The following is a 57,671-nucleotide window of genomic DNA, read 5'->3' as shown; positions in this document are numbered from 1 at the left end:
ATCATGAATAAAAACCAAGTTTTTGCTTGGCTTTTTTCTTTTACTGTAATAAAATATGAAGTTAACTACATGAAGCCAACTTCATATTGTTAAGAAGGTGAGATTATCAAAAATTTAGTTAAAGAAAATAGAAAAAAGCTGCACTTAACGCAGCGTGAACTTGCCGCTAAAGTGGGTGTCACTGAAAGAACGATTATCTCAGTAGAAAAAGGTAAATACAAACCCTCGCTCATCTTGGCATATAAACTAGCGCAAGTTTTTAGGACCGATATTGAAACCTTATTTTGTTTACAGGAATATATAGAAAATGAAGAAGAATAAGAAAAGAAAGATCAAATATTATTTCGCAGCATGCTTTTTTACATTTTTAGCACTTCTTGAGTTAGTGCTGATCAGTTTAGAGGCTCTGCAGCACCGCAGGCAAACCGATATACCGAAAAATATTATTTATGCAGTTTTTGCTATTAGTTTTGCTTTTTATCTTTATTATAAAGCCAAAACTGTGGGTACAGATAAAGATGATGAAGACGAGCGTGATGAGTTTATTGCAGTGAAAACCGATCACCAAATGTATAAAATAGCTAACTGGTTAATTTATATTCTGAGCCTGGTCTTTATAACTAGCGCAGCGTTCATGTATGAAGCTCAAGGCTTTACGACACTGGTCATAATATTGACAACCATTGCCGCTACTTTAAGCGTCTTATGGAACTTATTATTATTAATCGAAATAATTATAGGTATTACCAATGAACTTAGAAACTGATGAGGCATAAATACTGCTGAATAAAATCCGAGCGACCCTGTATTTTAGTATAAAATTTGTCCCACTTGCTTTCCTGATAGTGACCTCTTAGTTAAATAGTATTGTAATCACGGTTCTTCTCAAGTTTAATTAATTTATCATCTTTAATGAATGAAAAAATTATTAACAAAACTGAGGGAGAAAAATAATGATTTACCATAACTATTCACATTTAAAATTCTTTTGGCTCAATGTTTTCGGTTTGATATACAGTACTTTGAATATCTTTGCTGCTTATATGCTTAGCAATTTGATCAATATGGCAACTAAGAGACAATTTTCAGTCTTACCTTCTTTAGTAACGCAGATCATAGTAGCGTTGACTATAATATTAATTTCAGGCTTACTATTTAATTACTTAAAAACCGATGCAGTTAAGCAGATTAACACTAAGTTGAGATCTAAAGTGCTGAAAGGGATGCTGCTAAATAAAGAAGAAGATAGTGCTAATTTAGGTTTTTTAACCAACGACTTTAAGTTATTAGAAACTAATCGTTATGAAGCTGAAATTGAAATTCTGATCTATACTTATACCGTTATTTTGGCGCTGGGTTATGCTTTATATTTAAATTGGTTTGTTACCTTGATTTATTTCGTGGGCTCAGCAATCCCTACAATCGTGTCCAACTTTTTTCAAAAACCAATTCAAAAGGCTTCAGGTGATTGGACTAAGGCTAACGACAAGTATGTCAGCCAAACCAAAAATATTTTAGCTGGCACTGGAACTTTTAATTTATACGGCAAGCAAGACAATGCTGTTAAACAAAATAAGCGTGCGGTTGAACGTCTGGAAGAAAAACTGGCCAAAATGAATGTGCTGAATAATAATACTAATACCTACCTTAATATTATCGCGATTGCCAGTGCCTTTTTACTACCATTTGCTTTTGGGACATTATTGGTAGTCAATGGTCAAATAACATTAGGAGCATTATTTGCCATCACTCAGCTTTCTAACTCTTTTGTTAATCCTATCCTGCAAATTTTAAATGAACGAAACAATTTATCTACCACTAAGGGTATCGTTAACAAGATCAATCAGTTTATTGCTAAAGGTGAGCAAAAACCGCAAAACGGTGTTGCTACTGATGACTTTAAGCAATTAGAAGTGAAAAATCTGACTTTAAAACGGCAGGATAAAGAATTAGCTAGTCAAATTAATTTTGCAGTTGCAAAAGGACAAAAGGTTGCGGTAATTGGACCATCTGGCTCTGGTAAATCCACCATGCTCCAATATTTAATGTATGGTGATTATGGTCAGGCACAAGAAGAGTTGCTTAATCAAAAGGCCGTTAAACCTGGTACTTTTACTAATTTGTTTGCATATTCAAGCCAAAGCGCGGTCATCTTTGCCGACTCATTGTGGTTTAATCTTACTTTGGGTGCAGACCTCCCCTTAGAAGAAGTTACGGAAGTTTGTGATCATTTAGAACTGGGACAGCTGGTTAAAGAAAAAGGTTTTGACTATCAATTAGGTGATAATGCGGACCAATTATCCGGTGGACAATTAGCACGAATTGAACTGGCAAGGGCTATCTTAGCCAAACGACCAATTTTATTACTGGACGAAGTCAATGCATCATTGGACAAGGCAACTTCTCAGGCAATTCATGACTACTTGTTTGCGTCTAACTTCACTTTCATTGAGGTTATTCACCATTATGAGCCAGCAGAGTTAAAGCGTTATGATGCTGTAATTGACTTTAATAATTATATTTAGTGTTTATATTTCATATAAAAAGCAGCTCGTTTATTGAAAAAGACGAACTGCAAAGGTTTTTATTCTATTAAATTTTTGATGATTAGGCTAATTGTCAATCAATTAGTTATAAAAGTCATTTTGATGTTAATTTAGCTAATTTTAAGTCAGTTTCAACTAATTTGGTAGCTAGATCTCTAAAAGTTTCTGCGGCCATTAGTTGGTCTTCAGCGTGAATTAATAACACAGAAAAGTTTATTTTTTCCGCTTCTTTACCTGTAATTAGTTTAAAATGGGCTTTATTTCCTTTCTTTAAAGAATTTGTTGCTTTTAGTAAGTATTTCTTTGCCTCATCTTCTTTTCCATCATTAGCATAATCTATTGCTTTCATACTATTCCCTTTAGACTCACCTGCAGCAGCAATTACTTCAAAAATATTTTGTTCAATATAGTTCATAGCTATACTCTCTCTTTGAAAATAAATTTTGTCCAGGGTTTTATGTAATCTATTAAGAAAAGCTCATTATCTGGAATATGACCAACTACATTTTGTAAATGATCAATATTCTTCATTTCCTGTAAAACAATTTTTAGTTCTGCCTTGTATTGTCCGAAATTGTTATTTCCTATTGTTATATCACCTCGGTGCAGAATATTTGGTGTATTGGTAGGAGGAATTGAAACTACATTTTGGTATTTTAACTTTACAAATGTAGAACGAATAGAATAACTGGTTATATCACCCCGACGAAAATGTAAGTTCTTTAAAACGATTTCTCGTTCTACATCACTTACTGAATTTTCAAAATTGATATCAAGGGTTATCAGATGATTATTTAAAGATGCCATTTGGCGCAATTCATCTTCTGATGCAAATGAATTGGAAATAATGATATCATCTATTAGCCCAGTTGCAATAAGGTGTTTAGCTTGAGTAACCAAATCTAAATCTCGGTGCTGTTCAAGTGTTGGTAAACCATCGTTGTACACTAGAGGACAATTCTTTGCAACTTGTGAAGAAACAAATGCAGCCGTTCGTAAACCAAGCTTCTTATATTTAGCTGAGCAATGTAGAAAGTAGTTAAGATCGAGTCCAGTATATCGTTGAGGATAAAAATTATGACAACCAATTATGCGATGAGTATTTGGCTGATAAGATAAAATATTACTGATCATATCTGTATCATTACTAATGTTTAATTCAATACTTAGATCAGAATTATCATAAGTCATAATTGATTCAACTAAGCCATCAAAATTTGAATCTAATCTGACGCCAGTAGCACCTAAGCTTTTGAAAAAGCTTAAATTAGTTTCAGAGATATTTAATGCCTTATAAGTCTGTGGGTTTACATCAAGAATTATTTCAAAACCTAGTTTACGTGCGTATTGTAAAATAGACTTAAATTGATCTAATTCTTCATCCTTTGGCCGATCGTTATATAAAAGACTTGAGAAAATCCTTTTATATCCTAATTGATTTGCAAGTTTAATATATGAAATTGTGTCATCGTATTTTTCTTTATTAGGATAAATTGAAATACCGTACATAATATTATTTATTCACACTCCTTTTATTAATTATCTGGTACAACTTGTTGCTTTTCGTCATTATTTTTGGCTTCTTCTTCTATTTTGACTTGACGTCTATCAAAAACTTTAAAAAATGGATACCAAATTACTATTGCAAGTGCTAAGCATGCAAATGACAAAACAATAGCTCGCCAATCAAATCCTGTTGCTAAATATGCACCAATTGGTGCTGGTAATACCCAAGGGGGAGCCGCAATTGGATAGTTTACCCAATGAAGTACACCCATGACAAACCATGCTAGAACACCATCAGCTAACGGTGCAGCTATGAATGGTATGGTAAAAATTGGATTAAACAAAACTGGGACTCCGTAGATGATTGGCTCAGCTATATTGAAGATTAAAGGTCCTAATGAAATACGACCTAAAGCTTTTGAAAATTCTGATTTACCAATAAAGGCCATTAAAATTGTTAGAGCTAAAACTGTTCCACATCCTCCAATCCAGACAAACCATTGAAAAAATTGTTCTGTCATAAAGTGGGGAATAGCTTTACCAACTTTTAAAGCTTGAATGTTTTGATCCAAATTGCCGTACCAATATGGAAATAGAATAGGTGTGGCAATAATCATCCCATGGATACCAAATTGCCAAACAATAGAAATAAGTAAAATTGGTACAATAACTGAAGCTAGATTATCTTTGCCAAACTGACCTATAGGAGAAAAGACCCAAGTCAGAGCAGTGTTGATATCGAAATTAAGTCCTACTTTAATGACCCATGAAGTAAGAATAATAACGATACCTGGGATTAACGAAATAAATGAATTAATTACAGCTGGTGGGACTCCTTTAGGTAATTTTATGACCCAGTTACGATCTACAAAGAAACGCATTACTTCAACAGAAAATAATCCCATTACAATTGCTGTAAATAATCCTGAAGCTCCGAATGAACTAACAGGTAAATAGTCTCCTGCTGCTAATTTTGTTGCTTTGGTCATAGTGTCAGTTATTGTTGTAGGCGTTACTGTTGCGATTAAAAAGCCTAACACACTGAGGACACCCGCTGACAGTCTGTCAACTTTTTTGTATTCGCCAGCTAAATAATAAGCAATAGCAAACGCAACATAAATTGACATAAAATTGACGGTGAAAGTTAAAGGAACTGACAGTTTAGTTGCAAATGGGGCAATAAACTTTTTCCAGCCATCTATAGGTATGCTAAGAATAAGAGTAAAAAATGATCCAATAACAACAACTGGAATAATTGTACTCATCCCATTTCGAATGGCATTTAAATGGCGTTGATTTGAAAGCTTGTTAAGACTATCAATAATTTTTTCTTTATTGAATTTCATTTTTATTACTCTCCTTTCTCTTTAAATTTTATGATATCATCAAGAAGCTCATTGGCATGAATAGGATTGTATAGGCTTCCTTTTATAAGTTTAAGTGGAATGTTTTTAGAATCTAAATATTCTTTTCGAATATAATCGGCTCTATAAGAAACTTGTGGGGCCAATAATACAAGATCATAATTTGCATTTTTAATATCGTCTTCAATGGCGTCAATGCTTGTTGCATCAACCTTAATATCATCTATATTTCTTTTCTTTGCGGCGTCTTCAATGTATTCTGCTAACTGTGAAGAACTCATTTTTCCGCCACATGAAAGTAAAACTCGCATAATTTCTCCTTTCTTATTTATTTGGAGATAATAGCACAAGCAATTCGTACTATTAAATTTCTTCCATAACGATTACCTTTAGCGTTTATAGTAAATATTCCTTCTTTTAGATCTTGCATAAAACTTAAAGGTTCATTATTGTCAATTAAATGAACCGATTCAATTTTATGGTATAAATTTGTAAAACTTCTTGGATTTGTGTTACTACCTGTTAAAATAACATTTTCATCTCCCACAACACCTAAATCGTGGAGAAAGAAATATAATTTGTTATTTTCTCTTAAGACAAAGTCTTTTTTATTACTTTTGCTTGTAATATTTGTTGGATTACCATAATAGTAGGCCACCTTGTTTTTAGAGATCCATATTCCAATGGCATGTAAATAATCTTTAAATATTTGAGGAATAGAACCACTGCCTGTCAAACCAATATTTAAAAGAAAATTTGATTTCAAATTTTTAGCTTGACAGATTTTTTCTATAATTTGAGCAACAGTTTTGTAGTTTAAATCATCTCTTGCCCAGCCCCAATGATCATTAATTGTCATGCTTGATTCTTTAGCAACATACTTGTCATTTTTATTTCCGACAGTATTATTATCGGCTACACTTTGCTCATAAGTCACAGCATCAATTTCAGGATTAATAAGTTTTCCTCTGTTTTCAAGTCCAGTGTTATTTATGATCATTGCATTTGGTTGATAAGTACGAATTATTTTATACAATTCATCCAGTTTCCAATTTGCATTAGGCTTTTCCCAATTACCATCAAACCAAAATCCTCCAATTTCACCGTAGTTTGTGCACAAAATTTTTATTGCTTGATTTAAATGCTTTAAATATTTGTCAAAATTATTCTCAAAATCTGCATCATGCCAATCATAAGTCGCCATATAAAGAAAAGGTTTAATATTTTCTTCATGGCAAGCAGTAGTAAATTCTCTGATAAGATCACGGTGAGCTGGTGAGTGCATAACATCAAAAGTGCTTAGTCCTTTAGTATCATATAAGTAAAAACCTTCATGATGTTTTGTTGTTAAAGTAATATATTTAGCACCCATTTCCTTTGCAGCTAGAACTAACTGTTTGGCAGAAAACTCTTCTGCAGTGAAATGACTGATTAATTTTTCATATTTTTTAGGAGGTATTTTATTTATTTCTTCAGTCCATTCTCCTTCCTCTAATAGCGAATATAATCCCCAATGGACAAACAAGCCGAGACTCATTTCTTCAAATTCTTGTATTCTTTTTTCTTTATACAATTAAATTTTCACCACCTTATTATTTATTAATATAATTGAACCGGTTCAATTACAAGTTAATAATAAAGCATATATCATAAATATGCAAGCGCTTTATCAAGAATAAGTGATCTTTCCAACTGAATCTCGCCAAACAAGTTTAGTTTTTAAATAATATTTTTTATATTTCTTATTTTTAGGGTTTTTAATTTTTTCTAAAAGGATTTTTCCGATTTTTTTCCCAATTTCGTGAACCGGCTGTGCTACTACGCTCAATTTAGGCTGAATAACATCTGAAAGATCATAGTCATCAAATCCAATAATTGATATGTCATCAGGAATTATTAAACCTTTTTCATGAATTGCTTGAATTGCCCCAATAGTCATATAATAATTTGTTATATATAAAGCTGTGATGTCTGGATTATTTTTGAGAAGCTTTTTAGTACAAAAGTAGCCATCTTTTTTGAAATAATTACCTTCTTCGATAAGTGACTCTTCATATATGTTATTTTCTCTCATGGCATCTATATAGCCACGAAGCCTTTCTATACTAATATATCTATTTTTGGTTCCGGCTATAATTCCTATCTTACGATGCCCTAATTGATAAAATTTTTGGACAACATTAAAAGAGGCGTTATAGTTGTCAACTAAAACAGCATCACAATTTATCCCACTAATTGGGGCATCAACTGCAACCAAAGGGATATTTTCTTCTTTTAACGCATCTAAAGCAGGTATAGAATGATCCAAATGAAAAACGACAATACCATCTACACTCCTAGAATCTAAAAAGGTTATCTTTTTTTCAAGATTTGTCATTTTATTGGCGTAATCGCAGAGGATTAAACTATAACCATTTTCTTCCAAATAATATTCTAATGGAGTAACAACAGAAGCAGCAAAGACATCGGTTAAATTATTAACAATGACACCAATAGTGTGACTTTTTTTGTTTTTTAAGCCCTTGGCAATATAGTTTTGTTTAAAATTTAGTTGCTTGATTGCTTTACTTACCTTAGTATTATTTTCCTTTTTTAAAGTATAACCGTTTAAGTATCGGGAAACTGTACCAACAGATACTCCAGCTATTTGTGCAACATCTCTAATTGTAGCCAACTATGTTTCCTCCAAAATTTGTATCCTGTTCAATTAGTGAATTTTGACTTTTAGATAATTAATTTAAGCATAGCATTTATAAGTAATAATTTACAAATGCTTAGCTAAACAAAGTTTTGAGTAAAAGGTACTATATATTTTAAAACAAAATTAACCTTTAAAAAAATAAAAAAGTTAAGTGTTGTCCTGAGCCCCAAAAGTTGGACAACTTTTGGAGCTTTTTTATGACTATATTATCTAAATGGAAAATTAAGGAAATACCAATGTTAACTATTGCCAGGACGGAATATCAAGTTCACGGCTTTAGATTATATTTTTAAGACTTGGGCAAACTACAAAGACTTACATTTAATTACTATTACACTAACTCTCAACCTGCTAAACGGGATAAGCAACTAGAGCTAACCACTAGAATTAAAAAGAGACTAAAAGGCATGACCCTGAAAGAATATCGGGCTCATGCCTTAAAGAAATAATATTAATTTTTTGTCCAAGTTTTTGGACTTATTATAAAACTGAGCTTTTTTGTATGTATATAAAATCATTAACTGAACTTTTTGGCAGCATCTTTATTAAATTTCTTCGATAAGTAAACCACAGCGGAAATTGAAAATTAATTCAATAAACAAAAAGATTAAAAAGATAATAATTGCTGAAACGTTTTGTGAAAAAGGAACATAGTTTTTAATCATTGGCGGAATTAATAATAAAGCAGCAATCATAACAGCTATTAAGCCTGCTGATTTTGGATTCGGAATAACTTTATAATGAGCGTCAGTATTATTAATAATCATTTTGGCTGAGCGATTTAGTAGGCCTTGAGTTAGTTGCAGCGAGTCCCCTTTTTTTAAATTTAATTTTAAAGCATAGCCAGCCGCAATACCTCCTACTCTTAAACCGTTAACTATTACAGTTGTGGGTTTGCCCATTGAAATATTACTTTTTGATCGTTGAACTGTAATCATACCGTTACACTTTCTTTAATAATAGATGTTTAAGATTAGCTTATTAATAAAACAGGTTAATGTCAATCTTGTTTACTAAAAAAAATTGTGTTTACAAAACAAAATATATAAACTATAATTTTGGTGTAAGTAAATGTAAGCGATAACAAGAAGGAGGTAATGAATTGTGCAGTTAGTTAATGTGAGAGTTGATAGCCGTTTGATTCATGGTCAAGTGGCTCGTGTATGGACTGGGCAATTAGGTGCAGAACGCTTAATGGTCGTTGGCGATAAAGTATCTAAGGATGACTTGGAAAAAACAGCTTTAAAATTAGCTCGTCCCACTCAAGCAGCTTTAAGTATTTTGCCACCAGATCGTGCAAGTAACAATATTGTTCAAGGACGCTATGCTGACCAAAAAATATTTATTATTACTCGTGAACCAGAGGCTCTGGTTAAGATGGTCGATGCAGGTGTACCAATTAAAGAAGTTAATGTTGGTAACTTGCCAAGTGGTGAAGGCAGACTGCAATTGTTCAAGAGCGTGGGAGTTAATGACGAAGAAATAAAGGCTTTTAAGGAACTTGATGCTCGGGGAGTAAAGCTTTATCACCAGATGGTGCCAAACGATCCTAGAGAAGACTTTATGTCTGAATTAAATAAACGGATGGAGAAATAATAATGAATTCATTGAGTGTAGTTCAAATAATTTTGCTGTCTTTGTTTGCTTTCTTCCAAATCAATGAAATTATCACAGTTGGTATTGGTTTTGGTAACCCAGTTAACGCTGGATTAATTGCAGGACTAATTGTTGGTGATATGAAATTAGGTTTGGCCGTAGGAGCAACATTGCAGTTAATGATATTAGGTGTCGGTACCTTTGGTGGTGCTTCGATTCCTGATTATGCCACCGGAGCAATCATAGGTACTGCAATTGCGCATATTTCAGGAAAAGGCATTAACTATGGTATTGGTGTTGCTATTCCAGTGGGTCTATTGATGGTGCAACTTGATATTTTGGCTCGTTTTGCTAATACCTATTTTGCACACAGAATAGATAAGGCAATCGATCGTAACGATGATAAAGCTGTTGTACGAAATAGTCTTTACGGGGCTATTCCGTGGGGGCTTTCAAGATCGGTTCCTGTACTGTTAGTGTTGATTTTTGGTGAAGCATTTGTCAAAAATGTACTGAACTATATGCCACAGTGGCTAATGGGTGGATTAAAATCTGCCGGAACTATGTTACCAGCAGTTGGTATTGCTATCTTAATGCATTACTTGCCTATTAAGAAATTTGGTGCATACATGATTTTTGGCTTTGTAGCCGCTGCTTATTTAAACGTACCGATGCTTGGTGTTGCACTTGTCGGAGTCGGCTTTGCCATTAATCATTATAATTCTATCATTCATGACAAAAACCAGTCTGGTAGCGGTAGCAATGGCTTAGATACAGAAAAAGCTGCTGAAATGGGTGTTGATGATAAAGGAGTAATTACCGGTGATGAAGAATAATACTACTAAAAAAACTACGACAACACAGAGTCATAAGTTAACTAAAAAAGATATTCGTAGCGCTAACTTACGCTGGATTTTTACCTCCGCACTAAGCTGGAACTACGAAACTATGATGGCTCCAGGCTATGTTGGTTCACAAATGCCAATTTTACGTAAGTTATATGGTGATAAGCCTGAAGATATGAAGAAAATGATGCGTGTGCAGTCTGAGTACTTTAATACCAGTCCGCATATGGGCTCCATTATCCAAGGTGTCGACATTGCTCTGGAGGAAAAAGAGGGAATTGATTCAGTTGATGGTGTAAGAGGTATTAAAACTGGACTTATGGGACCATTTGCTGCTGTAGGTGACACCTTATTAGGTACCGTTCAATCCACTATTTTTGGTGCGATTGCATCATACATGGCTCTTAAAGGCAACCCGTTTGGTGCTATTTTATGGATGGTTGCATTAGGCGTTATCTACATTTGGGCTTATACTTGGATGCCATTTGCCTATAAACAAGGGGTCAACCTGGTTACTTCAATGAGCTCTAAGCTTAACGCATTGACTGATTCAGCAACCCTGCTAGGAGTGACGGTTGTAGGAGCTTTGATTCCAACTGTTATTACTTTAAAAATCCCGTTTATCTTTAGAGCTGGAAAAGTTTCGATGAAGCTGCAGGATATTTTTAATCAAATTATGCCATCCCTACTGCCAGTTTTACTAGTTGCCTTTATTTATTGGCTGCTTGATCGTAAACATATGAACTCTACTAGAGCAACTTGGTTTGTTCTAATATTGGCTATTATTTTATTCAATTTAAAAGTTGTTGCATAAAACATAGAAATTTAAAAATAATCAGATTATCTGCTGAAAAAAGCCTGTTGCAAAATTAAGCGGGTAAATTGAGAAAACGCGGATGTATTGACAATAATGATACAACCGTATTTTCTTTGATTTACAAAAAATATTTGATAGCATAATTGCAAAAATGCTGTAATAGCAGATTGTGTTTAGATTATCAGGTTCTAAAGTTTATATTTTTAAAACGAATTTTAATAGCACCTGTTATAATAACCAAATATGAAAGATGAGAAAATAAAATGGCTAATATCAGACAGGTAGCTCAGTTAGCAGGTGTTTCGGCTGGTACAGTTTCACGAATTTTAAATAATGACACTTCCCTAAGTGTAACTGATCAAACGCGTTTAAAAGTTTTGGCAGCTACTAAAAAGTTAAATTATCATACAAAAAATAAAAGTAAAAAGAGTCCCGTCATTGGCGTGCTGACAACTATGAATTTAGACCAAGTAGCAGAATATACGTATTATCAGCAAGTAAAGCAGGGGATTATTGAAGAACTTAAAAAAGAGAAAATGACGTTAAGTTCGATCTACTATTTGAATAAATCTTTGGATAATTCATTTTGGGACGGACTATATTATTGGGACGGCGTGATTGTTATCGGTAGTCTGTCCGAATCTGCCATTACTGAATTAAAAAAATTGAACTCTAATATTGTAATTATTGAGGCAAGATATAAAAATAATTCCGTAAAACTAGTCAATGCTAATTTAACTGCCGGGGTAAAAGAAGCTTTAGCACAACTTGAAAAGTTTGCCCAAACTAATATCGTATATGTTGGCGGTCCGCGTTATATGACTAACTTGCAAGGAGAAAAGACTCTGGCAAAAGGTGAAGTTCGCTTAAATTGTTACCGAGAGTGGATGAAGCTGCATGATCAGGATGAATGCTCAATCAGTACTTCTGGTTGGAGTATTGAAGATGGCGTTCAAGCAGGTAAACAAATTGTCCAATTACCTATTTTTCCTAAGGGAATTTTGGCTGGAAATGACCAAATAGCAATTGGAATAATGAGAGAATTGTACACAAAAGGTTTTCGTGCTCCAACAGATTATCATATTATTGGATTCGATAATATTCAGATGTCTAAATATTACATTCCAAGACTATCATCAGTTTCAGTTGCAGAAAAGGACCTAGGTACAACTGCTGTCCATTTAATTAGAGAAGATATATTAGAGAATAAGGCGCGTGCTGCTACTACGCTACTGGAAGTTAAACTAATTTTGCGAGAAAGTACTGGTAATTAGTTTGGGAGGAAAAAATGGAAAATTATTATCCTAAGCAGTTAAGTGGAGATCAAACGAAGATTTTACTCACAAACCCTGATCGCGGTTTTCGCTTTGAAGTTTATTTGGATGTAAAAACGGGTAAGAGCATATATGAATATGCGGATGAAGATGCTATTGCTGCGTTAAAAAGAGAAGCATCACTGTATACAGACGATCAGCCACAAATAGTACAAGTCTATTTTTACTTAACAGGTTACCAGCATGATCCACTGGATGCACAAGCTTTTAACCATATGAGTGCATTTTTTGAGGAACTGGCTAAATTAAATTTAAAAGCATTGCTTCGTTTTGCTTATATTTCTGAAGATAAAAGGCCTTATAGACAGGCTCCTAGTGTGCAGAGAGTAGAGCAGCACTTGGAACAGTTATCTGGCTGGCTCTACGAACATCGCAAGCAAATTCATGCCTTACAGGCAGGCATTATTGGACCTTGGGGAGAATGGTCTGCCCATGCTCGTGAAACAACTGATGAATCAGCAATTTTACATAGTTTGTTGTTAAATTCTCCTCAAGATCTAACTGTACAAGTACGTTATTTAAATATAAAAAATCGTAATATAGGTGTTGCTGAAAAAGAGAATGAACAACGAATTGGTTTTCACGATGACTTTTTAATAGGTATTGGACATGAGTGGAATACAGCGGGTAAAAATCATGATTCGAATGAGTATCAACAATTAATAAGGGATTCAAAAACGACAATCGTTGATGGCGAAAGTATCTGGTTATTTGCCAATCCTATGTATTTAAAAACTAAATACGTAGATCCTGAATTGACCACACAAAGAATGGTTGAAAATCATTTTACTACCTTAAGTATTGCGCATAATTACCATGAGATAAAAACTAATTCATATTATAATGTGACCTTAGAAAATGAATTAAAAAGAACTGGCAAACCAGAGGGGCTTAAATTTCCTCAAATGGGCTCATTTGAATATTGGAAGCATGTTCCTGTTACGCCTGATTTATTAGATAAAAAGCATTGGCCGTATCAAAAATCATGGTTTTTGGATCAAAAGAATCAGACAATTGAACGTAATTATTTTGAATATTTGCGTGATTATTTAGGCTACCGTTTAGAAGTTAAACAAATTAGTTATAACTCCACTTTAAATGCTGCCGTTTATCTCACACTGAAGAATACCGGCTTCGCCGCTCCTCTGGCTTTGAAACAAATAGAGTTATTTGCTGTAGATCAACAGCAGAATATTATTGGTAAGGCTTTCGTTGAAAAAAGTGCTTTACAAACTAACCGAGAAATAAATACGGTTATCCCGTTAATAAAACATAATCAACCTGATAAAGTCGGAGTTAGGTTGCAGGCTACTAATAACAGCACAGCACGTCTTGCCAATGTTTGTCAGTGGGCAGATGGTATTAATTGGTTTAAATTGTAACTGGGGAATAACTCATGAAAAAAATATTTAAAAAGCTAACTTTAATAACTGCATTTTTAGGGTTACTTTTATTTCAAAATCAGCAAAATTTGTGTTCAGTTAAGGCTGCAACTATTTCTGAATATGACGAAAAGCCTCTAACAGAGCAGCAAAATCAAGAAATGGCTAACAATAGCGATCGTGGCTTTCGCTTAGAGTTAAATTTAAATGTTAAAACCGGCATGGGACTATGGGGTAATGCGGATAAAACAGGAATAGCGCAAATGCAAAATGCGATAGCTACATTTGCTGATGATAATCCGCGACTTGCACAAGTATACTTTTATCTGACTGATTATAAAGATAAGCCACTAGATCAAACTGCCTTTAATAATATGGATCAATATTTCCAAAAGTTGAAGCAAAACCATTTACAGGCTGTATTACGTTTTGCCTATATTTGGGATGATGCTCATCCCAAATCTCAGGAACCTACAACTGAGCAAGTGGTTGCACATATTAAGCAACTAGCTCCCTGGATTGCTCAGCATCGTGATCAAATAGCTAATTTACAAGCTGGATTTATTGGAGCTTGGGGAGAATGGGACAGCGGAGCCCGTAGCCGTATGAATGAAAAAGCAATTCTGCAGGCATTATTAGCCAATACTCCTAAAGATTTATTTATCCAAGTCAGATATTACAATATCAAGTCACAAAATGTTGATCCCCAGAGTTCTGACTGGCAAAGAGTTGGATTTCATGATGATTACTTGATTGGTCGCCCTCATGTGTGGAATACTGCAGGTGCAGATCCTAATTCTGCTGAATGGAAGGCGATGGCAGAACAATCTCAGACTGTACCGGTTGACGGTGAAATGATTTGGGGCTCTGCCAATGCATCAGACAATAACGGTCAATTAATTTCTGCACCACTGATTGCTCACCGTCTTGCAGTTCATCATTTTACTTCATTGAGTATAGCTCATAATTACAAAGAAGATGGCAAAGACTATTCTTTGAGTGCTTGGAAACGGCAACTAGTAACGCCTTCACTTTTAGACCAATATAAATTACCATATCAAAAATCATGGTTTAAAGATACTAATGATAATGAAATAAGTCGTTCTTGGTATGAATATATTAGGGATTATCTGGGTTACCGTTTAGCAGTTAAAGATATTAGCTATCAAGCAGATGGGCAGAATATTGACTATCAAGTTAATTTAACTAATTATGGCCTGGCTGCTCCAGTTTTAATTAATAACGCAGAACTGGTATTACTGGATGAATCTAAAAATGTAGTGGCTGCTAAGGACGTAACTGATATTGCTCATTTGCAGTCTTTGCAAATTTTACCAATCAAATGGCAGATAGATAAAACCTTAGTCAGTCAGGCAAAATATTTAGCCTTTAAATTTACTGGTTACAGTAATACGGGAAACCGCCTGGCAAACAATATAGCTTTTGATGATGGGTATAATTATTTGCTGACGCTTAAATAAATAGTTGTAAAAAGACAAAAACCAATAAATTACGCTTTAAACGATGATTTATCGGTTTTTTTATTTATGATAAAAATTAAAGGCTAAATTCACCTGTTTTCTTAATTCCAATTATCATAGATGCAATTGTGCTGAGTTCATTGCAAATATTATAGTGTTTATAAATATATTGTAATAAATTAGCTTTATTTTAAAAAATAAGCAAACTATATAATTGAAAATATATTTGCAACATAATGAAGTCTTTATTTTTAGCTATAATAGAGCTAAATAAAATATGATAAAATCATTGTTAATTACTTTTCATTTTTAGTAAATCAGGTAGGCATTTCCATGAAGAGAACTTATTTTAAGGCAAATTTTACTATTGCACGCAAATCAAAGAAAAATATTCTGTTAATGGGCGCTTTGGTTTTATTCATGGTTCTCTTTGTACTAGTGGTTGAAGCTCAAAACTTGGGAGATAACTACCGTCAGTGGCGCTCATACTATGATTCTCTTGAGGTTAATATCAGTTATTTTGACAGCAGTTTATTACGCAAACAAGAATATAAAGAGACTTATGACAATTTAAATGCCCAGGAAGGTTGTATTTTCAGTTTACAAAATGGGGAAGTTTTAAGTGATCCACAAACTTATTTAGACGGATCGATCACTTTATTTCAAACCATGTTAGATGGCTACCATAATAATTATTTGGGAGCCAGTACATTGAACGTTCCACCCAAGTATCAATTGCATCAAAGATTAGTTACGTATAAATATCTTTATCATCATCGTATACCTGCAGTTATGAATTCAAAGGCATCAGCAACTTATTTAATCTATATTCTCAATTTTGTGGCTATTTTTATTTTCTTTTATATTTTGCTTATTTCTAATGATGTGTGGATGGTTAAGTTGGATCATGATACGGTTTTACGCAATATCCCTTATCGTGTAGAAGATGAGGTTAAAGGCAAAACCATGATCAATTTGGCTTTAACCTTGGGCCCTTTACTTATTGGATTAGTTGGTGCGTATCTTTTTGCTGGCTTACGAAATGGCTTTCGCAGTTTAAATTACCCTAACGTTTTTTACTTTAATAAAATAATAGCAATCCCAGTCTGGTTGGATTGTTTGCTCTTTTTACTTTATACCGCAGTATTGGTAGTATTTGTGACCAGTTTAACTTTACTTCTTAACCAGTTGACTAAAAATGTATATCTCACTACCTTTATTGGTATTGCTCTATATGTATTAACGTATTTGCCTGCCAAAATGCTTAAATTTATTGTTTGGCTGCCATCTGCATATTTAAATGTTAATGATGTGCTTAATGGCACTGTGGCAAGTAAAACAGGATTTGCAGGGCTAAACTTAGTCACCAGCGGCTGTATCCTATTAGTTTGGTCATTTATTTTGATCATCTGGTTCAGATACCTGGTTAATAAAGGAGGTATTGCACGATGAAATGGCGTTATTTCCTCTTTCAGTTGAAGGCTTTTTTGATTAATCCCAAAAATATTGGATTGTTTATTGCCACTGTGATTATGTCTTTATATTTTAGTCTGGTCAGTGTGCCTAACCGCCAGGTAATTGAACAGGTCGATGCCAAACCTATCGGAAAGGAATATATTGACGATACGGCCTTTTTAAAAGTGGCGAGGCAAGAGATTGCTTATTCCAAGAAGCCAGGTTATGATTATATTCCTAGCAAAGGGGCAGTGGACGCTGTCAGTACTTACCCACAGGTCTTATCTTATGATAAAAAAATATTGCTTGCTATAAAGAAAAAAGCCTGGGATGCTTATGCTAAATACGCCAGTGCTCGTTATCAATATATTGACGAGTTAATCTTTGTAGAAGGTAACCAAAACTTTTTGTATCCAGCTGCGTACAATCAAAATGATAATTTTAAGCAGGATGGTCATTTTGGCTATCAACGGACGTATCACTTGTATAACGCACTTTTAGCCGGTAAAAAGGATAAGCAAACAGAGCTGAATAAAAATATTTTGGAAGAACGCACAGCCTTACAAGTAATTCAAAACTCACTTTCTGGCTGGACAGTCTTAATCATGGTAGTGATAGTTTGTTTCTTTGCTGCAGACATTGTGACTAATGACAGGAAATATTATACGGTCTTGGAAAATATTCCTTTAAGTAAACGTACCATTTTATGGTTGAAAACTGGAGTTGTTGAAGTAGGGGTTTTGCTTGACTTTGTAGTAGCTGGGATAATTGCTCTTCTTTGTATAGCACCTAGATATGGTTTGGGATCATTAAGACTAAATACTGTTGATTATTTAGGCAAAATAAACTTCAAAGCAACCTTTAGGACTGAAACACTAGGTATGTATTATTTGCAGTTTATCATTTTTGCAATCATTATTTCGTTTATCTTTATCAGGTTAACAATTCTGCTATCAATCGTTTTGCGTAACGAATATGTTGCCGGCATGCTTAGCAGTTTGTTTGCTATCAGTGCGAAGATGCTTTACTTCTCGTTGGGCATGGGCTTTGTTTACCCGTTTTTGGAAAAATGGCCTATGACTTACTTTTCTATCGGTGACAGTATTACCGGCAACTTGGCTTATTTGATGGATGCACCCGGATGGGGCTTTACTGCTGGCTTAGGACCACTCATTTGTCTGGCACTTGTCATTGAAATTTTACTGTTTTTGTTCACGCAAATTAAAAGCATCCCTTTAGTTAGACGAGGTGATTAAAATGTTAAAAATAAAAGATGTCACATTGGCATTTGGAAAGAACGTTGTTTTAGACGATGTTAACTTGGAATTTAAGCAGGGCGAGATCGTTGGTCTCGTAGCGCCTAATGGTACTGGTAAGTCGACCTTGATCAACGTTATTTTGCATAATCTGACGCCGCAAAAAGGGTTTGTTGAATATGAAAATACACGTTATCAAACACAAAAAGACACGATTAAATTACACCAGGAAATCTGCTCGTTTCCTGAACAAAGCGACCTGTTTCCCTTTATGACTGGACGGGATCATCTTAATTTATACGCTGATCTTTGGCACAATTCTGAAAAGCCCGTTGAGCAAATAATTACTGACTTGCAAATGGAAAATTATGTGGATAAGAAGGTGCAGACTTATTCTTTGGGGATGAAACAGCGACTTTGTTTTGCAATGGTAGTAGCAGCTGATTCTCCTGTAATGTTGTTAGATGAAGTAATGAATGGACTTGATCCGCAGAACGTAGCTTTAATTTCACAGATGCTTCTTAAACTAAAGGATGAAAACAAGCTGATCATTATGGCTTCACACCTTTTGTCTAACTTGCAGCAGTATGCTGACAGGGTCTTGTTTATGGGTAAGGGACACATTATTGAAGATCTAGACAATAAAAAGCAAAATAAACGGTATTTAAAGATGCAGTCTACCCCTGAAACGACTAAGTTGCTAGCTAATTATGATTACGAAACTTTGCCTAATAACCTGATATTAGTTCCTCTAGAAAAAATTGAGCAGGATAAGCTGACGCAACTTATAGCCAGCTTAGTTAGAGCTGATATTCAATACGCAGTTGAAAGAATTGATATCGAAGACTTATTTAATAAATTTTATGATTAGTTTAAAGCTTTAACCTGATTTAATATTTGCAGAAAATAAGCAGCCGTAGTTTGCATGTCCATATTAGTTAAAAAATGAATGATTGAGACAGCTGCTTCATCATTGGCAGTATTGTGAAATGTAAGAATTGCATTTAAAAATTTGCGCCCAACAATTAACAACATTTCGTTATCTGGTAAGTCAATCTGGTTTATTCGTGTTAGCAGTTTATCTGCAAATTTAAACTGACTATTTGTAATTAAACCAATTAGAGCTTCAAATAGAGCTGCTATACCAAAATGAAATGTACCTTCTCCTGCTTTTTTAATAAAAGAAATATTACTGATAACCTGAACAGAGATTTGGTAAATGATTCTGGGACTAATAATAGGGATAACATTGGCAAAAAGTGAGAGAAATTCATGACCCCAAACAGTTATCTTACTTAACTGATGGTTTAATTCATTTTGCTGGGCTATAGGAAAAATATTATGCTGTGAAGTTTTATAATACAAACTACAGGCGATTGCTGCATAGTCAAGGTCAAAAGGATCTTGACTTGACTGATATTTATTTAATGCCGCTTGAGCCAGTTTTTCCAAATAATCTCTGTCGTGGTTACTCCAAGACTCTTCTAAAATAAGCGCAATATGATCTTTTGGGTCGAGTTTAGCAAGCGCAATATATTCAGTTGCGGATAAACTAATTCTTTCGCACAGTTTTAACACCCGGTTAAAATCCATGTGTCCTTGATTATTTTCCCAGCGAGAAAGCATTTGAATGGAACAAATGCCTGCGGCAGCTTCTTTAAGGGTAATATGCTGCATTTTTCGCAACTGTTTAAATTCATTCCCTGATTGCATGATATTTTTGTCCTTTTTATATATTATGGCACTTTTTTCTCATATATGAGAAGTAAAAAATCTAAAAAATAATTCATGCTTTAATATGTTTAAGCAAAAAAATATCTTAACCGTTTTAATAATAAAGAAGGAGTAGAAAAATGCAATCTTCATTAAAATTTGCACCTAAATGGAAACTCGTTGCCTACACACTTTTAGCAATAGTAATGGCATTTGGCAATGTGGTAATTGCATATGTCACTAAGATCATGTTAAATTCAGCGCAATATCGTCAAGGCGATAGTGGCAATTTAATTAGAATTGCCGGCATTGGTGCCGCAACAATCTTAATTATTATGCTGTCTAATTTTGTGTACCGTTATATCAAGTACGCTATTATTCAGGATGTCAATGTTTATCTTAAAGACAAAACGATGAGCTACTTGATTGAACAACGCAGTGACTCACAAAAGGATGGTTTAAGTCTGATGACGAACGATCTTAAACAGATTGAGACGTCTAAGACTACAAATGAATTAATGATCATTGCAGAATTAGTATCTTTTTTGCTATCAGTAGTAGTTGGTTTAATCAATTCCTGGATTTTAACATTAATTTTTATGGTAACTACTTTAATTCCTGGACTAGTGCAAAGGGCTTTTACCAAAACAATTCAATCCAAAGCAAAAGTTTGGGAGACAAATAACGTCGCATACACTCAAAGTGTAAATGACGGGTTAAACGGAGCGCAAACTGTCGGCTTATACGATGTCCAAAGTTCGACTATTAGTAAAGTGGTTAATAGTGCCAAAAGAATGGAAGAAGCATTAAAGAACTTAAACTTCACACAAGCTGTAGCCGGAGAAGTCATTATGGCTTTTGCAGATATTTTTAGCTTTATACTGCCGTTTCTAGTAGGTGCCATCTTAATGCTGCAAGGACAGATTGGCGTTGGTACCTTAATTATGATAGTGCAACTATCCAATCAATTTATTAACCCGATAGTTAATATTTTTGAACAATTGAATGCAATCAAGTCTACTAAGCCGATGTGGGATAAAGTAGAGCAGGCTCTGTCTTTTTCAGCTGACAGTACTAAAAATGCAAAAACTGGTAAATTTACTGGTTTGAAAGTTGAAGATGCAACATACAGTCAAGGTGGCAGAGAAATTTTCACTCATCTTAATCTTGCTGTAGCACCTAATGAAAAAATCTTGCTCATGGCACCAAGTGGTTGGGGAAAGACTACGTTGTTAAATTTAATGTTGGGTAAAATTAAACCTAGTGAAGGTCATGTTTATATTGATGGTGAAGATGTCACTGGCAACTGGACCAAAGCCCACGATAATTTCAGTTACGTTAACCAAAAGCCGTTTATCTTTGATGATACAATCAAATTTAATATTTTACTGGGGCGGAAAGTTTCTCCAGCAAATTTGGCTAAAGCAGTTGAATCGGCGGGACTAACTGAACTCGTGGATGAAAAAGGCTGGGATTATCAGGTTGGTGAAAAGGGGGCAAATTTATCCGGAGGACAAATCCAAAGAATTGAAATTGCACGTGCTTTTCTCTCTGAACGGCCAGTATTGCTCGCTGATGAAGCTACTAGTGCCCTTGATCCGGAACTGTCACTTGCAATTCACAAAACACTGTTAAAGCAGTCGAATTTGGCAGTAATTGAAGTTGCTCATAAAATTTCTGAAACTGAAAAGTCGTTGTTTGATCGGATAATTAATTTAAATGGAGAAAATGAAGAATAAAGAAGTATTAATGCGCTATGTTGATAATGATGGAGTTGTTAAAGTTTGGCCTGGTAAGGCTAAAAACCGGCTGTTGATTTTACAATATTTGGCAACTAAATTTGAACCAGCAAAAAAATATTCTGAGCAGGAAGTAAATTTAATTTTAATGCGTTATGTGGCTGATTATGTTACCAGAAGGCGAGATTTAATTGAAAATCATCTTTTAAAGAGAACGGATGACGGTAGATTTTACTGGCTAAATGAAAAAAATAGAGTAAAGGATTAGGATTTAATTGATACAGAAAAGCAGGTGTATAAAAAGGGTGTTAAGACCATAGTTGATGATTATAAAGCAGTTTAAAAGGACAAGTGACTATATATCGTTTGTCCTTTTTTTGGTTTTGACGAAAAACTAAAAGTTGATTTAGTAGCTCTTATGAAGATAGATAACAAGATGGCAAGACTTGAAATTTATATTTAATTTGATATATACGATACGTTCCTAAAAAGTAATAATTAAATTTATTGGTTGAAAATAAAAATGATTAAGACTTGCAACTTTAAAAATTGTTATTTTGCTTTTTAAACATGTTTTTATCTTTTTATTGAATGCAGTTAATTAAAGATATATAATCTCAATATTAAATTATTATTTTAATATGTGATTACAGTTAAATTAGTAATGAAATGGAAAAATATTATTAGTATCAAATCAAAGTAGGTTGAATAAAAATGAAAAAATCACTTAGTATAGCAACAATTGTAGCTGTTTATGGCGCAAGCTTGATATATAGTGCAACAAGCAATAATTATATGCCTGTTAAAGCAGCTGTCGTAAGTGAAACGAATACTGTAGTCAATAATAATGATGTGTCTGATAAAACATGGTCTAACAAATTGACTAAAGCTGGCTATGTTTTCAAGTTAGTTAAAAATGTAGCTACTGCTGATGGCGGATTGTATCAAAGAAAAAATGGTTTACTTAAAAAATATAGTTTGAAGTATGCTAAAAAAGTTTTTGCTAAAAACATGTTATTCAAAATAGATCGTGCTGTATCAATAGAAAATGGTTCCTTAGTTCATATTGTGTCGCAAAATGGCAAATATAAGTTTTGGACTAACTTTTTAACCGGGACATACAATGTAAATGGTCTGAGAAAATCGCTTAAACCATTAATAAAAACCGAAGTAGAAATGATCACTAATACTCCTAAAGAGAAAATAGCAAAGAAGCTAGTCACTGCCGAAAAACTGGCTAATAAATTAAAGGGTTCAGATAAAAAATTGGCTCAAGAATCAATTACTCAATTGAAACAATGGATTGATAACGAAGTTTTTGCTAATATTCCTACTCTTTTAATTGTCTGATTGTAAATAAGGCTAAAATTTAGCCTTGTGGATCTAGAGCGTGTTTAAGCAGCTTATGCTAATTTAAATTAGCATAAGACTGGACGCGAAGATTATTAAATGATGATGTAGCAAGGTGACGCGAAAAGCGGTGCAATTATGTTTGATTGAGATTTGAGTCTAATAAAGAAATAAAATTTCTAAAGATCTCAAGAAAGATTGCGACTTAGAATTATAGCTTTAAAAACTGACATTTTTCTTTTATACATTCATGTTAGTTTTTCGTTACTTTTGTTTTCTTTTTGAAACAAATTTATGCTAAAATATAAATGTATAAATAGTTTAGCGATTCCACTGGAATCACAGAAAAAAGCTCTATTATTGGGATAGAGCTTTTTTGCGTGCTATTTTTTAAGAAGGAAGGCAACCTACTTCTCTTTCTTCTTGCCGTTTAGCCAGCGTTTTTTTACTAAGAAAACTGTAAGTTCTCTTAGTAAATCAAGAAAAAATTGTATAAATAATTTTGCTATTTCCATTGGAATCACCTCCTATCCATATCAGATAGGCTGTTGCCTCCAATTTCATTATATCAAAGAAATTCAGCATTTTTGGTGAAAGATAACAAAGAAAAAGCATAACTTTTTATTTAAAAAGCTAAGTGAAGTAAATAACATTGATTGCTACAATTAAAAAATGAAATTAAAAGGACTAGTTTCGATTGAATATCGGAAATTAGTCCTCAACTAGAATTTTATATTCTATCATAATTTTAGGTTTTGTGTTTTAGGTTTATGCTTGCATTGAAGCTCCAGAATCTACATCGGTTGCCTTTTTATTTTCATCAGGAATCAGTTTTTGACCAGTTTGCTTTAAGTACCAGTTAATGATTGGCAATAAATCAACAATCCATTCAGTAACACCAGCATATTGTTCATTTTTATCAGTCATATTCTTAAAGGAAGCAACCATGTACTCATCAGCACTTGGCTTGATAAGCTTATAAGTCTTACCTGTCTTGGCATAATCCATTATTTCTTGAACATGGGGCATTGAAGCTTTTTTGTGAACTTCTGATAAAGTTTGTCCCAGTTTTTCTGGCCACCGTGGTGAAAGCAGCATTTTTTTAGGAATTTCGTTGTTGCAATATACATAGCGATCATCTTTATCAATAGTAATTAATTCAAGTGGTAGGCAGTTGAGTAGTGCATCTATTTGATCAACTGTTAACAGACCTTGATCCAATTCTACATAATCTGATCCTTTAGCAGCATTAACTTTTTTAGCAGTTTCTGTAACCCATGTACTTGTAGCTTCTTCTGTATGTTTAACCATTTTAATCTCCTTATTTATTATATAAATCGTTTACAAAAATAGTATATTTTATTTATACTTATAAGTGAAATTAATATCAGTTATTAATAATAGAAATAGATTATAAGAGATACATATGGATATTAAAAAATTAGTTACTTTTGTTAATTTAGTAGAAACAAAAAATTTCACTAAAACGGCTAAAGCAATTCATGCTACGCAACCAACCGTTACGCATGATATAAATGCTATTGAAGATGAAGTCGGTGTCAAGTTGTTTAACCGCAATAAGCGCTACGTTAATGTGACAAAAAATGGTAAAGACTTTTATCAAAAAATTAGACCATTAATTAATAACTATTATTCTGCGGTACAGGATATTCAAGAAAAAGATAAAAAAGAAAGCTTGCAAATAAACTTTGGCTATTCATATAATCCATTTAATGATAAATATATTCCCCTGTGGATAAAACAATTTCAAATAAAGTTTCCACAAGTTAAATTTGAATTGGTAAATTTAAACCGCAACGAATTAAAACAGAAATTAGTTTCTAACGATTTGGATATTATGTTGACGACAGGGTTAGAAGCAAAAGATTTAAGTAACGTTAAAATTTATCCGATAGAATCAGAGCCCTTTAAGGCAATTATGCCTCGAAATAACCCTTTGAGTAAAAAAACAATGGTCAAACTGACCGATTTACAAGATGAAAAATTGCTATTTTTAGATAACAGATGGGCAGCACAGGATATTATTAATCTTCAAAACAAAATTATTCATTTGAATAAAAACATAATCATTACTTATGCAGATGAAATCTCTTCTTTAAATGTTTTAATTAAGGCTAAACAAGGAATAGGATTAGGATTGTATTGTATTTATCCTGAACTTGATCACGGCTTGGCTTATGTTCCGCTTGATTGGGAGCCACAAGTCGATTTAGTAGCCATTACGCAGAAAAATAATGAAAAAAGGGTTGTTTATCAGTTTATCAAATTTATTCAAGATTTCGAATTTGATTTTAACTAGTACAGAAAATATAAAAAGAAAGGCTGACAGGTCAGTCTTTCTTTTTGCATTAAGCTATATTAATAAAGCCAGTGATTCATAGGGCTGTAAAGCTAAAGTTTTAGGCACTTCTTGAAAATTTTTATCGTAGTTGCTAATTAAAGTTTGTGCTTTTTGCCCTTGATAAGAAGCGGGTAAACCGTAAGTTACTTTTTGCCCATAAAAGTTGTTAATTACAAGTAAGGTTTGTCCTCGGTAAAGCCTGCAATAAGCAAAAACTTGTGGGTGGTTCAAGTCGATGGGTTTATAGCTTCCCTTGGCAATAATTGGGTAATGTTTTCTTAAGTAAATCAGCTTTTGATAATATGGGAAAATTTCACCATGATCAAGTTCAGCCGCTACGTTAATTTGTTCTTGATCTTTTGGCTTTAGCCAAGGGGTTCCAGTAGTAAAGCCGGCGTTGACGGTGTTATCCCAATGCATTGGCGTTCTGCTATTATCGCGCGACTTTGCCTGAATAATTGCCAGCGCTTTTGTGTCACTTAAGCCTTGCTTTTTAAGCTCATCATAGGCATTGAGTGTTTCGACATCGACATAATCCGTAATCTTTTGGTAATTGGGATTGATCATGCCAATTTCTTCGCCCTGATAAATATAAGGGGTCCCGCGTAATAGGTGCATTACGGTAGCCAACATTTCAGCGGATTTTTCCCGAAAATGAATAGGATCACCAAAACGGCTCAGTGCCCAGGGCTGGTCATGATTATTCCAAAACAGGGCATTCCAGCCACCACCTTGACTCATTCCAATCTGCCATTTATTAAGAGCATTTTTTAAAGCGGAAAAGTCAAAAGGTATTTTGGTCCATTTCTGACCATTTTGATAATCAACTTTTAGATGATGAAATGTGAAAACCATTGATAATTCGTGATTATCTTTTCTAGTGTAAGCAACGGAATTGGCAACAGTTGTTGAGGACATTTCTCCCACAGTAATCGCATCTGGCTCCTGACCAAACGTTTTTTGATTTAATTCTTTTAGGTATTGGTGCACTATCGGCTGGTCTGTATACATTAACTTGCTAGCAGTGTTTTTAGGCGCATCAGTGAGTTTTTCATCTTTGCCAATAACATTAATCACGTCAAAACGAAAGCCTTTGACTCCTTTATCACGCCAAAAATTAACGACCTTAAATAGTTCTTTCCTAACTGTAGGATTATGCCAGTCGAGGTCAGCTTGAGTTTTGTCATATAAATGAAGGTAATACTTGCCGGTTTTGCCAAATGGGGCCCAGGCTGGCCCACCAAACTTAGATGTCCAATTGTTAGGTAAGCTGCCATCTGCTTTAGGCTCTCTAATGTAGAAAAATTTTTGATAATATTCGTCTCCAGCTAACGCCTTTTTAAACCAAATGTGATCGGTGGAACAATGATTTAAAACCATGTCGAGCATCACACCAATATGGTTTTGAGCCAGCTTTGCGACTAACTCTTCGAAATCGGCCATTGTGCCAAATAATGGATCAATTTTGTAATAATTTGCGATGTCATAGCCATTATCGTTTTGAGGAGACACAAAAAAGGGATTAAACCAGATCATATCGATATTTAGTTTTTTTAAGTAAGGGATTTTCTCGATAATTCCCCTTAAATCTCCGATACCATCACCGTCACTGTCGTAAAAAGATTTAGGATAAATTTGATAAATCACTTTATCAGCTAAACTCATAATATAAGTCCTCCATTTTTAGCTTTTCTATGTGCAAAGTCTACAAATTTAAATTTATCAGGTCGGTGTTGCGAAATAGTGTACTGAAAAAAAGATGTGTCTTTCAAATAAGTTAAACTACGCACTACCACCACTAAGTTAGTATCGGTAAGGTGCAACTGCGCCATTACATTTTTACTTGCCGGTTCTACAGTAATAGTTTTAGTGGCATAATCAATTTCAAGTCCTAAATCATGTTCAAAATAGTGGTATAAAGAACTTTTTGCCTGGCTAGCTGATATGTCAGGTACATATTTTTTTAAAATATAATCTTCGTCAACTACTATTGGCTCATGATTGATTGATCTTAAACGGGCTACATAGGTTGCGGCAGTTTCTGTTAAGGATAAATGCTTACGGATTATAAAAGGCATCTGGGCATCTTCTAAGGCCAATATTTTCGTTGCAGCATGCATTTGCTTTTGCTTGTTCAGTTCGTCAAAAGATTCAATATCAGAAATAGGGAAGGCAATCCTTGCTGCATTAATAACTACTGAGCCCTTTCCTTTTATTTTTTGAATTATGCCAGCATCTAAGAGTTCGTTTAAAGCTTTTCTAATTGTTTCACGTGAAACATTATAAAGCTCTGACAGAGCAGGCTCACTCGGTAAAAAATCACCGACAACATATTGTTTGTGCTTTATTTTATTTGTTAGATCCGCTGCTATTTGTAAATATTTAGCTCTCATTATTAGTTATCCACCTTTTAACACTAATCATACCACCTTACGATTATTTTTTACCTGTCTAGACCAATAAAAAATAAAAAAATATTTAATACAACAACATAATAAGCAATTTATTGACACCTGTCTATACAAGAACTATAATTTTAAGGAAAGCGTTATCAGTATATGTGACTGACCTTTTATGTTGTAATTTTCTGGAGGCTAAAATATGAGTAGTACGACTAAAATACTGGCACCTGTTGCCGGTGAGGTCATTAACCTGGAGGATGTTAATGATCCGGTTTTTTCTCAGAAGAAGCTAGGTGAAGGTTTTGCCGTTAAACCCAGCGCAGGAGAAATAGTTTCGCCTGTAACTGGGAAGGTGGTAATGGTTGCCGAAACAAAGCACGCACTTGGTTTGCAAACTGCGGATGGTGTGGAAGTGATGATTCACCTAGGTATAGATACCGTTGAACTTGATGGTAAACCATTTGACTGGCAAGTAGCAGCAGGATCTGAGGTAAAAGCTGGCCAGCAATTGGGGGCAATGGATCTGCAAGCAATTAAAGATGCTCAAAAAGACGATACAGTTATCTTGGCAGTTACTAATACCGCTGATGTTTTAGCTGGTATCGATCTTGCTCTGGGCACTAAAGCTGCTGGTGAAATTGCAGCCACTATCACGTTGAAACAAGCTAAATCAGCACCAGCTGCAGCTAACAAAAAAGAAAATAAATACCAAACTACAGCGCGTGAAATTGTTAAGGCTGTTGGTGGCGCTGATAATATTAAAAGCGTTATGCACTGCTTTACCCGTCTGCGCTTTACCTTAAATGATGATAGTATTCCGCAGGATGACGAGGTTAATAATATTAAAGGTGTAATAGATGTTACCCGTGCTAATAACCAATATCAAATAGTTATTGGGCAAACGGTAGAAGATGTTTACGATGAACTAATTAAGCTACTCGGGCCTGAATATGCCGGACAAGGGGAGACTACACCTACTGCTCCAGCTCCAGCAGCTAACCAATCTCTTGGTGGCAAGATTAAAAATGGCTTCTTCCAGTTAATAGGCGTAATTACCGGTTCTATGATGCCTGTAATTGGTTTGCTGGCCGCCAGCGGTATGTTAAAAGGTATTCTTAACATCTTGACTAACTTTTGCCACATGTCTACGGCTTCTCCAACTTACACTATTATTAATGCGATGGGGGATGCATCGTTTTACTTCTTGCCTTTAATTGTTGGCTTTACTGCTGCTCAAAGATTAGGCTCTAATCCAGTAGTTGTTTCTATTATTGGCGGTTTTCTGATTTACCCTGATTTAGTAAAAATTTATGCCAGCGGCAAATTCAGTTACTACTTAGCTGGCGTTGGTATTAATGCCAACTTCTTCGGTATTCCAATTCATATTCCACAATATACTTATTCAATTTTCCCAATGATTTTTGCGGCTTGGATGGCTGCTAAAATTGAACCGTGGATTAAAAAATGGATGCCAGTTACATTAAGACAAATTTTTACTCCACTAGTAGAAATCTTTTTGGTAGGGATGACAGTCTTAATTATTGTAGGGCCCGTAATTTCGTTTATTTCTACGGGAATTGCCAAAGTATTGCAATGGCTCTTAACTGTCAACACTGCACTTTCCGGCTTAATCATCGGTGGTCTTTACCAGATACTCGTTATCTTCGGACTGCACTGGGCAGTAGTGCCAATTATTGCCAATGATATTGCTGCAACGGGGCATAGTATTTTAAACGGTATTGTTTCAGTAACGATGATTGCACAAGGTGCTGGCGCTCTTGCAGTTTGGTTTAAGACTAAGCACAATCCTGACCTAAAGGGCCTTTCCCTTAGTGCAGCTATTTCCGCCGCTGTCGGTATTACTGAGCCGGCAATGTACGGTGTTAACTTAAAGTACGGTCGTGTATTTATGACTTCAAGTCTTGGTGCTGCCATTGGCGGATTGGTAAACGGTTTGCTTAAAGTTGATATGTACGGCTTTACTGGCAGTTTGATTGGCTTTCCATCCTTTGTGCCTAAAGCTGGGCAAGGCAATCCTAATAACCTGCTGAACTTCTGGATTGCCTCCATTGTGACAATTGTTGCTGCATTTGCTTTGACCTACTTCTTTGGTTATAAAGAGCAGGACGCTAATAGTCCTAAGGATGCTCCTAAGAAAAAGAATTTAGCTAATATATAATGATATGATTAATTAATAAAACATTTGAATTATCTAAAAGGGTTCTAAAACTAATAGTGATTAGTCAAGAGCCCTTTTATAGTGCATTTTTGAAATACGCGGTTAAACTATAATAAAATGAACTATTGTGGATGGAGTGATTACAAAATGAAAGTTCTGATAATTGGTGCTCACGGACAGATTGGGCAATTATTGGTAAAAATGCTACAAGAAAGTACGACTTGCCAGGTCATTGCCGGTTTGCGCTCCCATGAGCAGGAAAAAGCCTATCAAGAAAAGGGAATTACTACCGCATTTATTGATCTAGCAGGACCGCAAGGGCAATTGGTAAAAGTAATGCAAACGGTTGATGTAGTTGTATTTGCGGCGGGTTCAGGTGGCAAAACCGGTGCTGATGCAACGATGATGATTGACCTTGATGGAGCAGTCAAAGCAATTAATGCGGCAAAAGAAACTGGCGTTCACCGTTTTATCATGATTAGTGCAATTAAATCTGACGATCGCAGCTTTTGGTCGGATAATGCGCCAGCAGCAGGACCACAAAATTATTACTATGCGGCAAAATATTATGCTGATCAGTGGTTATTGCACAGTTCACTCGACTATACAATTTTGCGGCCAGTGGCACTGACTAATCAAAAGGGAACGGGAAAGATCAAAGTGGCAAATCATTTTACTGATTCTATTGCAGATATGACAATTACTCGTCAAGATGTGGCCCGAACAGTTGCTGACATTATTTTAACGGGAAAATTACACCAAAAGGAATTTGATATTGCTAATGGCTCAGTACCTATTGCACAGGCAATTACAAACTTCCAGTAAAAATATTTTGATCAAAAATTTTAATAGGCTAATAAATTAATGTTTTGTTAACGTGATTTATTAGTCTTTTTACTTTGAGCTAAAACTCAGTAAAAGATGAATGAAAGTAGTATTGCAAATATTGTTGCTTTAAGTCTGCTTAAATTAAAAAACTATTTCGCTTATATTAGTGCATATGGTAAAATCTGCTTATATTGTTATTAGAATAAAGGAGGGAGCTATGCTAAAAGTAGAGCATTTAAGTAAGCGCTTTGGTGATTTTCAGGCTCTTAAAGACGTTAACTTTACCATTCAGCCTGGTGAAATCATGGGTTTGATTGGTCAAAATGGCGCAGGAAAAACCACCACTTTTCACAGTATTTTAAATTTTCTTCATTACGACGGAAAAATTTCCTGGGAAGATCAGCCCATTACTGAAAAAACTTTTGATACGATAGGCTATTTGCCGGAAGAACGCAGTTTACTACCCAAAATGACTATTGAGCAGCAAATTGTTTATTTGGCGGAGCTAAAAAGCCGCCCTGCAAAAGAGATAAAACCGCAAATTGATGACTGGCTGAAACGCTTTGATGTGCAGGGTAAGAAAAGTGACAAAATAAAAACACTTTCGAAGGGTAATCAGCAGAAAGTGCAGTTAATTTGTACTTTAATTCATCAGCCCAAGTTAATTATTTTGGATGAGCCCTTTAGTGGTTTGGATCCGGTAAATGCAGATTTGCTTAAAAACGCAGTTTTAGATGCTAAAAAGAATAATGCAGCAATTATCTTTTCCAGTCACGATATGTCAAATGTCGAAGAAATTTGCGATAGTTTAATCATGTTGAAAAAGGGACAAGTTGTTTTAAGTGGTACAGTTGACGCTGTTCGTGACTCATTTGGTAAAACGGAAATTTACTGCAAAACTACTAAGTCGCTTGCAGAATTGCAGCAGCTCCCTCACGTTAAAAAAGTAGCAAAGAAAGCGCATGGTCAATATCTTTTACGGATTGACGATGAAAACAGCGGTCCGGAAGTTTTTGACGCATTGACAAATGGCGAATATGTTGAAGAGTTCCGGCAACAACCACCAACGCTTGACGAAATATTTAGAATGGAAGCTGGTGAACGACATGAATAAATTATGGACCGTAACACTGCAAACTTATTGGCATCAAGTTAAATCTTGGTCTTTTCTGCTTTTGATATTGGGCCCGTTTTTCATAATTGGCTGTAGTGCTTTAGGAGGAGCTATCGGTGCTAGTTCTGATTCAGACAGTCAGATTGCAGTTATCAGTTCCAATGAGCAAGTTCGCCAAAACTTTATTAAAAATAATGATAAATATGTTGATTCTAAAATTAAAACCGCTGAATCTGCTAAAAGGGCTGTCAAAAAAGAAAAGATTGATGGTTACCTGGTATTTGGCATGCAAAAAAACCAAGTTAAGGCCATTTATCATGGAGCGTCACCTATTGATGATGAATTGAAACCCAAAGTAAAAAGCTATTTACAAGTCTTGCAGAGTCAGCTTAATTTGCAGCAAGCGCAATTGGCGCCACATCAGCTTAAGGCCTTACAACAGCAACCGCAGTATAGTGAGATCCTCCAGAAAAAGCAGCTGGGCGATAAACTGGCTAAAATGGTGTCATTAATTATAGTGATTATGGTCGTTTACATGGTTTTGCTTTCCTACAGTAGCATTACAGCTCAAGAAATAGCTTCTGAAAAGGGTACGAAGATTATGGAAATCATTTTTTCCAGTACAACTGCGGCAAAATATTTCTTAGGCAAAATTCTGGGCATTTTCGGTGTAATTATTACGCAACTTTTAATCTATATTGTTGGCGGCTGGGCCACTTACCGCTGGGCTTTACATGCAAAAATTACGGCTTCTTTCATGCATGACAACCAGGTAGTAATAAATAAAATTCTGGGCAATTTGGTAAATGTCAATCTCATTTTCCTGATTCTGGGTGTAATTATTTATACGATATTAGCAGCCTTTTCAGGGGCTTTAGTGGCTAAGCCAGAAGATTCTTCAAAAGCTGCTCAAGGCACTACGATGATTTCCCTTATTGCCTTTTTCCTGTCGCTTGCCTTTATTTCTAACCCCGAACAAATTCTGCCACAAGTATTATCCTATGTACCATTCTTTTCTTCATTCATGATGCCAATTCGTATAATTAATGGTCATGTGGGTAATATGGAAGTTATTCTGTCGCTGGTAATTTTAATAGTAAGTATTATTGGCATGACAGTATATATTAGTAAAATCTATCAAGGGGTAATTTTACAAACAGAAGATACCAGTTTTTGGCAGAGACTAAAACGAGGACTGGCATATAGTAAAGCATAAGTAATAAAAAAGACTAGGACGGAAAAATCCTAGTCTTTTTATGTGAAACCAATTAATTTGCTCATGGAACCTTGCTACTAATCTTTAAGCAATAACTAGTATTTATGAAAGTATTTTAAGTCTCACAGCCACTTTTTTGAATTTTAAACTTGGTGTATAATAAAATACTATTCAAACCAAATAATGTGTTTTTTATGATTAGTCTTAAGTGAACATCATTTGAATACATTTAAACTTTGTATGTCCAATGGCTGGATTTTAGTAACTAGACAACTCATAGTTATTGATAATAAATATTTCTCTGACTTTTTAATTGTGGCTGCAAAGACCAAAATATTAGTAATAGTTCTAGACTATGTTTTTCATATGGAGGAAGCATGATTATCAGTAATATTTGGTTGATTATTTTTGCCACTATTTCATCATTTTCCAGGGGAATAATATCAGTTATTGACCGTTATCAAATGGGGTATCGGAAGCAAAGCTCAATTGATGTGAACTTTTTAAATAATATTTGTAGCTCGGTTTTAGTGACTTTCTTTCTAATTTACGTCTTGCACAATTTTCCTAGTCCCAGAATAACCAACAACTATCTTATTAAAGTCCTTTTATATGCTTTTTTGGCGCAGATAGTTGCCTATGGTTACAGCTATGTGTTCAAAAAAGTTTCAATTATGCAGTCTGTGCTTTTGAGCAAGGTGACCGATCTTTTTATTCCTTGGGCCATCTTGCTGACTATGGGCTACTTTAGCAAATCCTCATATCTGGTTTCGATTATTTCCACGGTGATCGTAGTTATTTATATTGTTTTCGAACAGCGCCACAATAATTTAAATTTGAAAATTTTATTAACCACATTTGCCGTCATTGCGCCCTTGTTGATTATTCAAGCGGCACTTTCGCCGTTATTAACCAAAGGCCTTATCAAACCGATTGATCTGGTCTTTTTTACTATCATGACAATTTATGTGCGCTGCTTAATTACCTTAATTACTTTTATTTATAAAAACAAAACTCTTAAAATCAGCGCTGAAAATCTCAAAGGTAAGGTTTATCTAATTTATGGTTCCCGGGCGGTTTTGACTCTTTTAGCGCAAGTAACTTATACTTTGGCAACGTCTTCACCCAACTCAAGCATTGCCTGGATCTTTTTAAATATGACCTCTTTATACAGCGTCATCTTTGGCGATATTTTCCTTAAAGAAAAGATGAAATTTGCAGATATCTTGGTAATTGTGGCCATTTTTATCTTGGCTTTATTTTCAAAGTAACTGCAGGAGTTTGGAAAAATAAGAATTAAGCGCTATAATGGCGCTATGATTTGGAAACGCCGGTTCAAGGTAAATGTTGGTTTTTATTTGGGGATGAAACCTGCACTCTGAATTAAGTATTGGGGAATAATTAATGATAATTGAAACCAAGAACCTGGTGAAACGGTATCGTAAGGTGAAAGCAGCTAAGCTGTTTCACAAAGAATATCGCATTTTTGACGCAGTAAAAAATGTTTCTCTAGAGATTCATCAAGGAGATCATGTTGGCTTAGTGGGGTTAAATGGTTCCGGCAAGTCAACCTTGATCAAAATGATTTTAGGTATTTTGCAGCCTGATGGCGGCAGTATCAAGACTTTTGGTAGAGATCCGCTTAATAACAGACAAAAAAATGCGGCTAAAATAGGAGTAGTATTCGGGCAAAGAAGCCAATTACGCTGGGACTTGCCCGCAATAGACACCTTCAAACTCAACCGTGAAATATATCAAGTACCGGAGGATATTTTTACCAAACGGGTAACAAAGTTAGCGCGGATGTTGCAGGCTACCGAGTTTTTAACGCAACCGGTGCGCACCCTTAGTTTGGGTCAAAGGATGAAAGCTGAATTTATTGCAGCTCTTATTCACGATCCTGAACTGCTTATTTTAGATGAACCCACAATTGGACTTGACGTTCTGACTAAAAATAGCATCACGCAATTTTTACAACAATTGACTGATAAAACGATCATTTTCACTTCGCACGATCTCGATGAAGTAGCCAAAGTATGCTTACGCATTTTAATCCTGAATCAAGGCCAGTTGGTATTAGATCAAAGTAGTCTACAACTAGCAGAATTAGATGTGCCCACAACGGTCACGTTTACCAGTGCAGATAAATTAAGTGCTGATTTAATTAAGCAATGGCCCAACATGATGCAGCTTAAAAACGGTTCATACCAGATTGCAGGCATTAAGCAAGAAAATCTGAAAGAAGTGTTAAGTACAATTACTGCCCGCATCCCAGTTGCCAATATTGAAGTTAAGAGCAATAAATTGGCATATTTATTGGCGCACCTCAAACAGCAGGAGGTGCAGCAATGAAATATAGGCTAATGCTCATTAAAATAGGAATAAAAAAAGGTCTAGCCTCAAAATATGCTTTGATTTTCTGGCTGTTTTCATCTTTAATTTCGCTTACCGTACAGTATTTTTTGTGGCAAGCTGTTCTAACTGGCAAGCCAAACGGTGAATTTAAACAAACAATTAGTTATTTGGTATTAATGCAGCTTTTGACCGTGCTTTTTCCTAAAACCAGCTACGATGTGAATGATAAAGTTCGTTCTGGTGATATTGCACTTGACCTGTTAAAACCAGTAGCATTTGCAACGCAACTATTGTGGGAAAGCATTGGCTATTCAGTTGTCAAATTTGCAGTGATTGGTACAGTGGATTTATTAGTTTGTTTATGGATCCTGAACTTTAAAATTGCACTCAGCACCATTTTAATGGTCTTAGTGACAGCAATTTTAGCTTATCTATTATATTTTGAGCTGGAACTGCTTTTAGGGACGTTTTCTTTTTACACTTATAGTATTTGGGGCATCTCCACTTTTAAAGAGGCAATATTACTTGTTTTAGCTGGCAACATTTTCCCAACCAATTTTTATCCTGCCGTAATTAAAAAGGTGGCATCTTTTCTGCCATTTCAGTATTCATTTGGTGCAGTAGGAATGCTGGCACAAAAGCCATCGTGGAGTTTATTTATTCAAGTAGTTTTGATCCAGCTTTTCTACATTATCCTGTTCAACGTACTTTTTAAATTCTTGTTTAAGCGCTCCGTTGTTTCAACTGTGATTCAAGGAGGGTAATAATGAGATATTTAAAATTGTTAGCCACTTATTTAAAAGTAAATTTAAAAGCACTTGCTGTTTATGACCTGGACTTTTATTTTGCGCTAGCAGGGATGATCATTCAAAACTTGCTTAATATCCTCGCTTTAAGATTTATTTTTAATATTGTGCCCCGCATTAAAGGCTATAGTTTTGCACAGCTGCTTTTAACTTATGCCTTGGCAACTTTAGCTTTTGCTATTTTTCGCTGCTTTTTTATCAATGCACTCAACATTTCTGATTATATTCATGACGGGTGCTTAGATACAATCTTAATTAAACCAGTCAATCCTTTATTTCAGCTTGTTAATGAACGAGTCGATGAAGATGCGTGGGGCGATTTAATTGTTGCGCTTTTGTTGTTGATAATTGTGGATATTCAGTTACATAATCCGTGGTATATCACGGTCATGTTTATTTTTATCTCGCTTTTTACTTCTCTCATCTTCTTAGGACTAGCTGTATTAGGTAATATCGTTGCACTACTTTCTAATGGTTTAGCCAACTTGGCAGAAACAACATTTGACTTTTTTGACATGAGTAAATACCCGTTAGCGATCTATTCGTCGGCTTTAAGGCTAATTATGACCTTTATCTTGCCAATCGGCTGGGTTGCTTCAATTCCACAAGAAAAAATTGCAGTTAAGCACGAGTGGGTCTGGCTTTTACTAATTCCTGGCGCCTGTGTATTCTTTTTTATCCTAATTTATCAGTTATGGCGAGTGTTTTTACAAAAATACCAAAGTACTGGCAGCTAACACTAAAAAGCTCTGTAGCTTATGGCTACAGGGCTTTTTAAGTCTCTTAAACTCTTTTTCTTTTATTGCATTAAATCCTATTACTCAAAAATTGATTCCTGCAATAATTTTAAAAATAATTCTGCAACTGGTGATAAGTTAACTTCACGTTTCCAAACTACCCTGATAGCTTGCTGCAGCTCTGGCTGTAATTTTCTAAACGTAATGCCCGAATTTTTCGAAGTATCAGCTAATTTATCTAGAGTAAGCATTAATGCGGCATGATTCTTAACCATCAAAGTACCGTTAAAATTTAAATTATAACTGCCAATAAAATTGACTGAATCGTAATAATTTCCTAGCCAGTTTTGAAAAAGGTGCATTTTTTGCGCTTGCTGTGAATTTAATAAAGAGCGTCCTTGTAAATCTTCTGGTTTGATCACTGCTTTTTGCGCTAAAGGATCATTAGCAGGCATTAAAATTCCCCAAGTATCTCTTTCGGGTAAAGTTAAAGAGGCGTAATTAGCTAAAGGAACGTTCCCGATAATGACTGCAAAGTCAACCGTCCCGTTGTCTAACTTGCGTTCGGCATAACTGTAGTCTCCACTTAATAAGTGAATTTTAACAGAAGGATGCTCTTTAATAATTGCGCTGACCACATTCATGACCCGCTGCATCCCGAGGCTTTCTCCCGCAGCGATGGTTAAATCGCCACTAATAAAAGAAGCTTTTGTCAAGTTTCTTTTCGTTTTAGCAGTTAAATCTAAAATTTCCTGTGCCTGTTCAAGTAAATAATGACCTGCTGGAGTTAAAGCTAAATGCCGCGACTTACGGCTAAACAATTTAACGCCAAGCTCAGCTTCCAGTTCAGCAATTTGTCTTGATAAAGCTGGCTGGGAGATAAGCAGCTTTTTGGCGGCACGAGTCATATTGCCTTCTTGGGCCACGGCTACAAAGTAATTTAAAACTCTTAGTTCCATATTATCTTCTCCTTGCTAAATTGTTTTTGCCTCTAAAAAGTCCCTTTAATGCAAACAAGTTATACTAGATCATGTTTAAAAAGTATTTTACATAAAAAAGTAGTATGACTAAAATTTTAACTAATCGGTAAAATCGAAAGATAAAAAGCGCCTATAACTGTTAACTATAGGCTACTTTTTAACGATATTAGGCTGAAAAAACGAGTAAAATTGCTGCAGTCAACCTAATATATTTTTTTAGCTAATGCCTAAACTTAGATCTAAGTTTAGGTCTATCAGAAAGAGGAACAATAATGAAAATATCGGAAGTGGCTGAAAGAGTAGATTTAACTCCTGTAACTCTTAGATATTATGAAAAAATGGGTCTGATACCTGAAGTCAAAAAAGAGCACGGAGTTAGAAACTATGAGGAAAAAGATCTTACCTGGATTAGTTTTATTAAGTGCATGCGTCAAGTTAAAATTCCAGTTAATGATTTGCTGGAATATACTAAATTGATGCAGCAGGGCAGTGATACTAAGAAACCCAGACGGCAAATTTTAGTCAAAGAATTGCATAGGTTAGAAAAGCAAGATCAGAACATTCAGGCTACTATTGTTCGTTTGAAAAATAAGATTAGTTTATACGACCAAGGTAAAATACAATAAGCTAATTACCAGAGAAAGTTAACTAATAAACGGTCAACCTTACTATTTTCGTGTAGTTTACTGTGTTGAGCGCGAGGACCACGTATTTCTTTTTCCTGATATGAACGGGCGCGTTTACTGACTAAGTAACGGTAAGAGCGAGCAGAGTTAACGGTAACGTCACCATCACTGCCAGACCCCATATCACCATAGATATTCAAGACGTCAGTATTTTGAGGAAATTTTTTTCTCAAACTTAGAAGTCCGCGGTAGCCTGCACTCATTTTTTGCGGTTTGCCAGCGCGATTTAAGACAGTTTTATTTGGTGCCCCTTGTTCTCCAATATAACCGTTATAATGGCCGGCAATCGAAACCTGTTTATTTAGGTGAGGCATGTGCGAATTAGTGGCATTATTGCGCAAGTAATAGGCAATTTGTAAATTACCCATTGAATGTCCTACTAAATTGATGCGGTTAAAACGGTACCTTTTTTGCAGTGCATTAATTACGTCTTTAATATAATTGCTGCTTTTATTCATGGCAGCAATTTGATTATTTGTTCCAGCAAAAATGCTCTTATTATTTTGGAGGTTGACTTCAACTACCGGGTTTTTAGCCCGCTTTTTTATTGTCCCTATTAAGGTGACTTTACCATTAGAGCTAACATCGGCACGAATAACAGAATTAGTAGCATGCTGTTTTTGCGCATAAGCCACCATACTTTCTTCAGCATGGTAACTGCTGCCCCAGCCATGTACAAAAAGTGTTGGCGTAGCGATGCGAATGCTGGCACCATTTTCTTTTTGGTAGTTGTTTTTGAAGATGTAAACCGCAAGTAGCAATAACACTAATAACAATGTGCCTGCTATGATAGTTTTATGTTTTCTGGTCATTATTAATCAGCTCCTACTGTAGCCATAGTTTGCAGTTTATAAATTCTGTTGCACATCCGCCACAATTTGCTCAGTAGTTAAATGATTTTGCTGGTAAATTTCTTTAACTGGAGTTTGGTCAGTATAAACGCGCTTTTGGCCGTAATTGAGCACTTTAACTTTTTCTTTACCCAGATAAGAAGCCACTTTTTGCCCAAAACCACCATCTAGAGAGTTATCTTCAAGAGTAACAATTACTTGGTGATTAGCTGCTAACTGGTTCAGTGCTTGTTTGTCCAAAATATTGGCAGAGAGTGGATTAACTAGGGTAGCTCCTAATTTAGTTGCCACGTCTTTACCTAATTGATAAAAATCTCCTAGTGCCAAAACTGCCACATCTTTACCTGGTTTAACTTGATACTTAATTTCTGAATAATCAGTCGCTACTGTTTGTTCGTCTGAGTCTGGCACATTAGCCGGCATTTTAATAGCAACGGGGTGTTTTCTTTGGTTAATTGCCCACTTAATCATTGCTTTTTCTTCTTCTAGCATAGTAGGAGCTAAGTAAATCCAATTAGGTAAATTAGAAATCATTACTTGGTCAAAAATGCCCAAGTGTGTCTTAGATTGATTAGAAATTCGTCCTCCCGCAACTAACATTACGACAGGCAGGTCATTGGCAGCCGTATCGTGAGAAAGTTGGTCAAAAGCACGTTGTAAGAAAGTAGAATTTTCCATTAGAACTGGAATGCCACCTTCTTTAGCAAAACCAGTAGCAAAAGCAACTGACTCTTGTTCAGCAATACCAACGTCAGTGTAATGATCGGGATATTCTTTTTTGAACTCTTCCAGATCAAAGACACCCGGAATGGCCGCATCAATCGCCATGACATTTTTTCCTGCTTTAATTTCATTTTTAATCACATCGAGAGCAACTGAATTGGGAGTAGAACCCTGACTTTCTGGAGCAAGTGGCTGATCATTTTGTAAATTAAAGGGTGATACCCAGTGGTGAGCTTCTTCATCATTGATTGCAGGCTCATAGCCCTTGCCTTTAAGCGTATTAATGTGTAATAAAATTGGGTGGTCAACGTCTTTGACCGCTTTAAAAGCGGCAATCATATCAGCAAGGTTGTTACCGTCTGCGACATAGCGGTAATCAAAGCCCATTGCTGTAAACGGATTTTCGGCAGTCTGGCCATTTGTGTCTCGTAATTTTTTCAGAGCAGTCACTAAGCCGCCAACATTTTCATCAATTGACCATTGATTATCATTAACTACAACTACCAAGTTATGTTTTTCAATTGCAGCATTGTTTAAACCTTCAAAAGCCAGTCCGCCGGTCATTGAGCCGTCACCAATCAGTGCCATAATGTTCTCATGTTTGCCCATTAAGTCACGCGCTTTAGCCATTCCTGTTGCTAGAGCAATAGATGTTGAAGTGTGACCAATTGAGTAATAATCATAAGGACTTTCGTCCGGATTAGAATATGGAGTAACGTCTTCATAGTGGTCAGGATCAAGCCAGGCCTGTGCCCGTCCTGTTAACATTTTATGGGGGTATGTTTGGTGGGAAACGTCCCAAATAATTTTATCTTGGGGAGCATTAAAGACGTAATGATAGGCAATTGTAGCCTCCACAATTCCTAAATCGGGACCAAGGTGTCCGCCTTCAGCTGCATCTTTTTCTAAAATTAAAGTTCTGATTTCCTGGGCTAATTTTTCCATTTCAGAGATACTTAATTTTTTAAGATCTTTGGGTCCGGCAATCTGGTTTAGTAAAAAATCTTCATGTTTGTTCATTATCAAGTGCCTCCTGCACTAATTTATTCAATCTTTATTAATAATTATAAAATACTTTCCTGTAAGAGTGAGCTAGCAATTGTGTGAATTGCTCTCACCTGCAACATAAAATTTTATAATTATTAAAATTGTAGTACTTAATGTTAAGGTTAAGTCAAATAGCAAACTAAAATTTTTATTTAAAAAGAGCTTGATACCATTTAAACTATAATTATTGAGTAAGTCGCAAAACACGAAAACTAGTTAAGGAATCAAAATGACAATCGGAGAACTACTAAAAGAATTTCGCATTAGAAATTTAAAAACGCAAAAAGAGTGGACAGCGGGAATTGTTAGTCCTTCTTATTATTCAAAAGTAGAAAAAGGGATTCACCGCATTACTGCAGAAGATTTGCTGGCAATTCTAACTGCTAATCAGATTAAGCCGTGGGATTTTTTTAGTAAATTAAGTCCAGATCAAGCTCAGGATAATGCGGCTAGTTTTATAGAAGATGAAGTAAACAGGGCGTATTATCAAAATGACATTCAGAAAATTAGACAAATCAGGCAGTATGTAGCAGAGAGTGATTTCAAAGATCAAGAAAAAATGCTCTTGCTGATTGACTTTGAATTAGCTGATGCGGAAAATAAGCTGGCAGATTTAAGTGAAGTTAAAAAGAATAAATTAAAAAGCTGGCTCTTTGATCAAAATGATTTTGACGAAAAAGCATTGCGGATCTATATTAATTTGATTCCTATTTATGATTTGAAAAGCAATTTGCTAATAGGTAAAAAGGTAGTTGAAAAATTAAAGAACGTTTCAAAGCCGCGCCAGCAAGAAGAACTATTAGGAGCGATTTGTAATCTCTTAATGATCTGCATTGAACAACAGGCTTATAATGAAGCGCGTTATTTTGTTAAAGCTGCTAAAAACGTTAAGACGAGGCCTGAATTGTTTTTTTTGAAAAATGTATTAGTATTGCTGGAAAATATGATCAGCTATCATTTTGAGCATAAATCAGAATATTTATCTAAGTGCAAATGGGCTGTTAAAAATTTTACATTGCTGGGGATGCCGGAATATGGTGAACAAATAAAAATATTTTTTAATGAAAACCTAAATAAATAAAAAACTTGCTTATTAAAGATAAGTTAGTGGTATGATTAAGTTGTTGAGAAAACGCTTTTATAAGGGAGATGTTAATGATGAAAATAGGTTTTATTGGCACTGGCGTAATGGGCAATGCAATTTGTCTAAATTTGTTAAAGGCCGGTCATCAGTTATGGGTCTATAACCGGACAAAAAGCAAGACGGATAATTTAGTTGCTCAAGGTGCCACTTGGTGTGATAATCCTAAAGCCGTTGTTGAACATGCAGACACGATTTTTACAATTGTAGGTTTTCCAAAAGATGTTGAACAGGTTTATTTCGGCGATAACGGCATTTTGCAGGCGGATGTCAAAGGCAAAAACCTGGTTGATATGACAACTTCAAAACCAGCTTTAGCACAAAAAATATTTGCTGCAGGTGAAAAGCAGGGCGCTAAAGTACTGGATGCTCCTGTTTCCGGTGGTGACCTGGGCGCTAAAAATGGTACCTTGACCATCATGGTTGGTGGAGATGAATCTGCTTATCAAAACTTGGAACCTGTTTTTAAGGATTTCGGCAAGCAAGTTCACTATTTTGGACCAGCTGGTGCGGGTCAGAATACCAAAATGGCAAACCAAATTATGATTGCAGGGACGATGACTGGCATGACAGAAATGCTGGTTTATGCCAAAAAGGCCGGCCTTGACCTAGAAGCAGTTCTCAAAACCGTCGGTGCGGGTAGTGCTGCTAACTGGAGTCTAAGTAATTACGGTCCAAGAGTTTTAAAAGGTGACTATACCCCAGGCTTTTTCAGTAAACATTTTTTGAAAGATTTACGCATTGCTTTAGAGACAGCTAAAGAAATGAAAATTGAATTACCTGCTACTGAAGAAGCTAAAAAGTTATATGAGACTTTGGTTGATGAAAAGCATTTAGGCGACTTAGGTACACAGGGATTGATCAAACTGTGGTGGCAGTAAGTTTTAATTTTAAATAAACTAAAAACGGAATAGTTTCGTAATTGAAACTACTCCGCTTTTTTAATATGAGTAAGATTATTTGATTTTACTTTTGACCTCTGGCACACCATCTAAGACGTTGGCGTAGCGCGCTAAGATAAAAAGATAATCTGACAGGCGATTGATATATTTTAAACAAGCAGGAGCAAGTTTTTGCTCTTCAGCGTTCAACTTAGCCATTGAACGTTCTGCTCGTCTGGCCACTGTACGTGCATAATGCAGATGTGTGGCAGTAACCGAACCGCCAGGTAGAATGAAATGGGTTGTTTTAGGAATTTGTTCATTGAGGTTGTCGATTTCTTTTTCTAAATTCTCCACTTTTTCTGTCGTAATTTCTTCATGCCTTTTGACAACAATATCACTTTCAAGCTCATATAGGTCACGTTGCAGATTCTGTAAAGGATCATGCAATTTTTGACATTTGGCAGACAAGTTGGCAATTACAACTCCGAGATAAGAATCAAGTTCATCAATATCACCAACAGCGACAATTTGCAAATCATATTTAGGAACCATTTTACCGGTAACCTGTTTAGTGAAACCTTGATCGCCCACCTTGGTATAAATTTTAATTGTCATAACAGCCTCCGTTTATAATGATCTAGAGCAATGTTTAGTGGTTTGTATAAAATGGGATAAAATACTAAATCACCAATTGCATGATAAGTGTCAAAGACTAGACTGCCGGCCCAATATGCTAAAAAGGCGTTAAAACCACCAAAAATAGACATACCGAAGTCGACAAAGCAGCCGTATTCCCAGCCAAGAAAAACGGCGAGAATTAATTGTAAAGTAAAGTGTTTCTTAAGCGGTGTAAATTTACCTAGCAAAGCAACGGTTAAAACGCAACCGCCGTAAGCCAAAACCTGTGATACAGTCCAGATGCCAAAGCCTAAGTAAATGTTGGAGACGACCATGGTTAAAAGAGCTAAGGCAAAGCCAAAACCAAAACCAATATTTAAAGTCACAATCATTAAGATATCAGTCACTGGCTGGACATTAGGTACAGGTATAATCTTAAAAATTCTTAGTGCCACGCACATGGCAGTTAAAATGGCTAATAATGCTAATTTCTTGGTTGAATTACGTACCATAGGAAACTTTAAAAGCTAGTTTTTGCTAAAGTAAATTTAACCTTGTCTTTGTTTGCCAATTTTTGAATTGCGGCACCTTTTTGAGCAAACTTACCATTAATTCTGTAGGTCCAATAAATTTTTTTGCTTGGTTTTTGGCTCTTACCAGCAATAGAAGTAATGAAGCCATTAGTACTCTTTACTTTCCAGCACTTTCTTAAACCGCGCATTACTGTTGAATGTTTAGGCAATTTAACTGTCTTCTTTTTATAAGTCTTGTTGTGTACTTTCAGAGTATAAGTGACCTTGATCTTGCTGCTGGCATCAACCTGCTGAACGTTTTGGGTTGTTTCATAACCTGCAAACGTAAAGGTAAAAATAGTGGCAATTCCGGTTAAAACAGATAATTTGCTTTTTTTCATATAAAAACTCCCAATCTATAAATTTTTTGTGCAAGCACTAAAATATTTCGTACTTAGTTGCTTGCACGGACTTTTTACTTCATTTTGGCTAAAGTAAATTTGACTTTATCGTTACTTGCGACTTTCTGCTGGTTAGCACCTTTTGTGGCATATTTTCCGTTAACGGTGTAAGTCCAGTATATTTTCTTTTTGGCATTTTGCTTTTTACCATCAATTGCAGTAATGAACCCTTTATTGCTGTCTACCTTCCAGGCCTTTTTCAAACCAGTCATAACAGTAGACTTTTTAGGCACTTTGACTGTCTTTTTTTCTGTATCTTTTTTCGTAGCTAAAACATAGCTAACAGAAATATTATGGTTTGTTTTGGGCTTTTGCTGGGTCTGATTGTTCTGGCAACCGGATAAAGTAAAGGCAAAAATGGTTGCAACACTAGCAATTATTGGCAGCTTGCTTTTTTTCATAATTATAATTTCGCCTACCTAAATTATTTAACAGGACATGCACCGGATTCACAGTCAGTTTGGTCAACTAACTCCAAGTCTTTTTGATCATCATTTTGCTCAGCAAAGACTTGAGCGACATCACCAGTAATCTGGGCTTTTCTTTCTTCGTATTTCTCTTTATCGATCGGTTCTTTTGGCGCTTGCTTGAGTGAGCCGCCATAGTATGGCAACAGTGAAGTTGACTTAATTACATGACGGTATTGCTTAAAGAGTGAAGTAATCTTGTCACCTTCATCGCTTTGGAAAGTAACAGTACAACTAACTGCATTATCTGACCAGTAAGTTTGCAGGAATGCTTGCGTTGCAAACTGTTCTTCAATTGAAACTGTGCCAGCCGAAGCGAAGTTTTTACTATCAGCGTGAGCAGCACGTAATGGAAATTCAACACACGTTGTGTTTGGTGAATAAATATCAGGTTCTGAGTAGTAACCGCAGGCGTCCAGTGCTTTAAGCAGGGGATCAGAAGCTTGGAACCTGATTCTTTGAATGAGGTAACCGGCATAGTGGAAGTGCATACCTTCAGAAGCTCCAGCTAATTTGGCAACAGTGCCTGAAGGCTTAACGGTAGTGTGCTTGATTGATTCGTTGCAGTTTAAAGTCTTACTGTATTCTTTATCAGCAGCAATGACTGCCTGGTAGGCAGCAGTAACCATTTTAATTCCCTGAGGATCGTAAATCGGTTTCTTAATCTTTTCACCGGTTTCTTCATCAGTACCGTCTTCAAAGCCGGTAACAACGCGGTGACCTAAGTCGTTTAAGAGCCAGTCCTGAATTCCTGACATGGAAACGCCGATTCTGCGGTTTTTATAAATGATGTTACGGGAAATTTCCCAGTCATAGTCACTGAAGGTTACCCGTTTAGCGAAGCGAGTTGCTAATCTGAAAACGTCTTTCAGATCCCAGTTTTCTTGTTCAGCAATATATGGAAATACTTCAAACAGGTTGCATGGTTCACCGTTACCCAAGGAAATTTCTCCACAAGGATTAGTACCTTCAACATCACCATCAATATCTTTTTGATAACCGTCAATGATCCGGCCATAATTACGAGATAAATCCAGGTTAACTATTCCGGGTTCACCGTTTTCTCTAATACCGTTTGCGATTGGTTCGTATTCGTTAAACTTAGAGTCAATTGCTACACTGTTATTTGAGGCCCAGCGGTGGTGGTAGAGTTTATCTTTATCTTGTTTCATTGTGATAAAGTCTTGGTCAGTACTCGTACCTAAAGCGAGCTCTGCTGACCGTCTTACATTGCCGGCAACAACAGTTTTACCAATCAAGTTGCAGATATCAGTACAATCAACAGAGGTTAAGTTGCTGTTAACACGGTTGTTAATGATGTTGTTAATGTCAAAAAGCATTTCCACTAACGGCATTGGTCCAGAAGCCGTGCCGCCAAAACCGTGAATTTTAGCTCCGTAAGGACGAATTCTGCTGATATCGAGTACCAATTTAGTCTTATTTTCAGAATTGGTTTGATTAAAGTGCATATCAATAAGACGAGCGTTTGCTAAAACCCAGCCCTCGCGGGTATCAGGCAAGTTGTAATAAATATAATCTGACTTACCTTCGTTTTGCTTAGCCCATTCAGCTTTGTCAGTCGCGCCCAACTTAACTGAATCTGCGTATGAAGCACTCTTTTTGTCAATTACAATCGTTAAGTCAATTTTGTTATCGACTGCAGGAATCTTTTTAATATTGTCTTGCACAACAGAAAAGCCAACGCCGCCGCCTTTCATTAATTGGTCAAAAAGAAATGAAAAGGGCATTGAAACTGCTTTTTGCTTTTGGCCTAAATAATCGGGAACGATATGGCTGTCACCATATTTCTGTGGCCGAATAGCTATAAACCAGCAATTGTTCAAAGAGTCACCGTTGCGCTTTTGGTAGTCTGTACCAGAAACCCACAGGTTTCTTCCCGAAGGTGTTGCTCCTAATCCGTAAACCAGTTTAAATAAATCCTTAGCCTCGTCTGTTAATTCGTTAACTACTTCTGTTGAAGGGGAATCTTTGAGACGAGGATCCAAATTAATGTTGCCCTCGATTACGCGTTTAACCGTTTCGTCCCAATTTTCAGAACGATTTTTTTCAGGAAGCCATCTGGCGTAGGTCCTTTTATAAGTAACCCAGCCAAGCTCTCCCCAATGGGGAGTGACATTTTGTTTCACTTGATCAATGTAACCCTGATCTAAGGTTATGCTCGTATTTTTCATGTTCAAAGTTACTCCTTAAAATTAATTATTGTTCCACAGACACATTATCTATGGGCTCAACTAGAACTATACCACAATATCTTGTATTTTCTAGAGCAAAGTTTACTCTCAAACACAAGTGAAAAGCATTAAATGATGTGCGAGTAAGTTATAGAGGGTAATAAAAAAACATATAGAATTCAGAGCAACAAAAAAGCACAATAAGTTGAATCTAGTACTTATTATGCTTGAATATATCTTTAATTTTTTAGGTTAAATTAATGCCTGACCGCAGCGAAGAAAAGGAAGATTAACCCTAGAAAAATGATTGCAGGAATGAATAAGTGAATTAAGAGAAAGAAAGCAAGAGCACAAGCTAAAAGGAAAAATAGGATTTTGACAATCCCAATGCCCATTTTGACTAAAAGCCAAATGAGAAACAAAATCACTAATAATGTAAACATGCCCAATCACCCCTTTTGCTTAAATTAAAGGATATTATATCTTATTTTGTGAAATAGCAGTAGCAATGTAAGCAAAATTTAAAAATAGTTAATTATGTCCTTTATCAGTGAAATATTGTTATAATGAATCTCCACACTATTTTTAGTGAATACGCATTATATTCTTAGGAATATTTGGAGAGGAAGAAATTGCTTGCGTTATAAACAAATAATTTTTGATGTTGATGATACTTTGATTGACTTTGCTGCCACGGAAAGTTTTGCATTGCATAGTCTCTTTAAAGCACATCACTGGCAGTTAACTGATGAAATGCAACGTGATTACCATGCATATAATCAAGGACTGTGGCGTAAGCTGGAACAAGGCAAGATCAATTATGATCAGCTGAGTAGAATGGCTTTTACCAATTTTATTAAAGAAAATTTGGGCATTGCAGTTGATGGCTTAGCAATAATGAATGAATACCGCTCGTATTTTGGTGAGTCGTACAAGTTGCTGCCGGGAGTTATGGATACTTTGCGGTATGCCCGTAAACAAAATTATTGCTTAACGGTTTTAAGCAACGGTGAGACCTTCATGCAAAGGCATCGCTTGGAATTAGCGGGGATTAAGGATTATTTTTCTTTAATTGTGACATCTGAAGAAGCTGGTTTTTCTAAGCCTGATACCCGGATTTTTGATTACTTTTTTGCTCATACTAATATTGGTCCAGCAGATACTGTCTTTTTTGGTGACGGACTGCAGTCAGACATATTAGGAGCAGAAAACTATGGTTTTGACAGTATTTGGTATAACCATCGCAGGCGCAAGAATAAGATGAATCTGCATCCGCTGTATGAAGTAACTACTTATCCGCAATTTGTAACTTTACTAAAAAGTGACTTTCAAAAGCAGCCGCAATAATTGCTATTTTTTGCTGTAGAAGTATAGCTCAGTTCGGTATAATAGTGGTGAGAGGTGAAAAATTATGACTAGCAAAATTCAATCTTTAAATGACACTTATGAATTAAATAATGGCGTCAAAATCCCAGTTATCGGACTGGGAACTTGGCAAACTCCTGATGGTGAAGTTGCTCAAAAAACCGTTGAGGATGCGCTGAGTCTCGGTTATCGCTTAATTGATACTGCTGCTGCCTACGGCAATGAGGAAAACATTGGCCGGGGCATTAAACGAAGTGGAGTTAACAGGCGTGACTTATTTGTGACGACTAAGTTGTGGAATGATCATCACGGTTACCAGAAAACTAAAGCAGCAATTGATGAAAGTTTAACTAAACTGGATTTAGATTATCTTGATTTGTACTTAATCCATTGGCCTAATCCGGCTCCGGTGCGTGATCACTGGGCTGAATTGAATGCGGAAAGCTGGCAGGCAATGGAAGAGGCAGTTCAAGCAGGAAAAATTCGCGCAATTGGCGTTTCCAACTTTAGACGTAAACACCTGGATGAGCTTCTAAAAACCGCTAAGATCCGTCCTGCTGTTAATCAAATTTATCTCAACCCTAGTGATATGGAAGAAGACGTAACGGCTTATAATAAAGAACTTGGTATTCTAAGCGAGGCATATTCGCCACTAGGTAGAGGTGGTTTGTTTGCCAATGATACGGTAGTTTCTATTGCGCAACATTATGATAAAAGCCCAGCACAAGTTTTATTACGCTGGTCATTGCAACATGGTTTTGTTCCACTACCAAAATCAGTTCACCGCGAGCGCCTTGAAGCTAATTTGCAGGTCTTTGACTTTACTATTACTGCGGCTGATATGGCAAAACTTGATGGTTTGCATGGAGCAGCCCAAGTAGCAAATGATCCAGACCAAACAGATTTTTAAAAGGTGCTTGTTGATGAAAATTGGCTTTATTGGAGCTGGTAAAATTGGCTCTGCAATTATTGAGGGCTTGTTGAATGCCCAAAATCCTAATGAAGACATTTATGTTTTTGACGGTGGACGCCATCACACTGCGCAAAAAATGGCAGCTGAACGTCACTTAAGCTTGATTAATAATTATGAGGACTTTAATGCTTGTCAAGCAGTTATAGTAGCGGTAGGCGGATCTGCCACTGAAACAATCATCAAAAATTTAGGGCAAAAATATCACGGCATTATCCTGTCAACTGGCGGTGGTGATCTGACTCAAATTAATCAAAAGCTGCCAGCAGAAACTTCTTTTGCCAAAATAGTGCCCAATACACCAGTGCAAATTGGTGCGGGTATTACAGTTGCCAGCTTTATACCTGATGAAAAGCCGGCAGTAATTACTACTGTGAAAAACATTTTTACCCAAATGGGAGCAGTTTACGTTGTGCCTGAAAAACTACTAGGCATTTATGGTACTGTAGCTGGTTGCACGCCTGCTTACGTTGATTTAATGGTTGAAGCTCTCAGTGATGCCGCAGTACAGAATGGAGTTAACCGAGCTGAATCATACCAAATAATTAACCAGATGCTTTTGGGTACCAGTAAGTTGGCACTTGCTAGTAAAAAATTGCCCGAGGAGCTAAAAGATGAGGTTACTACGCCAGGCGGTTCGACAATTAGAGGCGTAACTAAACTAGAAGAGGAAGGCTTTAGAAACGCGCTAATTCAGGCGGTAAACGCTTCTGCTAATTAAAATAATCAATTAAAAAGACACCAGATAATTTTATCTGATGTCTTTTTTGACAATAAAGTGTATTTAAGAAGGGAAAAATAAGTTTAGAGACTAAAACTCTTTGTCCAAATCAACTGGAGTATCAGCTTTTTCACCCTTAATTAGCTTCAAGTTGTTGTCAAAAGCCTTGATAACCATGTTACGCACAGCATGGGTAGTATAAAAGGCTGTGTGTGGGGTTACCAAAACATTTGGCCGTGCAATCAAGTCAGCTAAACGCTTGTCAGGAAAGTCCTTATTACTGAAGTCACTGTTGAAAATACCAACTTCATTTTCATATGTGTCCATTACGAAGCCAAAGACTTTACCTGAGTCAAGACCACGAACAACTGCATCCGTGTCAACTAGTGGTCCACGGGAAACGTTGACAATAACGACGCCATCCTTCATCTTCTTGATCGAATCATCGTTAATCATATGAACATTTTCTGGAGTATCAGGAACATGAAGTGAAATAACGTCAGACTTAGCGTAAAGTTCATCTAAGTCATCAACGTAGTAACCCTTCTTTTCTAATTCTGGGTTCTTGAAGATATCGTAGGCAATAACCTTAGCGCCAAAGCCTTCCATGATTCTCATGAATACTTGACCAATATGGCCAGTACCTACAACACCAACAGTTTGGTCACGCACTTCACGGCCAATTGTAGGTGCCCAGCGCAGATCATGCTTAGCAACTTTTTCGTCCATAACTTTGTCTTGACGCAAAACTCTAGCAGCTTGGATAGCAGCGTGCTCGGCAATGGCATCTGGTGAATATACCGGAACATTAGTGATCTTAAAGCCTAATTCCTTAGCCTTTTTTAAGTCAATATTGTCAATACCGACGTTACGAATGGACCAGTTGTGAATGCCTAATTTGTCTAAAGCTTCAATAGTATCAGCCTTGTAATCCAGTTGCTGGTAAGTTACAACACCATCAGCACCTTTAGCTAATTCAGCCGTTTCAGGGGTGAGAAGTTGATCAGTGAAATCAACATCAACATCCTTGTGAGCCTCTTTCCATTCATGAACATAAGGTTCTTCATCTTTACGAATGGCGTAAGCATAAATTTTAGTCATAAAATCTAACCTCCAAAGATTATTATTGTTGTCTCTTGTGCTATTATACACTTGCTTAACGTGATTGAAAAATATAAAAATGTGAAAAATTTATTTTTTTAAAAATGCTGTTATATCAGTAATCGCTTACATTTATGTTGTACAAGGAATTATAGCAAAACAAAAAAATTACAATTATTTTTTACTGAGGTAGTGAAAAATATAACAGCAAATTTGATAAAAATACCTAATACCGCTAAAAAAATAATACTGAAAAAAATAATAGAAGTTTTGAGTCCCAGTGAAAAAACTATATAATGAAGAAAATAAATAATAAGGAGAAGAAAATGATCTTAATTTCGTGGAATATCGACTCACTAAATGCAGCTTTAACTGGAACTTCCTCGCGTGCAGTGGCAACACGCCAGGTTTTAGAAAAAATACATGCTCAAAATGCAGATATTGTAGCAATTCAAGAAACAAAGTTGCGCTCGACAGGACCTACCAAAAAACATTTGGCAATATTAGATCAAGAGTGTCCAGAATATGATATAGTATGGCGCTCATCAGAAGAACCGGCCCGTAAAGGTTATGCTGGTACTATGTTTTTGTATAAAAAAGAACTTAAGCCTAAAGTAACTTATCCCCTGATTGGGGCACCAGAACCGATGGATCATGAAGGCAGAATTATTACGTTGGAGTTTCCTGAGTATTTTGTGACCCAGGTTTATACGCCAAATTCAGGTAATGGCCTAAAGCGCTTAAGTGAACGGCAAGTATGGGATGAAAAATACACTGCCTATTTGCAAAAATTGGATCAGGAAAAGCCGGTTTTGGCTAGCGGTGATTACAACTGCGCTCACCATGAAATTGACCTGAAACATCCGGATACAAACCATCATTCTGCCGGTTTTACAGATGAAGAGCGAGCAGATTTTACTAAAATGCTTAAGGCCGGCTTCACCGATACCTTTAGAAAAATAAATGGCAACGTTGAGGGAGTTTACTCTTGGTGGGCTCAACGTGTAAGGACTGCTAAGGCTAATAATTCAGGCTGGAGAATTGATTATTGGCTGACAAGCAATAGAATTACTGATAAGGTCAAGCGTTCTGAGATGATGGATACAGGAGAGCGTGCTGATCACTGTCCAATTTTATTAGAAATAGATTTATAACATAGTAGAAAAAAGGAATCCATCGGGTGGGTTTCTTTTTCTTTTGTGCAAAATAGCTTTGAGGTGATGTTGAATGAATGAGCCTTTGCAGGATGCTATTCTCAATGGTTTGTATGATCCCAAATACCCAGGTCATGAATTATTAGGACCAAAACTGCTGCAAAATAATAAACAGGAGAATATCTGGCTGACACTGCGCCAAGAGCTTCTTAGCTGCCACAGTTTTACTTGGGCGGTAGCGTTTGTCACTGAAGATATGCTTGTTCCCTTTAAAGTCGTCATGGCTGATTTGGCTAACAGAAATATTACGGGTACTTTAATTACAGGTGACTACTTAGAATTTAACAACCCCAAAGTTTTTCGTGAGTTACTAAAAATTCCCAACTTAAGAGTTAAAATTACCTCCCAAAATGGTTTTCATGCTAAAGGTTATCTTTTTGAACACGAAGATTGGCAGACTTTAGTTATCGGTAGCGCTAATTTTACCCGGTCAGCTCTACTCAGCAACTGTGAGTGGGCTTTGAAAATCAGTTCAAAGAATAATGCGACATTAACTAACCAGATTGCCCAGCAGTTACATGAATTAAAAAATAACAGTATGCCTTTGTCTGAAAGTTGGATAAGTGAATATGAGCAAAACTGGGTAAAACCACAGTCGCAATCTCAGGTTCAATTAAATGAAAAAGCTGAAATTGTGCCAAATAAGATGCAAGAAGAGGCTTTGCATGAATTAAAGGGACTAATTGATAATGGACAAAAACGTGGCCTGGTAGTTTCAGCGACAGGGACAGGCAAAACATATTTGGGAGCATTTGCAGTCAAAGATTTTAAACCCCAGAAGTTTCTTTATGTTGTCCACCGCGAGCAAATTGCCAAAAAAGCCTTAAAAAGTTTTCACCAAGTGATTGGTGGCAAGTCATCTGATTACGGGTTATTAACAGGACATAAGCATCAGCTTGAACGCAAATATGTTTTTGCGACCGTGCAAACTTTAAGTCAGCCAGATGTACTTGCAAGCTTGAAGGCGACAACTTTCGATTATATCCTGATTGATGAGGCTCATCGGGCAGCTGCTCCTAGCTACCAACGCATTTTTGCCAAATTCAAGCCCCAATTTTGGCTGGGGATGACTGCCACTCCGGAAAGAATGGATGACCAGGATGTTTATCGCTTGTTTGACTATAATTTAGCTTACGAGATCCGTTTGCGTGAGGCACTAGAAGAAAAAATGCTGGCTCCCTTTCATTATGTTGGCGTTGAGGATTATGAAGTAGATGGTGCAACGATTGATGAAACTACCAATTTGCGCAGACTGCTGGCACCCGAACGGGTAGACTATGTTTTAAAGCAGTTGGATTACTATGGCTACTGCGGTTCACAAGCCAAAGGGTTGGTTTTTTGCAGTCGCCAAGAAGAAGCGCGTGAATTGGCGCAAAGCTTTTCAGAGCGCAAACACCCTGCGATCGCCTTAACTAATGAAGACAGTGAAAAAAGAAGGCTGCAAGTAGTCAGGCAACTGGAACAGGGCAAAATTGATTACATTATTACCGTTGATCTCTTTAATGAAGGAATTGATATTCCGGCTTTAAATCAGATTATTATGCTCCGTAATACGCAGTCCAGCATTGTTTTTATCCAGCAGCTGGGTCGCGGCTTGCGTAAATATCCTGGTAAAGATTATGTGACTGTCATTGACTTTATTGGTAACTACAAAAATAATTATCTGATTCCGATCGCTTTGAATCAGGATGACAGTCGTTCGCAGGATAAGGCCCGTCAGGAAAGTGTGCTTCCTGGTTTTATTGATGTTTCAACAATTAATTTCAGTCAAATTGCTTCTGCTAAGATTTTAGCTTCGCTGGAGCAGATTAAATTGGACAGCATTAAGGAATTGCGGCAATCTTACCAAGAATTAGCGCAAAAAATAGGGCGTCCGCCTCTGCTATTTGATTTTTACCGTTACGGTTCAACTTCACCAATGGTCTTTGCCAATAATCATAGCCTTGGGCACTATGGCGAGTTCCTGGCCAAGATGGGGGAGCCTGTAAAGCTAAATCGTTATGAAAGTGCCGTTTTGTCTTTTGTTACTAAAGAATTATTGAATGGTAAAAGGCCACATGAACTACTACTTTTGCAATTGCTTTTAGAAAAAGAGCAGGTTAGTCAGGAAGAATTTGAGAAAAAACTGCATGATTATGGTGCTTATGTTAATGAAAGAGTGCTGACATCGGTTGAAAACATACTTTCGCTCAACTTTTTTGACATCAAACAAGGCAAGACAACGAAAAAATACCAGTATGGCGGTCAACCTCTTATAGTCAAAATTGATTTGTTTGACTATTCATTAGCACCAATATTGGCACAATCTCTTAACCAAAATGAAACTTTTAGGAAATTATTTAGAGATGTGATTAAAACGGGTTTGGCACTTAATCAAGACTATGACAATCACAAACAATTTACCCTTTACCAGCAATATGATCGTAAAGATGTTTGTCGGTTGTTAAACTGGCCCAAAGATGTTTCCGCACCTATGTATGGCTATCGTGTGGATGAAAACGAAACGCCTATTTTTATTACTTATCAAAAAGATTCGACTAAAAAACGCAATGCTTTGTACCATAATACGCTAGAAGACGGTCGCTGTTTGCGTTGGTATACGAGATCGCCCCGTCATCTAGAATCAGATGAAGTTCAGAGGCTGCTTAATACTCCTCAGATGAAGCTGTTGCTTTTTGTTAAGAAGAGCGATGCGATTGGCAAGCAATTTTACTATTTAGGACAGGTAGATATTCAAAAGGATACGGTCAAGGAAGAATTACTGGGGCCAAAGAAAAAAGCTGCGGTAGGGATGAATTTGCTGCTAGAAAAGCCATTGAGTACAAAAATGTATGAGCTACTATTTGATGAATAAGAAAAAGTCTAAGAGTTGAACTTCTTAGACTTTTTGAGTTAGCAAAGAAAGTAATATTTTTAAATATTAAAAGGATTATTACAAAACAAAGGACCAACAAATCACGTTGATAAATGCTGATTTATTAGTCCTTTTGATATGTAAGTAGGAAATCACTTTAGCTAATTTTTTGATAAAAACCTAGCGCTCTACAAAAGTATTAGGTTTGATACGTTTCAGGATTTCGTATCCTACATCTTTTTGATCATTTTCATTATCGTTAGTTTGATTTAAAAACATAACAATTCCATTCTGATTATCAGCAGTTAGCTGCACCCAGGTGCCAAAATGCTGTCCCTTAAAGCTGCCGTACGCGTTCCTAATATTATCATTATTATATAGGTACATTCCACCTGAATAGTTAACTACTTTGCTTTTTAGGTGAGTCAAATAATAGAAATCATCTTTATTTAAAATTGTGCCGTCTGTTAAGCCTACCTGAATTTTGTAATATTCTGCAGGAGTAGAAAACAAATTACCAGCGCCAGGAATTTGTGAAACTAAGCTTTTCTTGAGATAAGTTGCTTTTTGATAGTTCTTGCCTCCATTTGAATAGTATGAAATTGGATCCGTCATTTTCTTAGGGATGTTTTGGTAAAGATAGGTATTTTTTAAATTTAACTTATCAATAATACGTGTTTGCAGGTTGTCTTCGTATGACTTGCCTGTAACTTGCCTAATGATGCCGGTAAGTAAAATATAATTACTATTATTGTAGTGATAATTACCTATTGTGTCAGACTTTGAGGCATTGATATTGTTGACTACCCAGTTAATAGCATTATTTTCTGAATAATTATAGCCTCTGTCTATTTCTGTTTTAGTAGCCATAATTCCTGAAGTATGGGTCAGAAGATTGCCTACGGTAATATTATCGGCATTCTTAAGGTTAGGGTACCAGCGAGATATTTTGGTGTATTGAGTAAATTCGTCTTTGGTACCCTTGGTTTCATTAATTAGTTGAACTATCATCGCACCAGTAATTACTTTTTGCAGCGAAGCTGTGGGATAAACAACTTTGCTGCTGCCATTACCAATTCTTTTACCATACCAGGCATAACCATAACTGATTGTCTGTGGTACCCCATTTTGTACTACTGTGACTATGCCACGGACATTGTGTTTCTTAAAAGTATTCCTGACAAAATTATACATTTCAGTCTGCTTATTATTAGTGATAGTTGCTGCATTAACTTGACTGGTTGCAGTGACTAAAGGTGTGGTAGCAATAACTAAAGAAGCCACCATTGTAATAAATTTATGCTTCAAAATAATTTTTCTCCTTAAAATATAGTTGTATTATAAAACTTTAAAATTAATTGGGGTATACGAAAAGATTAAATTTAGATAACGTTTGTAATTCGTCTGAAAATATTTTGTATTTGTTCTGATATTGAAAAGTGCTAGAAAGATAGGACTTTTTTGCTTTAACAGAAAAAATAATAAAAAAATACTTGCAAAAGAGAAAAATAATTGCTAGTATTAATAACTGTCGTCGGGCAATGAGCCGCAAGGCAAGAGGCCTAAGCAGGCAGGAAAAAAATCGAGTAAAAGCAGTTGACAAAATTGCGCTGCTTTAGTAAGATAATAAACGCTGTCGGGGGAAGACGGCAAACAGGTCCCAGAAAAAAGTGCTTGACAAAAGCGCGTGAATCTGGGAAAATAAAAAAGCTGTTTTAAAGAAGCAGCAGGTAGTACCTTGAAAACTGAACAATGTTTTCGCAAAAATGTGCGGGTTATCAAGAACCCAAAACAAAAGAG

Annotated in this window: 55 protein-coding genes; 33 read left to right on the top strand and 22 right to left on the bottom strand. The window is 35.9% G+C overall.

All coding sequences use genetic code 11. The features are described from left to right. The first annotated feature begins 102 nt into the window (after positions 1 to 102). From LDM92_RS04670 to LDM92_RS04660, 3 genes are all read left to right on the top strand, one after another. Complete coding sequence (locus LDM92_RS04670) at positions 103 to 321, top strand: helix-turn-helix transcriptional regulator (protein WP_309294911.1); 219 nt, start codon at positions 103 to 105, stop codon at positions 319 to 321. Continuing rightward, entirely contained in the window at positions 308 to 766 is a 459-nt protein-coding gene (locus LDM92_RS04665; RefSeq protein WP_223902243.1) for a hypothetical protein, read from the top strand. Before LDM92_RS04670 ends, LDM92_RS04665 begins: the two co-directional genes overlap by 14 nt. 187 nt (positions 767 to 953) lie before the next feature. Continuing rightward, positions 954 to 2,525, top strand: a complete 1,572-nt coding sequence (locus LDM92_RS04660) for an ATP-binding cassette domain-containing protein (protein ID WP_223902242.1) — start codon at positions 954 to 956, stop codon at positions 2,523 to 2,525. A 115-nt stretch (positions 2,526 to 2,640) separates the two neighbouring features. On the opposite strand, the gene LDM92_RS04655 is transcribed toward LDM92_RS04660, so the two are convergent. From LDM92_RS04655 to LDM92_RS04625, 7 genes are all read right to left on the bottom strand, one after another. Further along, a complete protein-coding gene (locus LDM92_RS04655) occupies positions 2,641 to 2,961 on the bottom strand; it encodes a PTS sugar transporter subunit IIA (protein ID WP_223902241.1) in 321 nt (106 codons plus the stop codon). Positions 2,962 to 2,963: 2 nt separating this feature from the next. Further along, positions 2,964 to 4,055 (bottom strand): DUF871 domain-containing protein, encoded by a 1,092-nt coding sequence (locus LDM92_RS04650; RefSeq protein ID WP_223902240.1) that lies wholly within the window; start codon positions 4,053 to 4,055, stop codon positions 2,964 to 2,966. Positions 4,056 to 4,081: 26 nt separating this feature from the next. Beyond that, positions 4,082 to 5,398, bottom strand: coding sequence for a PTS sugar transporter subunit IIC (locus LDM92_RS04645; protein WP_223902239.1), 1,317 nt, complete (start codon positions 5,396 to 5,398; stop codon positions 4,082 to 4,084). 5 nt (positions 5,399 to 5,403) lie between these two features. Continuing rightward, on the bottom strand, positions 5,404 to 5,727 hold the full coding sequence (locus LDM92_RS04640) for a PTS sugar transporter subunit IIB (RefSeq protein WP_223902238.1): 324 nt from the start codon (positions 5,725 to 5,727) through the stop codon (positions 5,404 to 5,406). Between the two features lie 17 nt (positions 5,728 to 5,744). Then, positions 5,745 to 6,989 (bottom strand): alpha-L-fucosidase, encoded by a 1,245-nt coding sequence (locus LDM92_RS04635; RefSeq protein WP_223902237.1) that lies wholly within the window; start codon positions 6,987 to 6,989, stop codon positions 5,745 to 5,747. 96 nt (positions 6,990 to 7,085) lie between these two features. Next, positions 7,086 to 8,090, bottom strand: coding sequence for a LacI family DNA-binding transcriptional regulator (locus LDM92_RS04630; protein ID WP_223902236.1), 1,005 nt, complete (start codon positions 8,088 to 8,090; stop codon positions 7,086 to 7,088). A gap of 572 nt (positions 8,091 to 8,662) precedes the next feature. Further along, positions 8,663 to 9,055 carry a hypothetical protein gene (locus LDM92_RS04625; RefSeq protein WP_223902235.1) on the bottom strand — a complete coding sequence of 131 codons (393 nt, stop codon included), beginning with the start codon at positions 9,053 to 9,055 and terminating at the stop codon, positions 8,663 to 8,665. 166 nt (positions 9,056 to 9,221) lie between these two features. Here LDM92_RS04625 and LDM92_RS04620 point away from each other — a divergent pair, with 166 nt between their 5' ends. The 9 genes from LDM92_RS04620 to LDM92_RS04580 all read left to right on the top strand — a co-directional run bounded on the left by LDM92_RS04620 (position 9,222) and on the right by LDM92_RS04580 (position 19,154). Beyond that, positions 9,222 to 9,713: a PTS sugar transporter subunit IIB gene (locus LDM92_RS04620; protein WP_045927284.1), complete on the top strand. Its 492-nt coding sequence runs from the start codon at positions 9,222 to 9,224 to the stop codon at positions 9,711 to 9,713. Positions 9,714 to 9,715: 2 nt separating this feature from the next. Next, positions 9,716 to 10,549 carry a PTS mannose/fructose/sorbose/N-acetylgalactosamine transporter subunit IIC gene (locus tag LDM92_RS04615; protein ID WP_045927285.1) on the top strand — a complete coding sequence of 278 codons (834 nt, stop codon included), beginning with the start codon at positions 9,716 to 9,718 and terminating at the stop codon, positions 10,547 to 10,549. Next, positions 10,539 to 11,372, top strand: a complete 834-nt coding sequence (locus tag LDM92_RS04610) for a PTS system mannose/fructose/sorbose family transporter subunit IID (protein ID WP_223902396.1) — start codon at positions 10,539 to 10,541, stop codon at positions 11,370 to 11,372. Before LDM92_RS04615 ends, LDM92_RS04610 begins: the two co-directional genes overlap by 11 nt. A gap of 266 nt (positions 11,373 to 11,638) precedes the next feature. Next, positions 11,639 to 12,649, top strand: coding sequence for a LacI family DNA-binding transcriptional regulator (locus tag LDM92_RS04605; RefSeq protein WP_223902234.1), 1,011 nt, complete (start codon positions 11,639 to 11,641; stop codon positions 12,647 to 12,649). A 14-nt stretch (positions 12,650 to 12,663) separates the two neighbouring features. Then, positions 12,664 to 14,091 carry a DUF4874 domain-containing protein gene (locus LDM92_RS04600; RefSeq protein WP_223902233.1) on the top strand — a complete coding sequence of 476 codons (1,428 nt, stop codon included), beginning with the start codon at positions 12,664 to 12,666 and terminating at the stop codon, positions 14,089 to 14,091. Positions 14,092 to 14,105: 14 nt separating this feature from the next. Next, positions 14,106 to 15,572 carry a DUF4874 domain-containing protein gene (locus tag LDM92_RS04595; protein WP_223902232.1) on the top strand — a complete coding sequence of 489 codons (1,467 nt, stop codon included), beginning with the start codon at positions 14,106 to 14,108 and terminating at the stop codon, positions 15,570 to 15,572. Between the two features lie 333 nt (positions 15,573 to 15,905). Further along, positions 15,906 to 17,024, top strand: coding sequence for an ABC transporter permease (locus LDM92_RS04590; RefSeq protein WP_223902231.1), 1,119 nt, complete (start codon positions 15,906 to 15,908; stop codon positions 17,022 to 17,024). Next, positions 17,021 to 18,283, top strand: a complete 1,263-nt coding sequence (locus LDM92_RS04585) for a tellurium resistance protein TerC (protein WP_223902230.1) — start codon at positions 17,021 to 17,023, stop codon at positions 18,281 to 18,283. Before LDM92_RS04590 ends, LDM92_RS04585 begins: the two co-directional genes overlap by 4 nt. A gap of 1 nt (position 18,284) precedes the next feature. Continuing rightward, a complete protein-coding gene (locus LDM92_RS04580; RefSeq protein ID WP_045927290.1) occupies positions 18,285 to 19,154 on the top strand; it encodes an ABC transporter ATP-binding protein in 870 nt (289 codons plus the stop codon). Here LDM92_RS04580 and LDM92_RS04575 read toward each other — a convergent pair. Beyond that, entirely contained in the window at positions 19,151 to 19,996 is an 846-nt protein-coding gene (locus LDM92_RS04575) for an Rgg/GadR/MutR family transcriptional regulator (protein ID WP_223902229.1), read from the bottom strand. The genes LDM92_RS04580 and LDM92_RS04575 overlap by 4 nt on opposite strands. A 140-nt stretch (positions 19,997 to 20,136) precedes the next feature. Between LDM92_RS04575 and LDM92_RS04570 the strand changes: the two genes are divergently transcribed. The 3 genes from LDM92_RS04570 to LDM92_RS04560 all read left to right on the top strand — a co-directional run bounded on the left by LDM92_RS04570 (position 20,137) and on the right by LDM92_RS04560 (position 23,085). Then, entirely contained in the window at positions 20,137 to 21,735 is a 1,599-nt protein-coding gene (locus LDM92_RS04570) for an ABC transporter ATP-binding protein (RefSeq protein WP_223902228.1), read from the top strand. Next, positions 21,725 to 22,003 (top strand): DUF2087 domain-containing protein, encoded by a 279-nt coding sequence (locus LDM92_RS04565; protein ID WP_223902227.1) that lies wholly within the window; start codon positions 21,725 to 21,727, stop codon positions 22,001 to 22,003. The genes LDM92_RS04570 and LDM92_RS04565 overlap by 11 nt, the downstream gene beginning before the upstream one ends. Positions 22,004 to 22,449: 446 nt before the next feature. Then, complete coding sequence (locus tag LDM92_RS04560; RefSeq protein ID WP_223902226.1) at positions 22,450 to 23,085, top strand: hypothetical protein; 636 nt, start codon at positions 22,450 to 22,452, stop codon at positions 23,083 to 23,085. Positions 23,086 to 23,853: 768 nt separating this feature from the next. On the opposite strand, the gene LDM92_RS04555 is transcribed toward LDM92_RS04560, so the two are convergent. After that, positions 23,854 to 24,396 carry a PAS domain-containing protein gene (locus tag LDM92_RS04555; RefSeq protein ID WP_223902225.1) on the bottom strand — a complete coding sequence of 181 codons (543 nt, stop codon included), beginning with the start codon at positions 24,394 to 24,396 and terminating at the stop codon, positions 23,854 to 23,856. Positions 24,397 to 24,511: 115 nt separating this feature from the next. Here LDM92_RS04555 and LDM92_RS04550 point away from each other — a divergent pair, with 115 nt between their 5' ends. After that, positions 24,512 to 25,405: a LysR family transcriptional regulator gene (locus LDM92_RS04550; RefSeq protein ID WP_223902224.1), complete on the top strand. Its 894-nt coding sequence runs from the start codon at positions 24,512 to 24,514 to the stop codon at positions 25,403 to 25,405. 54 nt (positions 25,406 to 25,459) lie between these two features. Here LDM92_RS04550 and treC read toward each other — a convergent pair whose 3' ends face one another. Then, a complete protein-coding gene (treC, locus tag LDM92_RS04545; RefSeq protein WP_223902223.1) occupies positions 25,460 to 27,112 on the bottom strand; it encodes an alpha,alpha-phosphotrehalase in 1,653 nt (550 codons plus the stop codon). Continuing rightward, positions 27,109 to 27,840 carry a trehalose operon repressor gene (gene treR, locus LDM92_RS04540; protein ID WP_223902222.1) on the bottom strand — a complete coding sequence of 244 codons (732 nt, stop codon included), beginning with the start codon at positions 27,838 to 27,840 and terminating at the stop codon, positions 27,109 to 27,111. Before treR ends, treC begins: the two co-directional genes overlap by 4 nt. 208 nt (positions 27,841 to 28,048) lie before the next feature. Between treR and LDM92_RS04535 the strand changes: the two genes are divergently transcribed. From LDM92_RS04535 to LDM92_RS04495, 9 genes are all read left to right on the top strand, one after another. Continuing rightward, entirely contained in the window at positions 28,049 to 30,028 is a 1,980-nt protein-coding gene (locus LDM92_RS04535) for a PTS sugar transporter subunit IIABC (RefSeq protein ID WP_223902221.1), read from the top strand. Between the two features lie 147 nt (positions 30,029 to 30,175). Continuing rightward, the gene (locus LDM92_RS04530) at positions 30,176 to 30,853 is read left to right on the top strand and encodes an NAD(P)H-binding protein (protein WP_223902220.1); all 678 of its coding nucleotides are present in this window, start codon (positions 30,176 to 30,178) and stop codon (positions 30,851 to 30,853) included. Positions 30,854 to 31,073: 220 nt separating this feature from the next. Further along, positions 31,074 to 31,970 (top strand): ABC transporter ATP-binding protein, encoded by an 897-nt coding sequence (locus tag LDM92_RS04525; protein WP_223902219.1) that lies wholly within the window; start codon positions 31,074 to 31,076, stop codon positions 31,968 to 31,970. Next, the gene (locus LDM92_RS04520; RefSeq protein ID WP_223902218.1) at positions 31,963 to 33,186 is read left to right on the top strand and encodes an ABC transporter permease; all 1,224 of its coding nucleotides are present in this window, start codon (positions 31,963 to 31,965) and stop codon (positions 33,184 to 33,186) included. Before LDM92_RS04525 ends, LDM92_RS04520 begins: the two co-directional genes overlap by 8 nt. Before the next feature lie 219 nt (positions 33,187 to 33,405). After that, positions 33,406 to 33,567, top strand: a complete 162-nt coding sequence (locus tag LDM92_RS04515) for a hypothetical protein (protein WP_187154036.1) — start codon at positions 33,406 to 33,408, stop codon at positions 33,565 to 33,567. Beyond that, positions 33,564 to 34,457 carry an EamA family transporter gene (locus LDM92_RS04510; protein WP_223902217.1) on the top strand — a complete coding sequence of 298 codons (894 nt, stop codon included), beginning with the start codon at positions 33,564 to 33,566 and terminating at the stop codon, positions 34,455 to 34,457. The genes LDM92_RS04515 and LDM92_RS04510 overlap by 4 nt, the downstream gene beginning before the upstream one ends. A gap of 133 nt (positions 34,458 to 34,590) precedes the next feature. Then, positions 34,591 to 35,538 carry an ABC transporter ATP-binding protein gene (locus LDM92_RS04505; protein WP_223902216.1) on the top strand — a complete coding sequence of 316 codons (948 nt, stop codon included), beginning with the start codon at positions 34,591 to 34,593 and terminating at the stop codon, positions 35,536 to 35,538. Then, positions 35,535 to 36,305 carry an ABC transporter permease gene (locus tag LDM92_RS04500; RefSeq protein WP_110445381.1) on the top strand — a complete coding sequence of 257 codons (771 nt, stop codon included), beginning with the start codon at positions 35,535 to 35,537 and terminating at the stop codon, positions 36,303 to 36,305. The genes LDM92_RS04505 and LDM92_RS04500 overlap by 4 nt, the downstream gene beginning before the upstream one ends. Next, entirely contained in the window at positions 36,305 to 37,084 is a 780-nt protein-coding gene (locus tag LDM92_RS04495; RefSeq protein ID WP_309294910.1) for an ABC transporter permease, read from the top strand. Before LDM92_RS04500 ends, LDM92_RS04495 begins: the two co-directional genes overlap by 1 nt. An 80-nt stretch (positions 37,085 to 37,164) precedes the next feature. Here LDM92_RS04495 and LDM92_RS04490 read toward each other — a convergent pair whose 3' ends face one another. Next, positions 37,165 to 38,043, bottom strand: coding sequence for a LysR family transcriptional regulator (locus tag LDM92_RS04490; protein ID WP_223902214.1), 879 nt, complete (start codon positions 38,041 to 38,043; stop codon positions 37,165 to 37,167). 293 nt (positions 38,044 to 38,336) lie between these two features. Between LDM92_RS04490 and LDM92_RS04485 the strand changes: the two genes are divergently transcribed. Next, positions 38,337 to 38,690: a MerR family transcriptional regulator gene (locus LDM92_RS04485; protein ID WP_223902213.1), complete on the top strand. Its 354-nt coding sequence runs from the start codon at positions 38,337 to 38,339 to the stop codon at positions 38,688 to 38,690. Positions 38,691 to 38,695: 5 nt separating this feature from the next. Here LDM92_RS04485 and LDM92_RS04480 read toward each other — a convergent pair whose 3' ends face one another. Both LDM92_RS04480 and LDM92_RS04475 read right to left on the bottom strand, forming a co-directional pair. Then, positions 38,696 to 39,562 carry an alpha/beta hydrolase gene (locus LDM92_RS04480; protein WP_223902212.1) on the bottom strand — a complete coding sequence of 289 codons (867 nt, stop codon included), beginning with the start codon at positions 39,560 to 39,562 and terminating at the stop codon, positions 38,696 to 38,698. Between the two features lie 36 nt (positions 39,563 to 39,598). Beyond that, complete coding sequence (locus LDM92_RS04475) at positions 39,599 to 41,344, bottom strand: 1-deoxy-D-xylulose-5-phosphate synthase (protein WP_223902211.1); 1,746 nt, start codon at positions 41,342 to 41,344, stop codon at positions 39,599 to 39,601. 256 nt (positions 41,345 to 41,600) lie between these two features. Between LDM92_RS04475 and LDM92_RS04470 the strand changes: the two genes are divergently transcribed. Further along, entirely contained in the window at positions 41,601 to 42,452 is an 852-nt protein-coding gene (locus LDM92_RS04470; RefSeq protein ID WP_223902210.1) for a helix-turn-helix domain-containing protein, read from the top strand. A gap of 77 nt (positions 42,453 to 42,529) precedes the next feature. Further along, positions 42,530 to 43,393 (top strand): NAD(P)-dependent oxidoreductase, encoded by an 864-nt coding sequence (locus LDM92_RS04465; protein ID WP_223902395.1) that lies wholly within the window; start codon positions 42,530 to 42,532, stop codon positions 43,391 to 43,393. A gap of 75 nt (positions 43,394 to 43,468) precedes the next feature. On the opposite strand, the gene LDM92_RS04460 is transcribed toward LDM92_RS04465, so the two are convergent. From LDM92_RS04460 to nrdJ, 5 genes are all read right to left on the bottom strand, one after another. Continuing rightward, positions 43,469 to 44,011 carry a cob(I)yrinic acid a,c-diamide adenosyltransferase gene (locus LDM92_RS04460; protein WP_046331384.1) on the bottom strand — a complete coding sequence of 181 codons (543 nt, stop codon included), beginning with the start codon at positions 44,009 to 44,011 and terminating at the stop codon, positions 43,469 to 43,471. Then, a complete protein-coding gene (locus LDM92_RS04455) occupies positions 44,008 to 44,526 on the bottom strand; it encodes an ECF transporter S component (RefSeq protein ID WP_045927323.1) in 519 nt (172 codons plus the stop codon). The genes LDM92_RS04460 and LDM92_RS04455 overlap by 4 nt, the downstream gene beginning before the upstream one ends. An 8-nt stretch (positions 44,527 to 44,534) precedes the next feature. Continuing rightward, positions 44,535 to 44,927, bottom strand: a complete 393-nt coding sequence (locus tag LDM92_RS04450) for a DUF4430 domain-containing protein (protein ID WP_122051746.1) — start codon at positions 44,925 to 44,927, stop codon at positions 44,535 to 44,537. Between the two features lie 74 nt (positions 44,928 to 45,001). Then, a complete protein-coding gene (locus tag LDM92_RS04445) occupies positions 45,002 to 45,388 on the bottom strand; it encodes a DUF4430 domain-containing protein (protein ID WP_122051747.1) in 387 nt (128 codons plus the stop codon). Positions 45,389 to 45,411: 23 nt separating this feature from the next. Next, a complete protein-coding gene (gene nrdJ, locus LDM92_RS04440) occupies positions 45,412 to 47,646 on the bottom strand; it encodes a ribonucleoside-triphosphate reductase, adenosylcobalamin-dependent (protein WP_223902209.1) in 2,235 nt (744 codons plus the stop codon). A 636-nt stretch (positions 47,647 to 48,282) separates the two neighbouring features. Here nrdJ and LDM92_RS04435 point away from each other — a divergent pair. The 3 genes from LDM92_RS04435 to proC all read left to right on the top strand — a co-directional run bounded on the left by LDM92_RS04435 (position 48,283) and on the right by proC (position 50,702). After that, positions 48,283 to 48,993, top strand: coding sequence for a YjjG family noncanonical pyrimidine nucleotidase (locus LDM92_RS04435; RefSeq protein ID WP_223902208.1), 711 nt, complete (start codon positions 48,283 to 48,285; stop codon positions 48,991 to 48,993). Positions 48,994 to 49,057: 64 nt separating this feature from the next. Then, positions 49,058 to 49,921: an aldo/keto reductase gene (locus LDM92_RS04430; protein ID WP_223902207.1), complete on the top strand. Its 864-nt coding sequence runs from the start codon at positions 49,058 to 49,060 to the stop codon at positions 49,919 to 49,921. A gap of 13 nt (positions 49,922 to 49,934) precedes the next feature. After that, positions 49,935 to 50,702, top strand: a complete 768-nt coding sequence (gene proC, locus LDM92_RS04425) for a pyrroline-5-carboxylate reductase (RefSeq protein ID WP_223902206.1) — start codon at positions 49,935 to 49,937, stop codon at positions 50,700 to 50,702. A 90-nt stretch (positions 50,703 to 50,792) separates the two neighbouring features. Here the strand turns inward: proC and LDM92_RS04420 are convergent, their stop codons facing one another. Further along, positions 50,793 to 51,803, bottom strand: a complete 1,011-nt coding sequence (locus LDM92_RS04420) for a D-2-hydroxyacid dehydrogenase (RefSeq protein WP_046331393.1) — start codon at positions 51,801 to 51,803, stop codon at positions 50,793 to 50,795. A gap of 326 nt (positions 51,804 to 52,129) precedes the next feature. On the opposite strand from LDM92_RS04420, the gene LDM92_RS04415 reads away from it, so the two are divergent. Then, positions 52,130 to 52,957, top strand: coding sequence for an exodeoxyribonuclease III (locus LDM92_RS04415; RefSeq protein ID WP_223902205.1), 828 nt, complete (start codon positions 52,130 to 52,132; stop codon positions 52,955 to 52,957). Between the two features lie 73 nt (positions 52,958 to 53,030). After that, positions 53,031 to 55,871 (top strand): DEAD/DEAH box helicase, encoded by a 2,841-nt coding sequence (locus LDM92_RS04410; RefSeq protein ID WP_223902204.1) that lies wholly within the window; start codon positions 53,031 to 53,033, stop codon positions 55,869 to 55,871. Between the two features lie 180 nt (positions 55,872 to 56,051). Here the strand turns inward: LDM92_RS04410 and LDM92_RS04405 are convergent, their stop codons facing one another. Together LDM92_RS04405 and LDM92_RS04400 are read right to left on the bottom strand one after the other, a co-directional pair. Continuing rightward, entirely contained in the window at positions 56,052 to 57,158 is a 1,107-nt protein-coding gene (locus LDM92_RS04405; protein WP_223902394.1) for a serine hydrolase domain-containing protein, read from the bottom strand. A 328-nt stretch (positions 57,159 to 57,486) separates the two neighbouring features. Next, a partial coding sequence (locus tag LDM92_RS04400) for a hypothetical protein (protein ID WP_223902203.1) occupies positions 57,487 to 57,671 on the bottom strand: 185 nt, incomplete at its 5' end.

It is taken from the genome of Lactobacillus laiwuensis, from assembly GCF_019972835.1.
GTDB lineage: Bacteria > Bacillota > Bacilli > Lactobacillales > Lactobacillaceae > Lactobacillus > Lactobacillus laiwuensis.
This window is presented reverse-complemented; position numbering and strand designations above follow the sequence as displayed.

Bases quoted from the DNA above. Each gene is read 5' to 3' on its own strand.
- LDM92_RS04640 (WP_223902238.1), bottom strand. From the start codon at position 5,727: ATGCGAGTTTTACTTTCATGTGGCGGAAAAATGAGTTCTTCACAGTTA.
- LDM92_RS04535 (WP_223902221.1), top strand. From the start codon at position 28,049: ATGAGTAGTACGACTAAAATACTGGCACCTGTTGCCGGTGAGGTCATT.
- LDM92_RS04605 (WP_223902234.1), top strand. From the start codon at position 11,639: ATGGCTAATATCAGACAGGTAGCTCAGTTAGCAGGTGTTTCGGCTGGT.
- proC (WP_223902206.1), top strand. From the start codon at position 49,935: ATGAAAATTGGCTTTATTGGAGCTGGTAAAATTGGCTCTGCAATTATT.
- LDM92_RS04555 (WP_223902225.1), bottom strand. From the start codon at position 24,396: ATGGTTAAACATACAGAAGAAGCTACAAGTACATGGGTTACAGAAACT.
- LDM92_RS04505 (WP_223902216.1), top strand. From the start codon at position 34,591: ATGATAATTGAAACCAAGAACCTGGTGAAACGGTATCGTAAGGTGAAA.
- LDM92_RS04650 (WP_223902240.1), bottom strand. From the start codon at position 4,055: ATGTACGGTATTTCAATTTATCCTAATAAAGAAAAATACGATGACACA.
- LDM92_RS04645 (WP_223902239.1), bottom strand. From the start codon at position 5,398: ATGAAATTCAATAAAGAAAAAATTATTGATAGTCTTAACAAGCTTTCA.
- LDM92_RS04655 (WP_223902241.1), bottom strand. From the start codon at position 2,961: ATGAACTATATTGAACAAAATATTTTTGAAGTAATTGCTGCTGCAGGT.
- LDM92_RS04480 (WP_223902212.1), bottom strand. From the start codon at position 39,562: ATGACCAGAAAACATAAAACTATCATAGCAGGCACATTGTTATTAGTG.
- treC (WP_223902223.1), bottom strand. From the start codon at position 27,112: ATGAGTTTAGCTGATAAAGTGATTTATCAAATTTATCCTAAATCTTTT.
- LDM92_RS04510 (WP_223902217.1), top strand. From the start codon at position 33,564: ATGATTATCAGTAATATTTGGTTGATTATTTTTGCCACTATTTCATCA.
- LDM92_RS04430 (WP_223902207.1), top strand. From the start codon at position 49,058: ATGACTAGCAAAATTCAATCTTTAAATGACACTTATGAATTAAATAAT.
- LDM92_RS04450 (WP_122051746.1), bottom strand. From the start codon at position 44,927: ATGAAAAAAAGCAAATTATCTGTTTTAACCGGAATTGCCACTATTTTT.
- LDM92_RS04625 (WP_223902235.1), bottom strand. From the start codon at position 9,055: ATGATTACAGTTCAACGATCAAAAAGTAATATTTCAATGGGCAAACCC.
- LDM92_RS04485 (WP_223902213.1), top strand. From the start codon at position 38,337: ATGAAAATATCGGAAGTGGCTGAAAGAGTAGATTTAACTCCTGTAACT.
- LDM92_RS04490 (WP_223902214.1), bottom strand. From the start codon at position 38,043: ATGGAACTAAGAGTTTTAAATTACTTTGTAGCCGTGGCCCAAGAAGGC.
- LDM92_RS04470 (WP_223902210.1), top strand. From the start codon at position 41,601: ATGACAATCGGAGAACTACTAAAAGAATTTCGCATTAGAAATTTAAAA.
- LDM92_RS04600 (WP_223902233.1), top strand. From the start codon at position 12,664: ATGGAAAATTATTATCCTAAGCAGTTAAGTGGAGATCAAACGAAGATT.
- LDM92_RS04565 (WP_223902227.1), top strand. From the start codon at position 21,725: ATGAAGAATAAAGAAGTATTAATGCGCTATGTTGATAATGATGGAGTT.
- LDM92_RS04445 (WP_122051747.1), bottom strand. From the start codon at position 45,388: ATGAAAAAAAGCAAGCTGCCAATAATTGCTAGTGTTGCAACCATTTTT.
- LDM92_RS04460 (WP_046331384.1), bottom strand. From the start codon at position 44,011: ATGACAATTAAAATTTATACCAAGGTGGGCGATCAAGGTTTCACTAAA.
- LDM92_RS04410 (WP_223902204.1), top strand. From the start codon at position 53,031: ATGAATGAGCCTTTGCAGGATGCTATTCTCAATGGTTTGTATGATCCC.
- treR (WP_223902222.1), bottom strand. From the start codon at position 27,840: ATGAGAGCTAAATATTTACAAATAGCAGCGGATCTAACAAATAAAATA.
- LDM92_RS04530 (WP_223902220.1), top strand. From the start codon at position 30,176: ATGAAAGTTCTGATAATTGGTGCTCACGGACAGATTGGGCAATTATTG.
- LDM92_RS04660 (WP_223902242.1), top strand. From the start codon at position 954: ATGATTTACCATAACTATTCACATTTAAAATTCTTTTGGCTCAATGTT.
- LDM92_RS04420 (WP_046331393.1), bottom strand. From the start codon at position 51,803: ATGACTAAAATTTATGCTTACGCCATTCGTAAAGATGAAGAACCTTAT.
- LDM92_RS04550 (WP_223902224.1), top strand. From the start codon at position 24,512: ATGGATATTAAAAAATTAGTTACTTTTGTTAATTTAGTAGAAACAAAA.
- LDM92_RS04585 (WP_223902230.1), top strand. From the start codon at position 17,021: ATGAAATGGCGTTATTTCCTCTTTCAGTTGAAGGCTTTTTTGATTAAT.
- LDM92_RS04580 (WP_045927290.1), top strand. From the start codon at position 18,285: ATGTTAAAAATAAAAGATGTCACATTGGCATTTGGAAAGAACGTTGTT.
- LDM92_RS04595 (WP_223902232.1), top strand. From the start codon at position 14,106: ATGAAAAAAATATTTAAAAAGCTAACTTTAATAACTGCATTTTTAGGG.
- LDM92_RS04415 (WP_223902205.1), top strand. From the start codon at position 52,130: ATGATCTTAATTTCGTGGAATATCGACTCACTAAATGCAGCTTTAACT.
- LDM92_RS04455 (WP_045927323.1), bottom strand. From the start codon at position 44,526: ATGGTACGTAATTCAACCAAGAAATTAGCATTATTAGCCATTTTAACT.
- LDM92_RS04610 (WP_223902396.1), top strand. From the start codon at position 10,539: ATGAAGAATAATACTACTAAAAAAACTACGACAACACAGAGTCATAAG.
- LDM92_RS04520 (WP_223902218.1), top strand. From the start codon at position 31,963: ATGAATAAATTATGGACCGTAACACTGCAAACTTATTGGCATCAAGTT.
- LDM92_RS04560 (WP_223902226.1), top strand. From the start codon at position 22,450: ATGAAAAAATCACTTAGTATAGCAACAATTGTAGCTGTTTATGGCGCA.
- LDM92_RS04575 (WP_223902229.1), bottom strand. From the start codon at position 19,996: ATGCAATCAGGGAATGAATTTAAACAGTTGCGAAAAATGCAGCATATT.
- LDM92_RS04525 (WP_223902219.1), top strand. From the start codon at position 31,074: ATGCTAAAAGTAGAGCATTTAAGTAAGCGCTTTGGTGATTTTCAGGCT.
- nrdJ (WP_223902209.1), bottom strand. From the start codon at position 47,646: ATGAAAAATACGAGCATAACCTTAGATCAGGGTTACATTGATCAAGTG.
- LDM92_RS04465 (WP_223902395.1), top strand. From the start codon at position 42,530: ATGAAAATAGGTTTTATTGGCACTGGCGTAATGGGCAATGCAATTTGT.
- LDM92_RS04615 (WP_045927285.1), top strand. From the start codon at position 9,716: ATGAATTCATTGAGTGTAGTTCAAATAATTTTGCTGTCTTTGTTTGCT.
- LDM92_RS04590 (WP_223902231.1), top strand. From the start codon at position 15,906: ATGAAGAGAACTTATTTTAAGGCAAATTTTACTATTGCACGCAAATCA.
- LDM92_RS04665 (WP_223902243.1), top strand. From the start codon at position 308: ATGAAGAAGAATAAGAAAAGAAAGATCAAATATTATTTCGCAGCATGC.
- LDM92_RS04570 (WP_223902228.1), top strand. From the start codon at position 20,137: ATGCAATCTTCATTAAAATTTGCACCTAAATGGAAACTCGTTGCCTAC.
- LDM92_RS04475 (WP_223902211.1), bottom strand. From the start codon at position 41,344: ATGAACAAACATGAAGATTTTTTACTAAACCAGATTGCCGGACCCAAA.
- LDM92_RS04500 (WP_110445381.1), top strand. From the start codon at position 35,535: ATGAAATATAGGCTAATGCTCATTAAAATAGGAATAAAAAAAGGTCTA.
- LDM92_RS04405 (WP_223902394.1), bottom strand. From the start codon at position 57,158: ATGGTGGCTTCTTTAGTTATTGCTACCACACCTTTAGTCACTGCAACC.